This is a genomic window from Paenibacillus xylanilyticus (assembly GCF_013359935.1).
Classification (GTDB): domain Bacteria; phylum Bacillota; class Bacilli; order Paenibacillales; family Paenibacillaceae; genus Paenibacillus; species Paenibacillus xylanilyticus.
In genome coordinates, this window is the sequence record NZ_JABMCB010000206.1 from 287,752 (window position 1) to 345,422 (window position 57,671).

Here is a 57,671-nt window from a genome sequence, read left to right on the forward strand (position 1 = left end):
TGGCTATTGCCAACAAAAATGGAGCAGTGGCAACCAAATGTTCCTTGCGTTATCGTGCATGGGAGCGTGATCCGACCAGTGACGCCCGTGTCATTCAATTTTGCCTCTCCGTTCCGATTGAACAGTATGTCAGTAAGGGGACAGATCGCTCCTTAATCAGGCGTGCGACATCGCCAGAACTGCCTGACAAGGTTAGACTCAATCAACGTGTTCGTGGCATTCAGCCCGCGGATTGGCTGCACCGGATGATCCCCGATTGGGGTGCCTTTACAGCAGAAGTACAATCTCTTTGTTCTGATAGCCGTGTTGCCGGCATATTAAACACCGAACGAATACAGTCGGCGCTTAAGAACATTCCCGAACCACGACCCGAGCTGGCATCTCACCCTGATATGCGTTTGATGATGCACAGCTTGATCGTATATCGCTTTATCCGCAAGTTCTGACCATGAGAAATGAACATGCAAGGTACCAATGTAAACTCTTGAAGGGAGGTGAACAACAATGGAAAAGAAGGAATGGCAAGCACCTGCACTGGAAGTGTTGGAAGTAAACCAAACTATGGCTGGAACTGGTTACAGACAAATTGACTGGATCTCCGATCATGATGCTGATCTGTACGATCCAACTTCCTAAGTTATTGAGCTTTACGAAGTGCCATCATACTTAAAGGGCGGAAAGACAACATGATCTTTTCGCCACCGCCCTTATATTTGAGTCATATGAATATAAGGGCTTTTTTACATTCAGCTTTGCTAAGGAGGAGTCATCCATTGGTGCCTGTGCAGTATGAAGCATATGGATTGCGTTGGCTAAGCCAATTTCTAATGCCAGAACTCCAGATCGTGCAAGACAGCACGGATGCTGGTGATATCGACGTACATATCCAGTCTGCCGACTTAACCCTACTGTGGGAAGAGTGGAATGTGGGAAATGAAAATTTTGTATCTCGTGACGGCTGTCTGTTTTTTCGAATTGAAGATACAGGCCTGTTCCTGATCGAGCAAGGACGCAGAATTATGGTTAGCCCTTCGCAAGATGCAGATGAAAAAAAGGTCCGATTGTTTATTCTCGGTACATGTATGGCGGTCATTATGATGCAGCGGGGTATTCTGCCACTGCATGGAAGTGCCGTCGTGATCGATGGCTGGGCGTATGCATTCGTCGGGCATTCGGGCGCGGGCAAATCCACTTTATCAGCTGCTCTGGCTTCGCGCGGATATCCGCTTCTGACCGATGATGTGGTTGCCATAACCTGGGACGCCGGAGGGAGAGCCATTGTATCCCCGGGGTATCCACAGCAGAAATTGTGGCAGCCCAGCCTGGAGGGGTTTGGCATGAAAGAACAAAACTATGCCACCGTACATGCCGAGATTACGAAATACGCGATACCGGTGCAGCATTATTTTCATGAGAGAGCTGTTCCGCTTGCCGGCATTTTTGAGCTGAATCCCAAACCGGATGCCCTTCACGAGCCCACCAAGCTGACACAGGTTCAGGGATTGGAAAGACTTCATATGCTGTGCACACATACCTTCCGAAGTGCTCTTGTGGCCAGGCAAGGTCTTGCGCAGTGGTTGTTCGAAACAGTCTCCAGACTGTCTGCCAGCGTAGAAGTTTGCAGATTGACAAGGTCAGGCTCTGAATTTACTGCATTCGAGATGGTCGAACGAATCACAGATCATATACGCAAAGGAGTGCATACAGGACAATGAAAAGTACAAAACCATTCGATTGGAAAGATCGTGTGAAGCAGAAGGAAGGCAACCTCGTCAGTGACATGGGCGGGGAAAAAGTCATGATGAGTATCCAAAGCGGAAAATACTACAATCTTGGCAGTACCGGCGGACGAATCTGGGATCTACTGGCCGAGGAACGGACACTGGCTGACTTGGTTGAAGTGCTGGCCTCCGAGTACGAAATTGATGCGGATACGTGTCACGAACAAGTTGTTTCGTTTCTTGAGCACATGTCCCGTGAGGGAATAATCGACATCGTTCACGAGGATTAGGACGATGCTGCGTAAAATCAAAGCTTATCTTTCGTTGCCACGCGAGGTCCGGCTTATGGTTTGGGAAGCCTACATTCATTTGGGGTGGGCACGAATCCTCAAAGCAAGACCCTTTGCCCAAATCGCCCCAGGGCTCGGTACAGCGCTGTATGAAACCCCCATGAACGGAATGACTCGAAATCAGATTTTAGCGATTAGGAACGTTTCCAAAGCCATTATGCTGGCAAGCAAGTACACCTTATGGGAGAGTCGCTGTCTAGTCATGGCGATCGCTGCAATGAAAATGCTGGAACGCCGCAAAATAGAGAGTACGCTATATATGGGAACTGCGCGCAACAAGCAAGGACAAATGATGGCTCATGCCTGGCTGCGAAGTGGGAAATTAATCGTGACCGGAGCAGATACTATGGACCAATATACGGTTGTCGGCGTATTCGGCAAACGTTGTCCGGAGAAGGGAACTGGAGAAATTGTCTATGAATCTTGAATTTGATGACTACACAAGAGGGTTTCCGCAGGAGCTCAAGCTGATTTTGATCATTATGAAAGATGAGCTGCAGGAGCTTGCTCCGGAAGCAGCCAGAGCTTTGACCGAAGGAACGGACTGGCAGCTCTTTTTGCGACTTGTCTATCATCACAGGTTGTACTCGGTCCTATATATGAAACTCAAATCATTGGAATCTCCATTTATTCCTGCTGCTGTTGTAGAGGGTTTAAGACAGGAATATACGGCTAATACGTTTCGCATGCTGCACTTGACGGCCGAGATGGAACAGGTTTGCACAGCTTTTAATGAAAATGGGATTCGGAGTATTACGTTAAAAGGGCCTGCGCTCGCCCACGATCTCTACGGAGATGTGTCTTTAAGGACATCCAAGGATTTGGACATTCTCATCCCATTTGAAGATGTGGAATCTGCGGAACAGATTCTCGAAACACTCGGTTATGTATCCAAGGAAGGTAAACGCACGCCAACCGTTCAAAGCTGGAAATGGCGGGAGCATCATATCTGTTACAAGCATCCTCTCAAAAAAACACAAGTGGAAATTCACTGGCGGCTTAATCCGGATTCCGGTAAGGAAACTGATTTTGAATTACTGTGGCAGCGTAGCCGGTTTAGTACGTATACTCAAACTCCGGTTCGAATGCTTGAACGAGAAGATCTGTGGGCCTATCTGGTGACTCATGGTGCACGTCATGGCTGGTTCAGATTGCGCTGGCTCATGGACATCGATCAGATGATTCGCACCATGCCTCTGGATGTAAACCTGCTGACAAGGCGTCTAAAAGCGGAAGGGCGGCTCTCCATCGGTGCACAGGCTCTGCGGCTTGGTTCCGTGCTGCTGAACACACCATTGGATGCGAGTTATCGCGGCCTATTAACTTCTCAGGAACGTGCTGGCGAACGGCTTGCTAAACATGGCGTGTTATTCATGAATGAAATGCTGGAAACTCCGGCGAATTTACGCAGTTACCGTTCCTATCTGTTTGCGCTGAGAAGTACCAGACAGAAAATGTTTTTTTTCATTGAACGATTATATCCGAGTACCTGGGATGTGGAACAACTGCCGCTTCCTCGCTCTTTGCACTTTCTATATTTTCCGTTACGTCCTTTTCTCTGGTTCTGGCGGCGAATGAAAAGGAACACGATGACGGAAAGGGGATAATCCATGATTTCAGAACTTCGATTTTATATGCGCAAGCTGCATGATGTAACAGGACCCGTCCTCTATTGGAACTTGCTGGGTATGATCTGCATTAGTTTAATGGAGGGAATCGGCATTTATATGCTTGTTCCGATGTTAAGTTTAATTGGTGTGTTTGAAATGAGCTCAACCGGATTACAGTTACCCTGGCTATCAGAATTACTAGGTCGTCTCTCCGAAAATAGTCAGCTGCTGCTGGTACTGGGCGTTTTCGTTGTAATTCTCTCCGGACAGGCATGGCTTCAGCGTCTTCAGACGATTCGGAACACGCGGATTCAGCAGCAATTCATAAGAACATTGCGTCAGGAAACCTATCGGGCCATCATTATGGCCAAATGGTCTTTTTTTCTCCAAAAACGAAAATCCGATTTTAACCATATATTAACGACCGAACTCGCACGTGTAAGCCAAGGAACGAATTTGATCCTCCAAATGGCTGCGTCTTTAATCTTTACAGGCATTCAGATCGGTCTCGCTTTTTGGCTGTCCGCCAAGTTAACTGCCATTGTACTTGTCTTCGGACTTGTTTTGTTCTTCGTCCTCAAAAAATTCGTCCAGAGAGCCAAGCAGATTGGGGATCAGACATCCGAATTATCCCAGCACTACTATAATGGCATTACAGAGCATTTTAACGGCATCAAGGACATCAAAAGCAACATGCTTGAGAACTCGCATATCGGATGGTTTGAAAGAATATGCAAACGAATCGAACGTAATGTCATCCAATTCAGCCAGTTGAACAGTGGTACACAGCTTATTCATCGGGTATCTTCCGCTGTGATTATTGCCGCCTTCATTTATTTGTCACTGCGTGTTCTTGCCGTACCTCCGGCAAGTCTATTGCTTATTATCCTTATTTTTTCCAGGTTATGGCCCAGGTTTACATCCATTCAGTCCAATCTGGAGTATATTAGCTCGATGCTGCCGGCGTTTCAGCTTGTCCGAAAGCTGCAGGCTGAGACTGAAATGAGTCGCGAGATTAGCGATTTCACCAACGTAACCGCAGAAACAAGCGGAAATAAGGGGGGAGAGCTTCATCCCGTTCAACCACTCGAGTTAATGCGTTCCATTGAGTGTATGAATGTCAATTACCGTTATGAGGGCAGTCAGTCTTACTCACTCGAAAATGTTAATGCCTCGATCCCTGCGAAAGGCATGACAGCCATTGTCGGCAAATCAGGTGCCGGAAAGAGCACCCTGATTGATCTCATTATGGGACTGGTTCGACCAGAGAGTGGGCAGATTCTTATCGATGGTGTCCCACTGTCGGAGGAGCTATTATTGGCGTGGAGAAGTTCCATTGGTTATGTATCCCAGGATCCATTTTTGTTCCATACCAGCATCCGAGAAAACTTGAGGCTGGTAGATCCTGATGCGAGCGAGGAACAGATGTGGCAAGCCTTACAATTTTCGTCCTCGGCTGCGTTTGTCCGCAGACTTCCTCAAGGGCTGGATACGATGATTGGGGATCGGGGGATTCGCTTATCCGGAGGAGAACGCCAGCGCCTGGTTCTTGCAAGAGCCATGCTGCGCAATCCGTCTGTACTCATCTTGGATGAAGCAACCAGCGCATTGGATAGTGAGAACGAGCAGCACATTCATGCTGCACTTGAACGTCTGAAAGGCCATGTCACCATAATCGTGATTGCCCATCGTTTATCCACAATCCGTACAGCGGACCGGGTGATCGTATTGGAGGAAGGTCGGGTTATCCAGCAAGGAGGGTACCAACAACTGTCTACAGACCCTGTAGGAACCTTCAGCAAGTTATTAAATATGCAGGCGGGTGTCGTTGGGCAGTAATTGGATGGTTTTAAAAAATAACCCCGTACAATTCAAAAAGGCACAGGATGATCAATCACTGTGCCTTTTATCTGATATTTTCTATAATTATCTTCCTTCTTGTCTGTAAACGTTGATCAAATGTGGCTGGTGGTGGGAGCAAGAGGCAGCTGAAGGGCTCCTGTCAACTCCAGATAACGTACAATCTCCTGTACGGCTTCATGCAAAGACAGCTGTTCTGTATCAATAATAAGGGAAGGCTCTTCCGGTACCTCATAAGGTGCCGAGATGCCGGTAAAATGGGGGATGTCCCCGCTGCGTGCTTTTTTGTACAGACCTTTTGGATCACGTCGCTCACATTCTTCAATGGAACATTGAACATAGATTTCAATGAAATCTTCCGGTTCAAACAAATCTCTGACCATTTTCCGATCCTGTGCATGAGGAGAAATAAAGGCTGAAAGAACGAGCAACCCTGCGTCCACCATTAATTTGGCCACTTCACCAATACGGCGCAGGTTCTCTTGCCGATCCTCAGCTGTAAAGCCAAGGTCGCGGTTAAGGCCATGGCGTACATTGTCTCCATCCAGTACATAACAACGAACGCCTTGCTCATGAAGATGCTGTTCCAAGGCAAATGCAAGCGAGGATTTACCCGCACCGGATAGTCCGGTAAACCACAGTGTACGGCTGCGATGGCCGTTATGTATTTCCCGTTCCTGCCTGCTTAAGCTGGACTGCTGCCAGGTAATGTTGCGTTCTTCCTTCGACATGGATAACCGCCTCTCCTACTCATGATATGTAATATATTTTAACATATTTACAAGAATATAGCACGATTTTTAATGATTTAAGGTGCAGCGTGAACTTCATCATTTTCGGGTATAGATGTAGTACACCCATAGCAGGAGGAAGAGCAATATGAACGATAAAATACAGAACATACAGGTCAGCTTTCAATGTGCGGACTGTGAGCATGACATCCACGTGAGTTTTGCTGTACAGCAGGTAAGTACCGTGCGTTGCTCAGGGTGTAATAGGGCTTACACCTTAATGAAACCGACGATTGGTGAAGAAATATTGCTCGATTGGGAGCAGGAGGCGTTATATCATAAAATGAGGGCAGATCGTTCGGAAATGGATTATCATAATATGTCTGCACTGATCATAAAAGTCATAGAATTGCTGACTTGGCGTGACCGCGGTGACGGTCAGACTCAGGCCATCGAAACGGTTAGGGAGTGGTTATCCTCCAGCGGCAAGCCGCAGACATTAATTGAATTGCTGCATCAGCCCGAACAGAGCAACAAACGCTTCTGATTCTGTAAATCGGCGTGACATGATTCAAAAGTTACATACATTAGCTGTTCCTGTGGCATATTACCTGAAGGGGCTCGTGATAGAAAGCGACAACCAATTATTCAGGAACAGGAGCGGTTGAAATGAAGCGATGGGTTTCATACATGCTGTTGACTGCCGTATTGGCGTTCAGCATTTTTCCGATGCACACTGAAGCATCGCCAGTTAACGGAGCGTTTCACTTTGGATTCAAGAAAAGCCAGAACGGGCAGCTGCCCTCCATTGATCAGGAAGGTTTCAAATCGATCCTGGAGCATAATGATGCCATCTTTTTGGGAGATACCAAACAGAAAGAACTATATCTCACATTTGATAATGGATACGAAAATGGTTATACACCAGCAATTCTGGATGTGCTGCGCGATAAAAAGGTGCCTGCCGCTTTTTTTGTTACCGGCCATTATCTGAAAGATCAGCCAGAACTGGTTAAGCGCATGGCTGCAGAGGGACATATTGTAGGTAACCATTCCTGGAGCCATCCGGATATGACACGGGTATCCAATGAAAAGCTGAAAACGGAGCTTGAACAGGTTAAGTCGGAAGTAAATCGTTTGACTGGACAGCAAGCAACCTTTTTGCGGCCGCCGCGTGGCATTTTTAACAACCGCACTCTTGCGGAGAGCCACGCTCAGGGGTACATCAATGTGTTCTGGTCCCTTGCCTATAAGGATTGGGATGTCAATGTACAGCGTGGAGCTGACTATGCACGTCAACAGGTACTCAAACAATTGCATCCTGGCGCCGTTATTCTCCTTCATTCCGTCTCCAAAGATAACACACAGGCTCTGGGCTCAATCATTGATGAAGCACGGAAACAGGGATACGCGTTCAAAAGTTTGAATGAACTGAAAACGAAAAGTTATTAGAGGGAAGATGAGCAATAAACAGAAGGGCATCCTTGGCTGGTACAGCCAGGATGCCCTTTGTTGGTTAATGTCAGACGTATAAATATGCTTATAACGTCTAGTTTCTTTTTATAAAACCGTGTTATAGATGATTCCGATTGTTTTTGGACCGCAATGACTGCAGATCACGCAACCTGCTGTAGTTAACTCAACACGAGCACCGGTCTGTTCCTGCAGAGACTTCTGCAAATCAAGTGCATCCTCTTCAGCCATGGTATGTACAACAATGATCAGGTCAGTATCGATCTGATGCTTCTGGCTAAGCGTATTTTGCAGCATTTGATCAAGAGCCTTCTCCCGTTTGCCACGTACTTTGTAGGCGGGCGACATCTTGCCATCCGCTACCCGAATGACAGGGCGAATTTTAAGCAGGCTTCCGATCAGGTTCTGCATTCCCGAACAGCGGCCCCCTTTGTGCAGATACTCCAAGGTATCAATGACAAATTCGGTCCGTACATTCGGTTTAACCGCTTCAACCAATTGGGTAATTTCATTCAGGTTCTGTCCTTTTTCCGCAGCATGCACTGCTTTCATAACAAGCAGTCCAATCCCGGATGAAAGATTGAGTGAGTCCACAACAGAGATGCGGCCTTCCGGAAACTCTGAACTTGCCAGCAGCGCGTTTTGATAGGTGGATGAAAGTTCAGAAGACAGGCTGATATACAGAATGTCGTCCCCTTGTTCTATGTAAGGTTGAAAAGCCGTTATAAAATCGGCAGGTGATGGAGCAGCCGTCTTGGGCAGCCGTCCTTCCTTGCTTACGCGCTCGTACAGCTGTTCTGGCGTAATCTCGGCACCATCCTTCAGGGATTCGTCACCGAATACCACATACAATGGAACAATGCCGATATCGTGAGTTTTAATCCAGTCTGGGGTCAGATCACTGGTGCTATCTGCGAAAATTTTAATTCTTGACATGTCAATCTCCTTTGGATACGAGAATTTGGCAATATGAACGATTTTCAGACCGTTTTATGTCATATACATGCCAGCTAGTATGAGTCCAGCAAATGCCAGAACCATAATCCCATTAAGTATAGTTCCGATGATAGGGAAAACCTTTTTGCGATTTTTCAGCACAAGACCGATGACCCCAAGAATAAGACCTGCCAGATTAAGAACAAGACAAACCAGGATAAATAAGGATGACAGCAGTACAGCCGGATGCAGAGCAATTTCCTCAACCTGCGCAGGTGTTGTCAGAGTTCCGATGACACCACTGAGTGCAATGGCTGCAAGGAAAAAGGTCAGAATATAACCCAGAAGTGCAACGAGTCCAATGACAAAACTGGCGATACCCGGGCCGGAATGTTTCATTCTGTTCTGCATAGGATCAATAGGTTCTTCAGGGTAAGTCGTAAATAGGTCATTGTTGCCGGAATCGGATTCATACGTATTTTTATGTTCCATTAATATCATATCCCTCCTTAATCATTGTTGATTGTTATTAACCTCAATTATGCATTGTGATTCTCCTGACAGCTGCAGGAATACAGACCTTTTTACTTTTCCATAATTAACGATAAAAATCAAGGTTTCTCTTCACTTTGTAACCTAGTAGACAAGTCCTGATATAATCAGATCGTCGGGATAAGTATGGATGTCTCTCACAGACCGCTTAACTGGTAAACAGCTCAGAGATTCGCTAGAATATCATTAGTGTGACATGACATAAAGGAGAGAAGTATAATGCAACGAATATGGATGACGATTGGTGCTGTATTGACCATGCTGGCTGTAGCAATTGGGGCGTTCGGTGCCCACATGCTGAAGGAGCGAATCGGCGCAGATGCCATTGCTGTGTATGAAACCGGAGTACAGTATCATATGATACATGCCCTTGCACTGCTGATTGTTGGATTGACAGCGGGTCAACTCGGAGCATCCTCCAAGCTAAAATGGGCGGCGCGACTGCTGTTTATTGGTATTATTGTGTTCTCGGGCAGCTTGTATGTACTTAGTATTACGGGCATCAAGGTTTTAGGTGCCATCACGCCAATTGGTGGTGTCGCTTTTATTGCTGGATGGTTGTTCTTCGCCGCAGATGTGTGGCAACGAGGAAATAACCGTTCCTGATTGGGAGCGAGTGCACAACCCCATCCGGTGAGTCTTCCTTGGGAAAATGCTGCGCTTACATAAGCATTTTGAATCATTCGATTCTACTTTACTCGCCCGGGTACTACAAACCATGGACAGGGAGAAGCATCCTGATCCAACCAACTGGTCACATAAGAATGTAAAAAGCAGCTTACGTGGAATGTTGTGAAATTTCCACGTAAGCTGCTTTTTGGTTGTTTGCGCTCGTTGAATGATTTACAAAAATTCGTCAATTTCATTCGTTCGGAATGAATAGACCTGTTTTTCATCAACATGGTAGACACTTACAATGCTGTTATCTCGATCAAAATTCAAAATGCGGCATGGAATGCTCTGATGTTTGCCGTTCTTGTTGTTTACCACAATCCGTGTAAGGCGGTTTTCCTTGATAAGGGTGTCAATCCATTCATCAAAAGAATTCCCTTGAGAAGCACTGGCCGACTCTGGTGCAGACGCCATCTGGGGAGTAACCGTTTCCTTTTGGTCTTGCGGTTTTGCCGAAATCGATGAATTTGTTGATTGATTCGATGGAGCAGTTTTCATTCCGCCCAATTGAGATTTTTTCCGTTCGATGTGAAGGGAGGTAATAGAGTCTTTTTTGGACTGAATCGTCGCTTCAATAATTTTGCCAAGCCCTAAGCCGGATTGAATCCGAAAGTCCGCAATCTGTTCCTCTTTGTTCATGAGCTCCAACAGGGACTGTAGCGCCAAGGCATTCGAGCGGCTCTTGATAAGAATGTCGACATTAAATAAAAAGCCAACTTCTTCTCCGTTGGATAAGGTTTCTTTCATTCATCCCAGCCCCGTTTGTAGATATGTCAGTCAATAAACCATTTCAATTCACTATATCATTAATGTAACAATAATCATAGTACTAAAGATGTAGAAAATAACGCAGCGCACCGGGAATCTAATAACAACTTCTATATGACATTTCTAACCGTTTTGGTTTGTTTTCCGCAGGTGTCCACACCGAGAAACGGAATGGGGCATACAATTATCCTGACCTGTGGAATAGGAGGTGGATCGTGAAATTATGGTGAGCATGGAACCGATTGTAGTTGGAGAGCATGTGTTGGTCGGGGTGGAAGTGAAGCTGCCCAAAACCACGTTACTGACGATAAACACATCCAAAGGATATATCATGTGTGGAGCAACTATCATATGTTGATTTTGAGATGTGACTCAATCTGTTGATAAACGTCTTAATCTCATATAGGACAAGCTTTCATTCATTTTCATAAGTACCTAAATAATCTTAGAAAGTACTTAGAAATCTCAAATGTGATTCAATTTTGTGACGCTTTTTGTGACGCTTGAAAAATGGAGCAAGCCATTGACTGGTGTGTGTTTAAATAACCATTGTATTGCTTTTTGTTACGCAAATTTTCGGTATGTATTAATTAGATTTATAAAGAGATTTAAGGACAACGGCTGGATAATTTGGCTCTAGAGACAGTACATTTCTTATGAGTGGATCTAAGAAGATGATGAGAATTAATAAAACCCATCGGTTATATAAAAGAAAGTAAGGGATTTTCAAAAAGTGAATTAAGCACAATTATTATGGGTGTTGCTGTCTGAACATTCCTAAGAAACGGTTATTTTATCTAAATCCGGGAAATAGTATGAAAACTTAAATTTTAAGACACTATTTTGCGAATTAAAATTAGCCACTTGGCTGTACAGACCAAGCGGCTTCAAAACTAAACTTCTAGCCTAAACGATTATAGGTAGTAATCATCATATGCTGTTTGGATAGTCAACTGAGGGTCAGCGTAAGTAGTGTTATGAATCCAATGAAGTGGTCGGTAATCTGCAGCATCCCAAAGAGTAAGTTTTGTGTACCAAGTGTAAGGGATATTGTAACCAATTATTCCGACTGCTAGAGTAGTAGCGATTGAGACAGGGACACTCATAAATGCAGTTACCACACCTACAAGGACAGAAACAATTGCGAAATCACTATTGAAACTTCCTTGAACGAAGGTCTTTGTATACCATGTTCTATCAGAACTACTAACTGCAACATTAGGAACTACAGTACTCATTTTTGAATTAGGCACATTAACTTCCTGACGTTCTACTATTTCATTATTTACAAATACTTCATCACCAATATTTTGAATAATATGATTATCTCCGATAGCGCCTTCAAGATTAGTTACAGTAATGGTGGGGACACCATCAATGTCTTTTCTTTCAACAATGTCGACACGATCACCTTGAATGACTTTTATTTTTGTCCAATCCTGATCCGTTCCTTCAATTACTTCTATGTTCCCAGAGATATTCTGTGCTGATGACTGTATAACCATATTTCCGTCCTTTGACATCTTGGTAAGGCTCTCTACCTGAGGTTTAATCGAATTCTCAGATGCTGATGCAAAATTACTAAGGGGGGTAACTGATACGGTTGCAACAGTAGTCATGACAATAAGTGCTTTTGTTAATTTATTTACCATTATTTCCTCCCGAAGATATATTTGTATTCACAAACACTATTATACATTAAATTACAAAGTCTGTAAAATGTTTATCGCCTTTTGTTTTTTCTTCTAATTATTAGTTGAGTTATTCCTCCAACCACAAATACTAATTGACCGACTAAGATGATATTTTTTTCCAATTGACTTTGATTGGAAATTTGCAGGACAATTCCTAGCAACCATATGAGAACACCTAAGATCATAATTATATAACCTGCTGCTTTCATTGATTAAAATCCACCCTTCATTGTAATTGGACAGCTAGTTTCTTTTTATGATATTAATATCAATTCTAGTACATTTTAGAAATAATTGCACGTTGAAGGATATAAAAAGTAACAATGTATTTAATGTTGGAAGAATATTTTTGAACTTATAAAGTTTGTATCTTATTTGAAAAAAGAGGGATACGTTACGTTAGATTTTTATTAGAAAAGAGTGCTGGCTCTTAGGAAATTGGGGTGCTTGGACAGAAGAAAAGCTTAATACCCTCCACTTTAATGGGACAAGCTTCTCAAGTGATGTGTTTTTATTAAATCAAAGTCTTACCCTTCGTTTGGTACGAGGCAAATAGTCCGGAGTAAGTGATTTTAGAAATGATAAAAATAACATCAATAAAAATATTTTTTCCCACAAGATACATACCAAATGTTTATAAATGTCTGATTTTATCTCGATCTTTAAGACCTATTCACATATATGAAAAATGGAAAATTTTTAAAGACATTAGTCACAATTTGCTATATAATTAGCTGAAGTAAATAGTACATTAGGAGGTAGTGTTTTGAAGTTACTGAGAGTTTTGGCATGGATTTTCTTGCCTTTCATCATCATTTTTTTCTCGTGGAAGAAACTTGGTAGGGTCTCAAGAATAGGTGGTGCTATATGGGCTGGCTTAGTTTTATTGATAATTGTGATACCAACCGAGGAAAAACCAAACGTGACAGCAACAGGAGAGACAGAAAAAGTAGCCACACAAGAAAAAGTGCCTGAAGTGGAAAAGGCAGTTGCAGTAGTTGATAAAGGCACAGCTAAAACAGACGAGGAAGCAGAAAAGAAGGCTAAGGAAGAAGCCGATTTAAAAGCTAAAAACGATGCGGCTACTAAAAAAGCCTATCAAAAAGAAGTACTAGCATTTGAAAAATCAGTTTACGCATTAGAAGAGACTATGTCTCCCATAATGAGTACATACCAAGAAGCAATGACTGGTTTGGGGAATGGTACTGTTGATATTTATACAGTATATGAAGCAACAGAGAATGCAAAGAAAGCTGCTGATCACTTGCAATCTCAATTTTATAATTTAAATGTTCCAGAAAGCCTTCCTAAAGATGTAAAAGAAAAGTTGAATGCAGCCACTTCTGATTTAAGTACAGCTTACTATTCTAAAGGTAAAGCATTCGATGCTGTTCTTGAATTCTTAGACGATCAAAAGCCAAGTCACATGTCTAAGTTCAAAGATGAAATTGCGATGTCTGATTCTTTTGTCATGAATGGGATTTTAAAGCTAATGGAAGCGAAGGAAGCTGTTGGATTGAAATTGGATGCCAAATAGTTTGATCTTTGAAGGAAGTGTCTGCTTTAAGGCATTTCCTCTCCTATTCTTATCAAGAACCTTATGAAAGATTGATTTTATCAATAACTAGGCAGTCCTAATGGATTGCTTTTTGTTTTATGTGGGAATAAAAGTTGTCCAATCAGTACTATTATCGCACCATTTCTATAAGAGTGCCTCAATCTGGCTGTGAATTAATGGTTTTATCTGAAAAAAGTTATCGAAATAGAAAATCACAAAATAGACCGAAATAGACCCAACTCAGATGGAGCTTAAGAGATAGTTTCTTAGATGGAATTGAGATATTACTTACGGCATTATTTCAATTGATTGTTTTTCAATTGGACAAGATTCGGAAAGTAACTTTTTTATCGTTCATCAGCAATAAAATCAGTATGAAATACTTAATTATTAATCATCCTACGGAATGATTTTTCTTTTGTTTCAAGGATAGATTGAGTAATAGTCAAAATGATCACCATTAAACATACTTGTTTCGTAAAATATAGGTAGACTGATACTTGTTGTTGTATAATTGTGGTAGCAAAGTGAGGGATACATTATTCAAAATTGAAAAGATATCTTTGTAAAATAATACTTTTATTAAAAGAGTGAACGATTATGTTGTATGACATTAAATCTTATTCAGAGGTTCAGGTAAGCCCCTTAAATGTACTGTTAAGGCTCTACATAAGGGTGAATTAGCTCGTAAGGTTACTTTGGAGTACGGAGGAATTTATAAAGTTGTTCCTGATAATCCAAACAAACTCAAACATCGAGACAAAGTGGGAATATTAGTGGGATTTAAAGTAGATAAGTTAAATAACCCATTGAGAGCTAGAATTAAGTTTGATGAAACTGGCAGAATAGGCTATGTTGAGCTTGAAGATCTGCATCATTTCAAAAATAAGTAGATAAAACAATTCTTTCACCTGAAATACTATAAATGGAAGGAAGAAGAAACATGAAATATTATTCTCCACTAACGCCTTGGTTAGAACGGCAAAGGACACTTCCAGATTTCGCCTTTTTGGAACAAGGAGAACCGGATTTTGAACTTGGCGGGTTTCTTGGTATGGATTATTGCTACTCTCTTCATGAGGTAAACAGGCATAACGCAAAAAGCTTAAAGACAACTTGGAAATTAGTTCGGGAATACGTAAACAAAGCATTGATTATAAGTCAAAATGAATCTGGTAATTGGCTTGATCGTGAAGAGGTAGCTATGATTAAAGAGGAACTTGGAGATCCTCCTCCCCATTGCTATCCGATATACTTAATCACAGTTGGAAAATATCCCAATGAAAGGCTCGTTTATATTGGTAAAACATCTTCTGATGTCAGTCGATTTGTAGGTGGACACAAGATAGCATTAAAACTTCATGATCCTCTATACGATAATCTGCAAAAAAGGGTTTATTTTTGTAGTGTTGTCTTTATTACAGATGGTGATTATTTACCCATCGAATGGATATCACCAATTGAAAATGCAGTATCTATTTTGGATAGTGTTGAATCACACCTTATTAGTAGTCTAAAACCGGAGCTTAACTTTTCAAAAACTAAACGGAATTATTCAAAGTATTCAATTAGTCTACATATACAAAACTTTACTGACAGTAAAGTTCTCAATGATGTCATTGTGTGAGTATGTTTCAGAATAAAATGAGTCTTTCATTCAGAAGGGATAATCTTAGTTATGAACTATAATATCATACCATTGCTTGGAAGTGCGGAAGCAGCTGCAGAACATGAAAACAAAGAAGCATGGAGAGCATTTAGCAGTAGAACAACTAAAAATCCATTCTTAAAAGAATTTTTAAGGATAAGGGAAGACAATCGATGCGCATGGTGTAACAGAACATATCCTCTACACGGGTTTCAAGTACATCATATAGACTACGATCATGAATGTTACTATGGAAAGATGATAGAAATTCCGAATCCAACAGAAAAAAGACCTGGGCGAACGTCTAAAATTGCGGATTGCGAGTCCTGTCATAGAGACAGACCCGATCTATTTAACGATTGCGCTAAAAGGCTGACTACTGTACATAACAGTTGCAATAGAACTATTGAAATTGTCAGGGGGAAATTGAACGATGGTACACTATTAAGACGATGAAATTAGCCTTTTATAATAATTTGTAACGGAGGAATTGAGGTTATGGGTTACGAATGGGAAAAGGATATTAATTGGGTAGTACATACTAAAGATAATAAGATGTTCATAATGAGAGATCATAATTGGTCATTTGCAGCATGGGAAATAGCTAGACTTAATAAGCAAATAAAAAGTAAATCGCTCGTTATTCATGTTGACTCACATCTTGACGATGTGGCTGATGGTGTGAGAGTGAAGAATTTGAAAACTGCGAACACTAAAGATGAGATAATTGAAGTTGCTAGAAGTTATGACAGATCCTTAGGCGAAGTTTCACCATCAAGTATTATGCATATTGACAATTTTATTTGGGGATCGCTTGCAAGAGGTACGATTGAAGAGGTTATTTATGTCTCTAGGGATACCCAGGATGTTAACACGTTAGAAAGTATGAGAGCCTCCGAAGACGTAGAGTCTTTATATTATTTATCTGAACTACCTAGTGATTGCAATTATCTCACAACTCGGTTCACTTCTATTGATAGTTTCTTATCTCATTTTTCAGAAAGTTTTTTTAAGGAGTATGTATCCAATAGAAGTGTTATCTTAGACCTTGACTTAGATGTGTTCAATAATTCAGATTCGAAATCAGATTTGTTCCCTGACGATAAAGTTAGAGAATATATCACACGCCTGTTTCAATTGTATCCATGGGACCTTATTACGATTGCGATATCTCCAGATTTCTGTGGTGGGATAAATGAAGCGGAGCATTTATTTTCCATTGCGAGAGAAATAATGGAGATAGATTTAAACACTATGCATAAATTAGTATAAAACGAATCTTTTAAAAATCGACAAGAAAATTATAACTTTGGTGGGAGAGGGCAACTAATGAGTTATGTTGTAAGTATGGGCAGGGAATCATTCAATGATGCTTTAAAGTATGTCTCTGAAGCAAAAGAGTGTTATTCAGATGAAAGAACTTATGGTATGTGGAGTGCCTCGCGCGCAGCTATGTTCAGTATGTGTTTATCTGCTGAATCAGAATTGTCGAGGCTTATTGTAAAAAGCTTGGAGAAAATAGGGGAATCAAATTGGACAACAGATCAAAGAAGTATCTATAGATATCTCACTGAATACACTAAAGAAAATGAATCGCCGCCTGATTGTATCACAACTATCGCTAGGAAATATAAGCAGGTGCTTTCTATTAATGGAAAAGAAATTGAGAAAGTGCGGCTACCTCAAGGATACAGAAATGCATCTATGTTACGAAATAAGATTACTCATTATTCATTTTCTAAGAACCATTCCGTTTTTTCGATGAACATTCTTGATGAGTTAGAAAAGTTTATAAATGAAATAAGAATCTTTTTGAAGCATATATTTGCTATTTGCGATTTGGAATATCCACATTGGATTGATAAGGATAATTACGTGACCTTAGATAAAAAATTCAAAGAAACACAGGAAGTAAGAAATTTTGAAATAGTGTTATCCTGGAAAGACCATGAGGATAATGGTCAAGGGAACACTTAAGACGATACTTTTATACAAACAGGATTATTTAGGAAGAGCATGATTTTCTTGATGCTGCAAGATGTGAGGCTAAGTCTTTGTTGATTGAAGTACAAAGGGAACATATTTAACTATTTGGGATGAAGCGTACATTATGTTTAAAGTGAGGTGGCAAGTTGCAGTACTATTCAATTTCCTGATCATGTAAGAAAACAATGTAATCATCACTATGCATACACTGTTATAGTTAACTTGTTTACCAGCAAGGAAGGAATAAAGGACTACATAAATAGGAATGTAAGAATCAGTAACAATGAGAAGCTAAGTAAAAACGAACTTACTCAACGCGCAGTGAATGTTGTACATGGATTAATTGAGACACGTGTGGAGTTTGGAGTCTATGATTTAGTGCAGGTTGCGGGAATTACTTTTACAAATACAAATGCATATGATAGAGAATTGAAATTTAAGGAATAGGAATATGACTTTAAGCTGTGTTGAAAGGTTTATTTTATCATTATTCAGATTTCGAGGTGGGAGAATGAATCATACCGAGTTAGTTCATAACATAGCAATTGTTTTAGCATCGGAAGTGAAATCATACGATTTACCCGATATCTGTTCAAGTTACGGCTTAGATAAGGGTGAAGATAGCGAGGCATTTGAGGGCAAGGCAAGATATATAGAACGTAGACTAAGGGGTAAAAATCATTTATTTCTTATTGATTTAGCTACGAGAGTGGCTAAAGACTATAATTCTATTGATTTAAATAGAATGTTAAATACGATCTCTCCAAGAGGAATATTTAAAGTTTCACAGATAACAAGAAAAAACATTATAAAAGAAGTATTGTCCTCAGGATACATTGAAGGTGATCTGAATTTAATTGACTTTCTGAAAAGAACATGGGATTTAGATTCTATGCCCTCTACAGATTCTAGGTTTCCAAATGCAACTGGGGACATAGCTCAGCACATGATAGCAAATGACGATTGGTCATATCAAGAATTATTTGAAGATATTCTTGAAATATACAATATTACAGATGAACAATTCATTCGTTTTACAGAACAAATTGTCCATCCAAGTTTCAGAGGCGAGGTTGATCCTCAGTTTATCGAAAAACTGAATTATTATTTAGCTAAAGATGGATTCAAAATGCAAGTGACTTCACAGATATCAGGTTATCCATTATACGCTATTATAAAAACCAGTACAGGTGTCAAAGGAGAATTTAAAAATCTTATATTCGCTGCAGATGGTCCTAAACCTGAAATTGTTATTAGTGATTCGATTAATAACGAAATAGCTATAGTTAAAAATCAAGAGTTTTGTCTTGTGTATGACTTGCCAATTTTGGATGGGTTATTATGGAGTGAGTTGGTGACGTGGTGGGGAGATAAGGAATCTGAAGAGATAGGGATAGATGTTGAACGTGCGATATACAAGCGGTTGATTAGGTCATTAGATGAAGGGCCAGAGAGAAACTTTTTTAAATTTTATTTTAAGCATTTTAGAAAACAAATGGGTAATAAGTTGCCGGCTTTGATCCCCCAAGTATATCTTCATTATGACCCATATGTTACTAAATTAGTATTGAATGAAACACGTCTAGTGAGACAGCGTATGGACTTTTTATTGCTATTACCCAATAAAGTTCGAATTGTAATTGAGGTAGATGGTAAACAACACTACTCTTCTGAAGATAATAGACCGAGCCCTAAGAAGTATGCTGAGATGATGAAAGCTGATAGAGACCTTAGGCTTCAAGGTTATGAAGTCTTTAGATTTGGAGGATTTGAATTTATAAATGAAAACAATGTAGAAAAAATGGTATTTGATTTCTTTAGTAAGCTCTTTGTAAGATATGAGATTTTTTGAAATAACTATTTCATCAAAAGGAGATGAATTTAAAATGGACGTTCAAGGTGAAATCAAAACAACTAAGGGCGATATGGTTCATGCATTAACAAAGGGCGCTATAGCTTCAATTCCGGTTTTGGGAAACTATCTATCAGAAGCATTCGATCTATTGGTGACTCAACCTGCTGAGAAGCGCAAAGAGAACATAATCTTAATGATGGATGAGCGTTTACATAGATTAGAAAATACCTCAATAGACTTAAATTCACTCGCAGAAAATGAACTATTTCTAAGTAGTGTATTACAGGCAACACAAATTGCTATGAGGACACACCAAAATGATAAGTTAATAGCTTTGATAAATTCAATAACAAACGTGGCGACTGATATAAGCTTAAATGATAGTAAGGTGCAAATGTTTTTATCATTTATTGATGGCTTTAATGAGTGGCATCTGAGGTTGCTTTTGTTTTTCGATGATCCTAAAGGCAGTTTGGAATCAAAAGGTTTGTCTTCTGACTTTTATATGGGTGGAGCTAGTAGTGCACTTTACAGCTATTACCCTGAACTTAAGAGTGAAGAGGAATTTACCAGACAAGTAATTAACGATTTGCATCATAGAGGTCTTCTTAATTCAGATGCCGGAGTTTTGAATACAATGATGACTGGAAGTGGAATCGTTGCTTCTAGGACAACACGTGCTGGAAAGGAATTTTTACACTTTATAAGTGAGCCAGATTTGATCAAATGACTGTTTCACTAAAATTGAGGAGGAAAACTAATGTTCGTTGTTAAAGATATACTTGATGATGGGAAGCTGCTTGCATATTTTGAAAGTCGTAAAAATGCAGAGAAGTATCATTGTATAGAATTCAAGAATTTCGATGGAATTGATATAAGTCAAGTTAACCAAATCGTTGAAGTCACAACCCTAGATAAAGTTTATGAAGACATTCCTTATCACTTCTATATTGTAGAAGCAGAAGGTGAGATTGAATACTTCGATGATGAAGTTGAATCTAAACGAGTTTTAAATAATCACATAGCTGAGAATATGAATGACTATGAAGGCTATGTAGCGGAACATGAAGAATACTGTCCCAGTGATGGAGAGAAATACTATGAGGCCTTTCTTTGGTGGAGAAGTGAGACTAGAGATGGGAAAAAGTATACAAAGAAATACTCTGATTAATAAGTTGATTAGTTACTCTAAGTAAACCAGAAAAAATCAGGGAGGTACATGAGATGAGTTTTGTATCTATAATAGCAAACGAAAAGCTATGCTGTATAATGTCTGATGGCAGGTTAACAAATAGATCTACGGGCGAAATTGCACAGGAAGATTTAAAGAAATATGATACGTACAATAATAATACTTCCTTTATAGCTTCAACAGGAACTAAGGGAGTGTCAGATTATATACTTAAACATGTGAAAATTAAGTCGAATAATTATGACGAATGGATTGACTCATTCGAGAAATTTTATGATGATCCTGGACTGAGCCTCATTTTTAAGTTACACCCTCAGAGTAGACTTCAATTAACATTTGGTGGTTTAAATCACAAAAATCAAATTGAGCTTTATTCTTTTAATTATATTGCAAGAACAATAAAAAAACACAAAGTGTCCAAGGAAGAATATCTATTGCTATTACTGGGCGAGGCAAAATATTTTGATGGTCCATCTGACATATATAAAAGAGAATTGGAAGACAAAGAAAACATAACAGCGTCCGACCTAATTAGTGTACAAAAACTAATGAATAATCATGTGGCTGACTTAACTCCGCATGTAAATAAAAATACCTATCGCCTAGTTATCAAAAAGCAATAAAGGATGTGTTTTACAGAATTACATATAAAGGAGAAACGATAAATGAGTGATCAACCAAAGACGCTTGAAGATCTCATCAAGCAAATGGATAGAAATAGTGAGCGTTACGATTTTACAGATGAGTATTTATTAGAACATGGACATGCTATGCCATCAATTGGCGAATTCACATACGGAACTTCATATACTCCAACTGCCTGGGCTCTACCGTACTTGAAAGAGCTCCTAGAACTAAGAAAACAAACTAAGCAATAAATCCTTATTGGATTTTCTGAAAGGTGGTGCGACCATGTCAAAAAAGATCAACCTCTATGTAGATGACCTCAGAGACTGTCCAGAAGGCTTCGTGGTGGCACGTACATATTACGAAGCAATACATATCCTGGAGAGCAATAATGTGGCTGTTCTTACACTAGACCATGACCTGGGGGAAGATGTAGATGGCAAAGAGCTGCCCAATGGATATGACTTGGTTAAGTACTTCTGTGAGAATAGTTTGAGAGCAGACAAGATCTACCTACATACTGACAATCCAGTGGGGCGCACAAACATGTATGAAACACTGCTAGCAGCTCAACGTAGAGGGTTTATCCATGAGGATATTGAGATATATCACTACCCTATTACAGAAAATAAGTACTCTGGTGATTGATTGAATGATAAGGAGGATTAGTTTTGAGTTACGCTCGAATACAAGGGATAATTTTAATATTGATTGTTTCCTTTATGATACACGAGTATGTTGGTTACTTAGTCACCGCAGCATGCGTTACACATTATTTAGTTTATAGATACGATTTATTGAAGATGAATCATGCGTATGATCCACCAAAGAAGAAGAAGAGATAACCTTCCCTTTAAATGATGGTAAAACGCAAGATAAATAAAGAGAACTCAAATGGGGGGAAGATGTTTTGAAGAGGCTTGTTTATCTAATTCTGCTGATAATGGGGGTTCCAATTGTTTTGAATTATGCTCTACTTTCATGGAGAGCTCCAGGACTTAATGCTGATGAGAATGCGTGGTTGGGATTTTTTGCTAACTATGTTGGTTTGATTTCCGCTGTATGTATTGCGCTTTATCAACAATACAATCAAAGAAAAAAAGACAAAGAGGTTGAACACAGACAAAGATTAAAGGAAGAAGAACAAGAGCGAAAAACTAACCGATCCTATTTGGTTCTTCATGATTTTCGAAGCAACCCAAGATTAAATAATATTGCAACTCCTGAGAACAGTAGGCTAATAGAGACAAAGGGTTACCAGTGGTTAATTGAAAAATTAAAAACCGACGGCGGATTGGATCAGTTTACAACATCTTTCATTAAACTTTCTCATTATGGTAATCCTGAAGTGATTTTTAATTGCAAAGTGGAAATTAAGATGCAATACTCAAAAGGTAAAGGTGATTTTAAAGTAGATATTGGAGTGTTTGAAAAAGGTATTGAAGTGTTTATTCCCGTTGTTCCAATTGGAACAATAAAAAGAGAGGAAATTGAAATTTCAGAAGTCAAGGTTACGTATACAACCATAAAAGATGAGACAATGGAATACGTCCATGATCTAATAAAAAGAAAAGACTCTTGTAGGGTCTTCTATGGGAATCACGATGAGTTATTGTTCGAATTTCAACTTGACTCCTCAAGCTGGATTTATCCAAATAAGCTTATAACAAGGTAAAATGTAGATTTCACACAGATAAAACCCACCAATTAAATGGCGGTTTTTTTGTTTTGTTCGAATATTCTTCCTTAATAACGTTTCTTTCTAAGCACAGTATTTGGGGAACAATGAAGTAGATAAGTAAAGAAGTAAACAAATAATAGAGAAATTACACTTAATAAATAGCACAGAGTGCAGGATGTTAATTTCAGACTTTTATACTAGAAAGAAATTTACTATAAAGAAGAATTATTGTATTGAAATTAAAGTAAGTCTTTGCTTAAGCTAGAGGTTTTTATGAAATACATATTTCATTTAACAATTGAATGAAGTAATATTTAATTGAAGTCACTTTAATGTTGTGGAGGATATAAGAGTGAGTACTGTTACTAAAAATCAACATTACATTCCACAAAGTATGCTTACTAATTTTGCAAATAACAAGGGTCGCGTATATGAGGTGCTTCTTAAGAATCAGAATATATATGAGACCAGTTATAGGCAGTCAATGTCTGAGAAATTCACCTATGAACATCCTCTTCTTGAAGGTAACTACCTGGAGAACATGTTCGGGAAAATCGAAAGTTATTTTGCTCCCGCTATGAGACAAATAATTACGCTTTTAGATTCCAATATAGCTCCAATTGAAGAGGTTAGGGAGTTAGTTGAAAAATACATGAGCGAATTTTTGGTGTTTTATTATAGGAGTGGTGCATTACTGAATGAATTTGCATTTGGAGGATTCAGTAAAGAAGATAAAATCCCTTTAATGTTGGAGAAAATTAGAGATTCAAGTTATTTGAAAAAATTGAGTGAAACTATTTTAAAATATTATAACTTTGCAATTATAAAGAGTGAAAATGATGAGTTTTTGCTTAGTGACCAGTATGTCTCTACAGCTGCATTAAGTATAAAAGGCCAATATACAAATGCCAGCAATCGCCAATTAGGTCTAAAGGATATTCTGATGCTAATTCCATTGTCAAGTAAATACTACATTGTTTACATGAATGGGCAAATACCAAATTTTATTGAACCAAACCAAGTCAATATTTTATCTAATGAGGAAATCAGAGAAATAAATAAGACTATTATAAACAATTCATATATTAAATGTATCGGACAGAGTAGAAAACAACTTGAAGAATCTATTGGCGGTTTTAAATTTGAATCTCCTTCAAGGAGCGTAGCATTTTATAATTCAGGAATAAAAACAGCGGCATTAAATAAAAAGGAAGTTTTCTTCTATGAAAAAGACATTGAGCAATGGCAATTTTTTCGAGAACTAAGACACACGAAAAATGTCGATACAAAGCGAAATGATCCTTGTAAATGTCAGAGTGGCAAAAAGTTCAAAAATTGCTGCCAAGACAAAACAAAAAGAAATTATTCTATAGTCAATAATATGTATAAAAAAGAACATTTTAATGAAATTAAGGCACACCCTAATGCAACTATAGAGAAAGCTCTGGATGAATATAGCTTTCTGTCTGATCACTAAGTGTATGAGGCATTGGAATCCCATGAAAGGCATCTTTTATAAAGAAAAGGGTGGAGAAATCCACCCTATAGTTTTACTAACTTATTGTCAGGAATGTCATACTTATAAACGGCTCCATTAGTAAGTTCAACATAATAATATCCCCAAGTGACAATGTACTCAGGATGATTCTCGTAAACTCTTACTACAAAATATTTACCATCATCACTATAGCCTTCATCCATCATACCCAGTTTATATTTATCCACGTCTTTCTTAATTTTAGCATAAACATATTTATAAGCATTGTCTTCATTTACAGTGATTTTTGGCTGCACACCAATATAAAGATGGTCCCCTTTTAACGAAACTTTCTCTCCAATCGCATTACTTATACTTCTTACTGGAACATATGTAGTATTGTTGTACGTTATAGCATTAGCTGTAGACTTTTTGTTTCCATCGACATACAGATTAATCTTTTGAATTACTGCTTTAATTGGTGTAGTACTTGCTGCGAATGCTGTTGCACCAGTGATGGTCGAACCAATTAAAATACCTACGACTAAACCCTTCAATTTGTCTTTCACTTTCCCCCTACTCCCTCCGAGGTATGTAGTTAGTTGCTTAGAATTTATTATACTGCATAGAAACAAGACAGGTGATAAAAATTTCCTGTTGCATTGAGAACGTACGTTCGATTTATGAGCGCGATGGTTACGGGATCAGTTTGATTTCTAAAGATTATGCGCGTTTTGATGCGTATGCAGATCGCGTTTGGATTAATGAATCCAAATGAACAAATACCGGAACAGAGTACAGAAACAACATTGTATCAAGAGTAATAGATAGCTCATATGACCCTGAAAGAACTGCATCTATAGAGTATAATCTCGATGGGAAGTATAAAAAGCTAACTGCTATTGTTGATGTGGATGATGAATCAAAAAACGCTAAGGGAGAATATTCCGTTAATTTTTTGGCGATGGAGAAGTAATAAATACATTTGATGGTTTAAAGGGTGGGGATCATGCTCTTCCTGTAGAAGTAAACGTTGAAGGTGTTCTTAAACTAAAAATCGAGTTCAGAGCAAATGATGGAGATGCATATGTTCTAGTTGCCGAACCAAAACTATTCCAATAATTTCATGACATCCGGCTAATCTTGCTGGATGTTTTTTATTATATAGACAGCTTTATTTGAGAAGTCCTATGGCATAAGGCTTATATTTGTCTTAAAGAAGCTTTATAAAATCTTATTTTAATTGCAGTTAAAAATTAATATGAATGCAATCGGAAATATGTTGTATACTATAAAAATACATACTAAAAAAAGGAAAGATTCTACTTGAAGCGTATTTATCTTGGTTGTTTGCTAATGGTTGCATGGGTTTTTGTCTTTTATGGGCTCGTCGTATTATTTGCTAAAATTGATGTCCCGACGTTTATTTCAGCAGTAATATCAATATTTTCATTAATCATCTCACTCATGATACTCATTTTTTCTGCATGGAAAAAGGTAACTACAAAGTTTTATAAAGGCTTAATTATTTTTATGATTACAATAATGGTTCCTACATGTGTACGTCTGATTTATTTGATATATACAAGGACACTTGATAAAGTACTAGATTTAGTATTACTGTCAAACTACGCAACTATTGTAGCCTTTGGTTTAACATTAGCTTCCTATGTTCTAGAGAAAACAACAACAAGTAAAAGTCAAAACTATGTATCTATGACTACAGATAATAAAGTAATATTAAAAAGAGAAAAGTTTTAGGAGCCTTTAAAGGCTCTTTCTTGTGTTCTCAAATATGCACAATGAGGTTACACTCTTTATACAAAAAGCGAAGGGGGATAGAGCTTGCCAACTCTAGCACAGAAGAGGTTCATTCAAGATAAGTACATAAGTGATTACAATAAAGAACCAAAGGCTAAAAAGAGAATTAAATAATTGCAGACTTTTAAGTACATGACAATAGCAACAATTTCAGTTTTCTTTTTCATTTGTTTTGTATTTGCACCAGAACCATTTAACCGATTTGCAGCGATACCTATTACTATCTTGGTAAGTTCCGTACCCTTAATGTTATTTGGTATCATCCATCCCAGTTTAGCGTTCATGAATGGTAGATCAAGGATAACGGTGATTTGGCTATATGTACTCATATTCATTGTGTCTTTTATTGTTACGGGGTTGTCATTAGGCGTGGAAGATCCGCGGTAGAAACAGTTAATTAAGCAGCCTTCAATGGCTGTTTTTTTATTCCCATGAAACTAACCTTTACAGTAGTTTGCAGATAGTTTGTTAATCATCATTGGATTTTTCGTGTGCTACTAGATTTCATTTTTTTTGCTTTAATTTGTAAAATAAAAGTTTGATAATGAGAAATATAGGATTATTTTTGTAAAAATTGTTTATTTTGTAGAAATTCATCCAATCCTATGATATGCTTATATTGTAATATATACCATTTTAGGAGAGTGAATGTATGAAATTCAAAAAGTCAATATTAGTATTGCTAGCTTCCTTGTTATTACTTACAGTTCCTGCCCTAGCGTCTGCTGCTCCGCTCAATAGGTCTGATAGTGATGGACCAACTATTATAAAGGTAAGTAAGGAAGAAGCGCAACGCTTGCGTGCTGAAGCTGGTTTTCCAAATGATGAAAGTGTAACAGGTGGGTTTATTGTATATCCGGAGAATTCATCAGCTCCTGAAGACAACACAGTTACTCCTTCAGAAATTGGGGGTAATGAATATTTTGTAAAAAACCCTAAGACTTCTTATCGTGTTGACTATAATGATCCTTACTTGCCAGGAGCCAGTGGATGCAATATGACGCTGACAACAAGCGCATCATTCTCCAAAACTACAACTATTACGGGGAATGTATCTTTCTCAGCAAGTATGCTGAAAATCATTACCGCAACAATTGGGGCTAGCTTTGCAGTCGGCGATACGAAAACTGTTACTTCAACCGGATCTAAGACTGTTTCAGGTTGCCAAGTACTGAAAGGGTATCCGAGATACGAAGAAAAAACAGGCGAGCTTTGGGAAGATGATCAATTCTTTGACGATTATATTTCTCCTTACAAAGCGACTAGATTAGAATCAATTTATTTTGAAAGCAGATCTATGTAAGGTATCGTTTTATCTGTAGAATCCTTGGTCTGAGGAGAGATCTTCGGGAACCAGGGATTCTTTATTTTAGTAAAGTCGGTAAATCAATCTTCTTAGAAGAACAACTGTATGTTATAATATGTATATAGCATCCAGAAGGAGGTGTTTTTGTGAAAATTCGCTTAATCGGTTTCGCCTGTATAATTACGGGAGGTGTCGTGCTAGCTAGCCTGTTATTTCACGATTCTGAGACGAAGATCTACGTCTATCCGTCTGGTGCGAATGAGAATGCTGTTCATGAAGTTGTTCGATCCACTCAAAGTCAACTTTTGGTGAATGGATGCGAAATTCCTCACAAGATTGTTTCAGTTGATGTGTCAGAGGTTGAAGCAAAGAAATTACGTGAAGAAGCTGGATATTCTTCCGAAGGGGTAACAGGAGGAACAATTGTCAAGCTTGAGGAAACTGGAACGTGCCCATAAATGAAGTTGCACAGTTTACATTTTGCAATGACGACCACTCGATAAGTTGGGTGGTTTTTTCTTGTTTTTATATATATAAATGTGTCAAGGTAAATGTTGGAGTTAATTGATGGATATGAAGTAATAACATTAGATGAAATATTACTTTTATATACAAAAAGGAGACTGCAGCTTAGCAGCTCCTTTTTTATTAGAAATTCTCTTAGTGTGAGAAAATTAATGTTGCTAAATTTCTTACTATTCCTTAATTAAGACTTCTGTTAACTTCTTATTTTTTTAGTTCCTATAGCAGGGCCATAGATGGAATCTCTTAATAATAAACTCACAATGACCCTTTAAGGGATTTGATTCGGTTTCCGCAGGCGTCCACACCGAGACTCGGAATAGGGCATACAATTATCCTGACCTGCGGGAATAGGAGGTGGACTGTGAGATTATGGTGAGCATGGAACCGATTGTAGTTGGAGAGCATGTGTTGGTCGGGGTGGAAGTGAAGCTGCCCAAAACCACGTTACTGACGATAAACACATCCAAAGGATATATCATGTGTGGAGCACTTGATGTCGGATTACTTAACGAAAAGCTTGGGGAACGCAAGATCATTGCGGCTCGGGCAGTAGGGGTGCGCACGTTGGAACAATTGCTGCATGCACCTATGGAGTCTGTAACAACAGAAGCCGAAGCCATGGGCATTACTGTTGGCATGACAGGTGTAGAAGCCTTGCTGAAGATGATCTGATTGTGGACAAATTCCGATGGTAGGAAGACATTTGGATGTAGAGTCGGACGTCATTCTCATTTCTCAACAACAAACTCAAGTTACAAAAATAAGAAGGGCTCCCTCTGGAGCCCTTCTTGAGTATGCTAATCATACACGTGAAGCGATAAAACTAAGCTTCTTCCTTGGCAAACAAGGCAGCAAGATTTTCCTTGAACGGAGCTCGAACAACGCCTTTCTCCGTGATGATGGCTGTTACATATTCATTAGGCGTCACATCAAATGCCGGATTATACACTTTCACACCCTGTGGTGCTGTTCGTTTGCCAAATCCTTCGGTCACTTCCTCCGCAGAACGTTCCTCAATCGGAATGAGATCGCCGGAAGGCGTGGACAAGTCAATGGTGGACAAGGGGCTGGCTACATAGAACGGAATATTGTGCGCTTTGGCCAGTACCGCTACGCTGTACGTTCCGATTTTGTTTGCTACATCACCGTTTGCTGCAACGCGGTCTGTACCAACGATAACGGCCTGGATCCACCCTTTGGACATCACCATGCCTGCCATATTGTCGCACAGAAGCGTAACATCGATACCCGCTTGCTGCAGTTCGAATGCGGTAAGCCGTGCGCCTTGAAGTACAGGGCGAGTTTCGTCCGCGAATACCTTAAGGTTAATGCCGCGTTCCTGGGCGAGATACATTGGAGCGGTTGCCGTGCCGTATTTGGCTGTAGCAAGTCCACCAGCGTTGCAGTGCGTTAACACGCCCATACCATCTTCGAAGAGTGGAAGGGCATGCTCTCCGATCATACGGCAAACTTCTTCATCCTCTTTTTGAATCAGGAGGGCTTCGGCTTCCAGGGCTGCGTTGCTATCTTCAATGCCTGTGCCAGCTTCGGCCAGGTCACTTGCTTTTTGCATCATGCGATCCAGTGCCCAAAACAGGTTCACCGCTGTGGGGCGTGAAGTGGCCAGATGGGCACAGATGGATTTCACATGATCCAGCCAGCCTTGCACAAAGAGTCCATCATATGCTTTTGCACCCAAAACCACACCGAACGCAGCAGCGATTCCAATGGCTGGAGCACCGCGAACTTTCATGGAATGGATAGCCTCCCACACTTCTTCGGGAGTGTAAAGTTTCAGCATTAGTATGGTTTCCGGCAGCAGACGCTGGTCAAGCATTTCGAGCTTGTCCTGTTTCCAGATCAGAGAGGACAGAGGCTGATGTTCAGGGTTTATCATGGATGTTCCTCCGTTCCTAAGTTAAACTTTGATTGAGGAGATGGCTGTCGACACAAGGTCCAGCACTTCACCGATGGTATTCAAGCGGCGATTGTTTTTAATTAGTGTTTTACCGATAGCGAGCGCTTTCCGCTGAGCATGTTCACGTTCAGCAGCATCCGGTATGGTATCAATATCGGCAACATGGGCTAGGCCCACAATACGACGGACCATTTTGGTGCCCGCAAAGCCGATCGAATCTCTGAATAATTGTTGTACATAGAGGTCTTCATAACCTGGCGCTTTAGCCATCGGATCAACGAGATCAGAAACCCATAATGCGCGGAAGCGAGTTTCAAATTCATTCCATACATCACGAACCATGTCCAGCAAAAGTGTCTCACGCTTATGGAGGGCAGTTTCATTCTGAATCCATCCTGGCAAAGAAGCGTAGTTCAAAAACAGGTTGGCGAGTACGGCACCCACGTCAAATCCCATAGGGCCATAAAAGGCAAACTCGGGATCAATAACCTTTGTGGATTCTGGTGTGACAAAGATACTTCCAGTATGCAGGTCTCCATGAAGCAAGGCTTGTCCATGAGTCAGAAATTTTTCTCGCAGCAAAGCTACCTCAAGATGGAGTGCTCCATCTGTTCGAAGCGCTTCAGCTTCATCCTCAATCGATGCATCATAATTATTTTTTTCAGCGATCCGATAAGGCTCATCAAAGATCAGATCTTCCGTTATTTTACACTGATCCGGATTAACGAATCGACCTTGTTTTTCTTTTTTTAATTGTTGGTTCATGCCAAGATCGGATGTGAAAAATAGCGTTCTTGCCATGAACTCCCCGATATGCTGTGCAAAGAGAGGGTAGGTGACACCTTCAATAAGGCCTTTGCGCATGATTACATGATCACTGAGATCTTCCATCACCGTCAATGCGAGATCATCGTCATAGTGATACACTTCTGGCACCATTCCCGGGCAGAGGCGGTACTCTTCCTGAAGAATTTCACGTTCAATTCGGGCACGTACGAGAGATAGTGGCCAAGATTCCCCAACCACTTTCGCATAAGGAAGCGCCTGTTTGATAATGATACTTTTATCGGAGTTCTGATCGGTAATATGAAAAACCAAATTCAGATTGCCATCGCCGATTTCACGACATTCCAGATTCGCATCTGCCGTAAATGGACCCGGTAATGTTTTGGCCAGTTCGATTGCTTCCTGGGGTGTTAAAGGGTGATATTGGGACAAGGATGCCACCTCCATATATATGAAGAAACAGGAAAACCTACTTCTTTGCTTGGTATAAGTCAGTATATCGGAATTAACCCGTTTTTTGTACCCTTTTTTTGAGATGAAAGCAGCCTGTCTTGTTTCGAACTTCATGTGCAAGGGTAAAAACGAATAGGCCGGACGGTTCACAGATTGCTGCCGAAAGGCTCGCCGCCCTATAGCGGTGCCATATTGTTAAATCTCTATTATGCAGGGCAAGTTACACTGTCCACCATACATAATAGACTAATTTTATAATAAAGGATGGGATTCAGATGGCTACAAAAAACAAAACAGATCAAGCGAAATCCGTAGAACAAGTACTTAATCGTCAGGTGGCAAACCTGAACGTCCTGTATGTCAAAGTCCATAACTATCACTGGTATGTAAAAGGACCAAACTTTTTCACACTGCATGTAAAATTTGAAGAGTTCTATAATGAAATCACCGTACAAATGGATGAAATCGCAGAGCGCATTCTTACGCTGAAAGGCAGCCCTGCAGCAACAATGAAAGAATATCTGGAGCTATCCTCCATTCAGGAAGCGGCCGGTGGCGAAGATGCGAATACCATGGTGCAAAACCTTATTGAGGATTTTGCTACATTGTCCAATGAGTATCAGGAAGGTATTGAAGTGGCAGAAGCTGCCGAGGACCAACCGACATCAGACATGCTCACCGGGTTCAAAGCGGATCTGGAGAAACATATGTGGATGCTGCGCTCTTTTCTGGGCTAAGCCAAACTTATAGTGCTGTTTATGTAAGGTCTTTGTCTCACTATCAGGGTGTTTCCCGGATCTCGATCTAAGTTGTCAGGAACAAACAAAGCGTCTATACTGCTGACAAGACTCATTTCGGGAGGAGATACGCCATGTTAGGCACAACGACACCGGCATTAAAAGAGTGGGCTTCCGCAATTAAGGCGCTGGAAAACGGTCGCCAGATCCTGGTGATGCGTAAAGGCGGGATTGTGGAGGAAACCAGACATTTTGAGCTGAAAAGTCCAGCATTTTATCTGTATCCGACTTATGAACATCAGCGTAAAGAACTGATTAAGTCCTCGGATCATTCCTATGTTGAAGAATCATTGGCCGAATGGGTGCCTGAAGCTTCGACAATCCGTATCACTGCGTATGCCGAAGTGACGCAGGATTTGGAGATCAGAGATCAGGAGATGCTGGACCGACTTCAGGACTTTCATATGTGGACATCGGATTTTGCCGAGGATCGCTTGAAATGGAAACGGAAAGATCCATTACATGTATTGATACTCCGTGTGTACCGTTTGAATGAACCGATGGAAATACCGGTACTGCCTGAATATAATGGGTGCCGTTCATGGATTTCCATTCCGAATGGTCCGGTGCCGCGCGAAATGACGCCGGCAGTGGATGTTGCGGATTTTGACGAACAGGTACAGAAGATTAACGATATGCTCAAAATATGAATGAAATAATGAAGGGCTTGTCCAAAATATGGATAAGCCCTTTTTTGCCAAGGGTTAATATCGGATGAAATAATGAATCACAGTGATTTTTCTCACTGTGAGTTGGAAGGAATGACTGTTTCTTATTTGATTCAAACCCGCTTTTATTATAGAATCAGGTAGAATCATATTTCCAGGATGGGACAACTGTTCTCGGAAATGACTTGATAATCAATGAGAATCAGTTTAGAATTATTCTAAAGTGATTATTGCTTTGAGAATTGCGGCACTTGTAGAAATTCAGGGGAAGCCCTGTTCAGATATTTAATAGGCGCTTTTTCGTTTTCGACAGCAAACATCAATTTAATCAATGGAGGGAAACAATACACATGGCTACGAATTTCGTCATTGAAGGTCTGAAAGCGACGATCGAAGGTAAAGAAATCCTGAAAGGCATCAACCTGGAAATGAAAGGTGGAGAAATCCACGCAATCATGGGTCCAAACGGAACAGGTAAATCCACATTGGCATCCGCTCTGATGGGTCACCCTAAATATGAAGTAACTGACGGTACAGTTACGCTTGATGGTGAAGATGTACTGGATATGGCAGTTGACGAGCGGGCGCGGGCAGGTCTATTCCTGGCTATGCAATACCCAAGCGAGATCGCGGGCGTAACGAACTCCGACTTCCTGCGCAGTGCAATCAATGCACGTCGCGGCGAAGGAAATGAGATTTCTTTGATCAAGTTCATCCGTCAAATGGAAGGCAAAATGAAAGAACTCGACATGAACCCTGAGTTTGCTCATCGTTACCTGAACGAAGGTTTCTCCGGTGGTGAGAAAAAACGTAACGAAATTCTACAAATGATGCTGCTTGATCCAAAAATCGTAGTACTCGATGAGATTGACTCCGGTCTGGATATCGATGCTTTGAAAATCGTGGCTAACGGTGTGAACGCAATGAAGAGCGAAGAGCGTGGATTCCTCATCATCACTCACTACCAACGCCTGTTGAACTACATCACACCTGACTATGTACACGTGATGATGCAAGGTCGTATCGTGAAATCCGGCGGACCTGAACTGGCTCACCGTCTGGAAGCAGAAGGATATGACTGGGTTAAGGAAGAACTGGGAATTACAGACGAAACTGTAGGCCAAGAAGCGTAAAGACAAAACGGAGGAGGATAATCAATGACTACACAAACAATTCTTCCGGTTGAATCTGAAGCGCTTCGCGCCTTGTCGGAAAGTAACAATGAACCCGGCTGGTTGACCGAGCAGCGGCTTGAAGCCCTTAAGCTTGCAAGTGGTCTTGCGCTTCCGAAACTGGAAAAACAAAAAATTGAACGCTGGAATATCAGCGAATATGGCACATACAAAGCAAGCGAAGCTATTTCCTCGTTGGAAGAAGTACCAGCTTCGATCAAAGATCTCGTTCAGGACCAAGCAGAAGGCAGTCTGGTTATCCAGCGCAATTCCGGCACAGTTTACTCCAAGCTATCTGCAGATCTGGCAGCAAAAGGAGTTATCTTCACGGATCTGGCTACAGCGGTTCGCGAGCATGGTGATCTGGTAAAACCTTACCTGAACACAGCTGTGAAGGCAGATGAGCATTCACTTGCGGCTCTGCATGCAGCTCTTTGGAATGGCGGGGTATTCCTGTATGTTCCGAAAAATGTTGAAATTGAAGTTCCGCTTCAAGCTGTGCTGCTCACAGATGATGCATCTGCAACATTTGCACCTCATGTGCTTGTTGTAGCTGAGGCAAACAGCTCTGTGACCTACGTGGATAACTATGTTTCCGGTGAATTGTCCGCCCCTGTTTTCCACAACGGTGTCGTGGAAGTGTTTGTTAAAGCCGGTGCAAAAGTACGTTTTGCATCTGTTCACCAGCTGTCTACGAATGTTACTGACGTTTCCTTCCGCCGTGCAGTGGTTGAGAACGATGGAACAATCGAGTGGATCGTTGGGGAAATGAACAATGGCGATACAGCTAGCAACACCATGTCCGTGTTGAAAGGAAATGGTTCCAGCTCGGATTCGAAAGTAATCGCAGTTGGTTCAGGATCCCAAAAAATCAACTACACAACCGAAGCTCGTCACTTTGGCAAAAACACGCCAAGTCAGATGATTACTCGCGCCGTTATGCGTGAAGAAGCTTCTGCCATCATCAACGGAATTACCAAGATCGAAAAAGGTGCAACCAAAGCGGATGGACAGCAAACAGAGAAAGTACTGATGCTGAGCCCGAAAGCACGCGGAGATGCAAACCCAATCCTTCTGATTGATGAGGACGATGTTACAGCAGGTCACGCGGCTTCTGTAGGTCAAGTCAATGCAGAGCAAATCCATTACTTGATGTCGCGCGGGATTAACCGTACGGATGCGGAACGTCTGATTATCTACGGCTTCCTGGCTCCGGTGGTGGCGGATATTCCTCTGGAAGCACTGCGTAGCCAATTGCAGTCTCTCATTGAACGGAAACTGGGACAATGAACCCATCGATTCGCGAGCAGTTCCCGATCCTCCACCAGGAAATCAATGGACACCCGCTCGTATATTTAGATAACGCTGCGACTTCCCAGAAGCCGCTGGCTGTTATCGAAGCGATTAAACATTATTATGAATTTGAGAACTCCAATGTGCATCGTGGTGTGCATACACTTGGAAGCCGGGCCACAGATGCGTATGAAGGTGCACGTGAGAAGGTTGCCAAGTTTATTAATGCCCGTCGTACACAGGAGATTATTTTCACCCGCGGGACGACCACAGCGCTCAATTTGGTGGCTTCGTCCTACGGTCGGGCAGTATGCAAGGAAGGCGACGAGATCGTTATCACACCGATGGAGCATCACAGCAACCTGATTCCATGGCAGCAGGTAGCCAAGGAAACAGGTGCGACATTGAAATACATTCCGCTTCAGCCAGATGGAAATATTGATTTGGCGGATGTGGAAAAGACGATTACGAACAAGACAAAAATTGTAGCAATCGCTTATGTATCCAATGTAATGGGTGTCGTTCATCCTGTGAAACAAATTGCTGAAATTGCACACCGCAATGGTGCTGTCATTGTTGTTGACGGCGCTCAGAGCACACCGCACATGAAGGTGGACGTACAGGACTTGGACTGTGATTTCTACGCATTGTCTGGCCACAAAATGTGCGGACCAACCGGGATCGGTGCACTTTACGGCAAAAAGGCGCTGCTGGAGTCCATGGAACCGGTTGAGTTCGGCGGTGAAATGATTGATGATGTCGGTCTCTACGAGTCCAATTGGAAAGAGCTTCCGTGGAAATTCGAAGGCGGAACCCCAATCATCGCGGGTGCGGTTGGTTTGGGTGCAGCGATCGATTTTCTGGAGCAGATTGGCATGGATGAGATTGCCCATCATGAAAGTGTACTGGCAGCTTACGCAACAGAACGTATGGCAGAGATAGACGGGCTGACGATCTATGGTCCAGCGAAGCGTCATGTTGGAGTAGTTACCTTCAACCTCGGGGATGTGCATCCACATGATGTGGCAACGGTTTTGGATGCGAGTGGCGTAGCCATTCGTGCCGGACACCACTGCTGTCAGCCGCTAATGCGCTGGCTGCAAGTCAGCTCAACGGCTCGTGCCAGCTTCTATCTATATAATAATGAACAAGATGTGGACCGGCTTGTCAGCGCCTTAATCCAGACAAAGGAGTATTTTGGCGATGCAACTTGATGATCTGTACCGGCGTGTCATAATGGACCACTACAAAAACCCGCGTAATCGCGGAACGTTTGATAATGACGCTGTCACGGTGAATTTGAACAATCCAACGTGCGGCGACCGGATTTCATTGCAGCTTTTACTGAAAGACGGAATCGTTCAGGAAGCCAAGTATACGGGAGAAGGCTGCTCCATCAGCATGTCTTCGGCATCGATGATGACGGAGGCAGTCAAAGGCAAAACAATGGATCAGGCACTCGACATGGCTAACCGTTTTTCCTCACTGATGAAAGGGGAAGAAGTCGATTTCGACGATTATGAAGATCTCGAAGCCCTATCCGGTGTGAACAAGTTCCCTGCACGCATCAAATGTGCCACTCTGGCCTGGAATGCTTTACGCAAAGGAATTGACGAAGAGGACAATGTACAATAACGATAGGGAGGTAGAGCAAGATGGCTAAAAAAGCACCAGAAATGGAAGAGTATAAATATGGTTTTCGCGACGAGCACAAATCCATCTTTCAAACCGGTAAAGGTCTGACTGCAGAAGTTGTTACCGAAATTTCCCGGATTAAGAACGAACCGGAGTGGATGCTCGAATTCCGTTTGAAATCCTTGAAACAATTTGAGAAAATGCCAATGCCAAAATGGGGCGGAGATCTCGACGGTCTGGATTTCAACGACATTCAGTACTATGTTCGTCCTTCTGAGAAGCAAGGGAAAACATGGGAAGAGGTTCCTTCCGAAATCAAGGAAACCTTCGATAAACTGGGTATTCCGGAGGCAGAGCAAAAATTCCTCGCAGGTGTATCAGCTCAGTATGAATCCGAGGTTGTATACCACAACATGCAAAAGGAACTTGAAGATCAAGGCGTGATCTTCATGGATACCGATACGGCTCTTAGAGAGCACCCGGAAATCCTGCGTGAATATTTCGCTACAGTTATTCCACCAGCGGATAACAAATTTGCAGCACTCAACAGTGCTGTGTGGTCCGGAGGAAGCTTCATCTACGTGCCTAAGGGTGTTAAATGTGAAGTGCCTCTGCAAGCTTATTTCCGGATTAACTCCGAAAATATGGGACAATTCGAGCGTACACTCATCATTGCAGACGAAGACAGCTTCGTTCACTATGTTGAAGGTTGTACAGCTCCAATCTACAGTACGAACTCACTGCACAGTGCGGTAGTTGAGATCATCTGTAAGAAAAATGCCCGTGTTCGTTACACAACGATTCAAAACTGGGCACCAAACATCTACAACCTTGTAACTAAACGTGCAGTTGCTGAAGAAAATGCAACGATGGAATGGGTCGATGGTAACATCGGTTCCAAACTGACGATGAAATATCCGGCAGTTGTACTGAAAGGCCGTGGAGCAAAAGGTTCCGTACTTTCCATCGCTGTAGCTGGTAAAAATCAGCATCAGGATGCAGGTGCGAAAATGATTCACTTGGCTCCAGATACAACTTCAACCATTGTATCCAAGTCCATCAGTAAACATGGTGGTAAAGTAACCTACCGTGGTCTGGCTTCCTTTGGACGTCAAGCGGAAGGTGCCAAGTCCAATATCAAATGTGATACACTCATTCTGGATAATGAGTCCACATCCGATACGATTCCTTATAATGAAATCATGAACGATAACATTATGCTGGAGCATGAAGCAACGGTATCCAAAGTGTCCGAGGATCAACTCTTCTATCTGATGAGCCGTGGTCTGACCGAAGCTGAAGCAACACAAATGATCATCATGGGCTTCATTGAACCATTCACCAAGGAATTGCCAATGGAATATGCGGTAGAAATGAACAGATTGATCAAGTTCGAAATGGAAGGCAGTATTGGTTAATAGCTGCATGAAAAGGATCAGGGGTTTTGTCCCTGATCCTTTTTTATTTGAATCTGATCTACCTTAAAATGGATTACAGGTGCGTTTTTTAGTATAAAATAGGTTCAACAGCACAAGCGATTTCATAGATTGCTGCATCTATTGATAGAAAAGGATGGTGAATCTATGAGCTTCAATCCTTTTGCAGGATATCGTATCACAAGTTCGTTTGGCTATCGCATCCATCCGATCCATGGTGGACAGACATTTCATCGGGGGATTGACCTCGTAACAGAGCCTTGGAATGGCCCTGTGTATGCATTCATGGAAGGGACCGTACAATTTGCTGCTGAAGGAGCAACAGGCTCTGGATTCGGCGGTTATGGGCTTACGGTAGCTATACAGGACCATCGTGGGTATCTCCATTGTTATAGCCATCTTTCACGGATTGCGGTAAGCGAGGGACAACGGGTCAAACGAGGTCAGCTTCTGGGTAATCAAGGCAGTACTGGTCATAGCACAGGCCCACATGTCCATTATGAGATTCGTAAAGCGAGTACGCCTTCTTATGGGTACACGGCCAGTGTGGATGGAGTGGTTGAGCCGGAAGCCTATTTGCAATCGGAATTCGGCTCTATATCTGAAGAGCAGGAGGCCCCGCCGATGACAAGTGAGGAGAAGAAAGCTTTTGAAGCGATGGAAAAGGCACTGCAAGCCCAAGCGTCCTGGATCGCGCAGCAGAAACAACTTTCCAATATGCCTTGTCCGCCTTGGGCAGTTGAAGCGTATAACTACTATCGTTCTTTTATAACGACGGATACAGGCAGTTACGACTTTTGGCGGTTGCTGGTTATTATGTATCGCAAGGAGAAAGGAATCAAAGTCCCGTCTGATTCGGAAAAGTAAAGCATGAATCATGAGCGATTCATGAAAAATCATCGCGAGCTAGATGCAGGCTGAAGTCCATTTAATGAATATTGCCATTTCGCCCGGTTCGTACCTCCTGCAAGATCATATGTTAGGGTATACCTTATGAAGAGGAGGCAATCACATGAGCGAAGTTGGATATGGCTGTGGTGGCAACGTAGGCGGCGTAGGCGGCGTAGGTGGATACAACATGTTTACAAGCACTGGTGCGATCTTGGTGCTGTTCATTCTGTTGGTTATCATCACGAAAGCGTTCTGCGTTTAATCCGGGCAGCAAGCCTGAATGAGCAAAAAGGGAAGCCGAGTCCGGCTTCCCTTTTTTTTCGTCTAGCAGTCATAAGTTCGTATGAAGTGCTCATAATTATATTTCTGGTTTAGATGCTGCTTTCAGAAAAAAAGTAGTTATTGAACATAAATTTCAACGATGGCGATATCTCTTTCTTTTGCTAAATCGATAAAGGCTGAAGATGTCTGAACGAGTGGGCGGAAATAGTCTGCAGGGTTATTCATGACGATAATGCCGGTTTCCCCTGATGTGAGCAGCACCCTTTTGCCTATAAAATTGGGCAGCATATGTTTGATGAGTTCCTGCGTAGCTTCCGCATTGAGTTGACCGAAGCTAAGGCTGTACAACTCGCATAGGACGGAGATTAGCTCCTGCTTGGTCTGATATACCCGATTGGTCGTCATGGCGCTGTAAACGTCAGCTACGGCCGTAATACGGGCATAAGGATGGATATCGTTCCCTTTCAGTCCGTGGGGATAGCCACTGCCGTCTTCCCGCTCATGATGCTGAAGGGCCACCGTTGCAAGAATTTCATCCTGGGTAGACTGTTTGACAATTTCGTATCCGTATAACGTATGTTTCTTCATTTCTTCGAATTCTTCCGGCGTTAATTTCCCCGGTTTATGTAGCATTTCAGGAGCAATCTTGGACTTGCCGATATCATGCAAATAACCCGCTTTGGCCACTGTCAGACATTCATCGGGGTTGTAGCCCATCCAGCCAGCGATATAAAACGCAAGCATCCCCACTTGCAATGAATGGTTATAGGTATAATCATTGTCACCGTCTAGCATCAGCAGGAGGGAAACGACATCTTTTTGCTTCTCCAATTGTGTGGTTAGGTTAATCAAAATCTCATCGACCTGAGCTTCGTCAATAAACCCTTTCTCTATGGCTTGCTGAAACAGGGATTCGGTACCTTTGATCGTATCGTCAAACAGGGTAGCTAACAGACGGGTTTGATCGGAAGGTAAGGTTTGCGTATCAGAGTGTAGGTCGGATGTTGTATGTTCTACATCTGCGTAATCGATTCCATGTTGCAGCAATTTGGTAATATCGTCTTCGCTGAGTAAGGAACCTTTCATCAGCATGTGGAGACCTGAACTGTTGTATACATCGTTTTTTAACAGATCCCCAGGTTTAAGATCAGTAACATGCACTCTCACGTATAAACCACCTTTTCCTCGACTTATATCGACACATAGGATTATAATAACAAGAAAAAAATGGGTTGACAACGACTTATTTACTAATTTAATTAGCCTTGCAAGAGGTGGAATGACTAATTATTAATTTTCCATGGGGTTCCAGGGTCCCAGTTGATGTCCCTTCCACTCGGAACCATCTTCCCATATTTCTTTTTTCCAGATCGGGACGGTTTGTTTAAGTCTCTCTATGGCGTAGCGGCTGGCATCATAACAATCGCTGCGATGAGGCGAAGAAACGGCGATAACGACACTGATCTCTGCCACGTCAACCTGACCAATCCGGTGACTGATTGCACATCTTACCCCTGGCCAGCGCTCGGAGATTTCACTTCCGATGGCAGCCATTTGAGAAAGAGCCATAGGTACGTAAGCCTCATATTCCAGATGGACCGTTCGCTGCTCACCGGTCATTTCACGAGTTGTTCCCACAAAAGTCAGGGCTGCTCCGTGGTTCGCCGTGATGACCAGAGCAGTTGTAGCTTCCACCGAAAGGGGGGACTTGGTGATCATATACAAACCGTCCTGGGTACGATGCTCGGAGGGCGAAGACCTATGCTCGGTATCTGAGTCTCCGGTGCCATCTCCTCCTGAAACTGGAGGAATTAATGCCAGTTCATCCCCGGTCTCAATGATTGTATCGGCAGGAGCGTACTGCTGGTTAACTGCCAGAAAGGAAGTTCGAATTTGTGAAGCGGCTTCCGGATAGGCAAGGGCAAGGCTTTCTTTCAGATGAGCTGCTGTCAGGGTGCTCTCCGAGTATTCGTATTCAAGCAGGGAAGTGCCCAGACGTTCAGCAATACCTGCAAATAGTTGAATGGTTAGTTTCATACGTATGGTTCACCTCTTTTTGATCTCTAAACCCTTTCAATATATCATAACGACGCGGAAAATGTTATGCTTATCTATTAGAGGAAAGTGCGTTAAGCAAGGAAAGAGAGGAGGCGGTGTGATGAGCACCAAGGAAACACAAACCTTAACCATTCTACATACGAATGACATCCATAGTCATTTTGGTTCCATGAGCTCTATCGCCGCCATGGTTGCACAGGAGAGAGAACAGAACGACAACCTTCTGGTTCTGGATATCGGGGATCATATGGATCGCATGGCCGTTGAAACGGAAGGAACATTGGGTGCAGCCAACGTCGATGTAATCAATCTGACGGGGTATGATGCCATAACGATAGGCAATAACGAGGGGTTGACATTTACACCGGAGCAGCTGGAACAGTCATATTCAGGACTTTTATGTCCTGTGGTGTGCGGGAATGTTGTGGAAGAAGTCAGCGGCCTTCCTCCAGTATGGATGAAGCCTTCTCTTATTGTGGACAAAGGTCCATTTCGGATAGGTCTGCTCGGGGCGACCGCACCTTTTACGGCTTTTTATGACTTGCTGGGATGGAAGCTGCTGGATCCCGTGGAGACGCTGCGCAGGCAAGTCGAAGCATTACGGCCTGAAGTGGATGTCGTGATTATTCTCTCTCATCTGGGCCTTTCAACCGATCGGAAACTGGCCGAGCAAATTGAGGGCATAGACGTTATTCTTGGCGGACACACACACCATGTGCTCGAAGAACCTCTGGTCATTGGAGATGCGGTGCTCGGAGCCGCAGGGAAGTTCGGTCAGTGGCTTGGAAAAGTCGTACTGGAACGGGAAAGTGGGGCGAATCAGCTTGCACTGGTCAGCAGCGGCTGTATTCCCTTGAAGAATCAGATGCTGGATGAGAATGTTGCACTGGCAATCGCCGCACATCGTGCTGAGGCAGAACGTACTCTTGGTCAGACAGCTGTAATAATTGACAGAAATCTTCCGATAAAATATGAGAAGGAATCACCATTTGCATCGCTGCTCGCTCAGGCTGTAAGACATTTTACGGGAGCGCAGTTGTCTCTCGTTAATGCCGGTCAGCTCCTGGGTGAACTTCCGCAAGGGGACATCAGCAAGGGAATGCTGCATTCCCTATGTCCTTCTCCGATCAATGCCTGTACAATAAAGCTGAAAGGCAGTGAGATTCGTGAGGCACTGGAGCAGTCCTTGCTGCCAGAATATACGGAAAAACCAATTATTGGGTTTGGATTTCGCGGAAAAATTCTCGGTACGCTTTGCATGGATGGTATGGAAGTAGAGTTTGATCCACAAGGACCTCCATATAAAAAAATTCGTGCAATATACACCGAGGGCAAGCCAATGGGGGATGAACAGGAATATGTGGTCGGGACTCTGGACATGTTTACGTTCAACGTGGGATATCCTTCGTTAGCTCAGGGAACCGAAATAGCATATCGGCTTCCTGAATTCATAAGGGACTTGCTTGAGATCGAGTTAAAAAGACCAGGGGCGCTGGATGACAGCCTGCGGTCCCACTGGCACGAAAGAATATAACGAGTACTTGCCTTCTGCTGAAGCGGCGGCTAGTGGAAATGACATCTACGGAGCGGGAGAGGATAGGCTGTGCGTTTGGTACATATAAACCTATTGCAGCCTGGCATGAAGCTGGGGAAACGGATTTATAGTGAAGAGGGTTTGGTTCTGCTCAGTGAAGAAGTGGAACTGACCGATCGGTTGATAGGACGTCTGAAGGATTTGGGCGTAGGTTACGTTTATATTAAGGAAGCAGCAACGGAGGATATTATTGTTCCCGATATGCTTCAGGAAGAGACCAGACGAAGGGTATTGGTAGAAATTAAGCAGCAGTTTCAGAGCATGTCGGGGTTGAAAACCAAAAGTCGGATTCCTCACTTTGGCAAAACGTTAAGTGGTCTGATGAATACCATTCTGGAGGACATTGGCGGCCAAAAGGAAGCCATGATTATGCTGATGGATATGAACTCCAGTGATTTTGACCTGTACAACCACTCGTTGAATGTATGCGTGTATACACTGGTTCTGGGCGTAGCCTCCGGTTACTCCAGACAGCAGCTGATGGAGATTGGACTTGGGGCCTTGCTGCATGATATTGGAAAGACACAGATCGCTCCAGATATTTTGCACAAGCCTAACAAGTTAAGTGATGAGGAATTTAAAATCATACAGCAGCATACTACATATGGACATCGTATTTTAAAAGATGAACCCGGTATACCGCTACTCGCTGCACATTGTGCCCTGCAGCACCATGAACGAATTGACGGAAGCGGCTATCCGTTTGGCCTAAAAGGCCCCGAGATTCATGAGTACGCCAAGTGGATTGCTCTTGCCGATTCGTATGACGCGATGACAAGCAATCGGGTATACCGTCAGGCCCTGCTGCCTCATCAGGCGGTTGAAGTCTTATATACAGGATCTGGCTTGCTCTACGAGCAGCGTATGCTGGAGAAATTCCGTGACTGCGTGGCCATTTATCCCATAGGCATTTCCGTGACACTGAGTACGGGAGAGGTAGGGGTTGTTGCATCCATTGACTCACGCATTCCACAGCGGCCACGGATCCGAGTGTTAAAGGATGCAGATAGACAGACGCTAAAGGCACCATACGAGATTGATCTGTCCACAGCGTTATCGGTTATGATCACAGGTGTTGAAGGGGATGAAGGGGTGCCTCCGGTACCAGCCTGTGATGAATTTTCCTGATGGCTGTGGAATTCAGCCAGCAGCGGCTGCGCTCATAGCAATATCCGGGCCGGGCAGGCCTTGGAGTTGTATGGGCGTTTTTGTCATGTAATGGACAGAGCACATCATGCCGATTCGTTCAAAATTGTGCTATGATAAAAGATAACTCCAAAAAGATATTGGCGGAGTATGATGTAAATTAAACTTTTTAGGTTAATAAAAGGAATAAGGTGAAGAACAATGACCATGCTAAACTCAGGATCGGTAGAACCGATGCCTTTATCGCCGACTAATGATCCCTGGGATCCGATCGGCTCTTTGCGTACATATGGACGCCATGTGCTGACCAGTGTAGAAATGACCGTGACTCATCTGTGCAATATGCGCTGTGAGCACTGTGCGGTAGGGGATATGCTCACCATGCGTGAAGCTCCCGCGTTACCGTTGCCTTTGATGCTGAAACGACTGGACGAAGTGGAGCATCTGCAGACCATCAGTCTGACGGGTGGTGAGCCAAGTTTCAGTCAAAAGACAGTTGATGAAATGATCATTCCGCTGCTGAAATATGCCAAGGAACGCGGAATAAAATCACAGATCAATTCCAATCTGACGCTGGATCTCGCTCGTTACGAGAAGCTGCTGCCTTACCTTGATGTGATGCATATTTCATTCAACTATTTAAATGCCGATGATTTCCATCAAGTCGGATTTGCTAACAGCGGCAGACCCGTCAAGCGTGAAGTGGCGGTAAAAATGTATGAGAAAATGATAGAAAATTCCCGCAAACTCAGTGAAGCAGGCATGTTCATCTCTGCCGAGTCCATGATTAATTTTCGTACTCACGATAAATTGGAGGGCATCCATCAACTGATTCGTGAGATGGGTTGTGTACGTCATGAAGTGCACCCAATGTATAATTCGAATTTTGCTTCCACGCTGCCTGTTCTGTCTCTGGACCATATGCGTGCAGCCATTCATCGTTTGTTGGATGTGCGTGACAAGGAGATGTGGATGTTGTTCGGTACACTTCCGTTCTTTGCATGCAGTGCAGCCGATGAGGATCGGGAATTGATTAACCGTCTCTACCGTGAGCCTAACGTAACAGTGCGGAATGACCCGGACGGTCGGAACCGCGTTAACGTTAACATGTTTACGGGCAACGTATATGTTACGGATTTTGCTGACATCCCTGCTTTTGGCAACATACGTGATCGCAGACTGGATGAAGTATTTCATGAATGGTCAGCGGAGCACCCGCTGAATCAGACAGTAAATTGTCACTGTGATGCTGCCTCCTGCTGTGGACCCAACCTGCTGGTGGCTGACATGTATTATAAAGGCGTTGACTTCAAATCGAGGAAAGCCATCACACGCTGATATTCCAGGTATATTCCTGAAATAGATAGAAAAGGGGAGTGTCGACTTGGATATTCATACCGAATTTCATTTCGGGCAGTTACTGTTCAATCTGGTCTGTGTATTTCTGCTCGTATTTTTGAATGGCGTGTTCGTCGCAGCGGAATTTTCCCTGGTTAAGGTCAGACAGACCCGTTTGACTCAGTTACAGAGTGAGGGAAATCGGCTGGCAGGTTATGCGCTAAAAGTGAATGGTAAACTGGATGCATATTTGTCGGCAACCCAGTTCGGCATCACCCTGACATCACTGGGGCTCGGCTGGCTCGGTGAACCGGCGATCTCCGAATTGTTGGTTGAACCGCTGATGTTCAAACTGGGTGTAGCAGATACGGGATTGATCTCTACAGTGTCCGTCATCATCGGTTTTTGTATTATTACGTTTCTGCATATTGTGCTCGGAGAACTTGCACCGAAGTCGCTTGCGATTCAGAAAACAGATGGAGTGGCGCTGCTATTATCAGCACCATTGCTGCTGTTCTACAAAATCTTCTTTCCGTTCATCTGGGTTCTCAATGCATCGGCAAACGCGTTGCTGCGACTGGCAGGGATCGAGCCTGCCAGTGAAGGCGAGGCCCATTCTGAAGATGAACTTCGCATTTTGATGAAACAGAGTGCGAAGAGCGGTGTCATTGATAAGGATGAAATCAAATTGATGGATAACATCTTTGATTTTTCGGATATGCTTGCTCGGGAGATCATGCTTCCGCGTACGGATATGGATTGTCTGTATACCCAGTTGTCTTTGGAAGAAAACCTGAAAATTATTAATGCAACGAAGCATTCCCGTTATCCTGTCGCGGTTGAGGATAAAGACGAAATTATCGGATTTATCCATATTACGGACCTGCTCTTGGCGGCACCGGAGCAGCAGCAGAACCTGGCCTCACTCGTTCGACCCATTTTGAATGTCCCTGAGTCCATGGAAATTAGTCATGTGCTGCGCCTCATGCAGAAAAAGCACTCCCAGATGACGCTTGTTGTTGACGAATATGGCGGTACAGCCGGCTTGTTGACAGCAGAAGAGATTTTGGAGGAGATTGTAGGCGATCTATATGATGAGTTCGAGGATGAGCGTCCCCATATGGAACGCAGCGGTGATTCCTTCTCCATTGATGGACGATCCCTGATTGAGGAGGTCCATGAGTGGACAGGGGCAATTATTGATGACGAAGAAGTGGATACCATTGGCGGCTGGTTGTTCAAAGAGCTTGAAGGCAGTCCAGCCAAAGGTAAAACACGGGAGCAAAACGGTTATATTTTTGAAGTGGAGGAATCCACCCGTTTGCGGATCACCAGAGTCAAGGTATACAAGCGCCCTGTATCTGAAGAAGAGGCTGTGGCATTGGAAGAGGGACAGGACAAGTCTAAATCGGACAATTCGTTGTAAAACGGATTAGCATATTGTAATAAATGTGACCTTTGGAACATTCCTTTTGGGGAGTGTTTCAGGGGTCTTTTTTTGTGAAAAAGAAGGTTTGAGAAATTCTAAGGTCTGTTTCAGTTAAATTGGGTTTAACTTAAGGAGCGATGACATATGGATAGAGAGACGGGAACAGCAAGAGCTTGGTTGTTGATTGACGAATAACCAAATTTTCAGTGAAGGGAGGAGTTTAGTAGTGGTAGATCCACAGATTCGTGCATACGCCCCGTTTGTGGGGCCATTTGATCCGTGTAAGCCCATTAAAATCAAGACATACCTTGTTCCTCCGCAGCTATTTATCCCTTTTCAGCCGATGGGCTGGCCTCAGTACAGTCCGGCAGAAGCACTGAGACTGGGAACATTGTGGCCTGCATTATACAGCCCTTATACATCCAAAAAAACAAAGGGGAGGGAGGTAGGGACAGATGGAACCTGAAGAAGCGAAAGCCTGTGACGCCAGATACTATGAGTTGCTGGAGGAACTGCAAGCCTTGGATTTTGTACTGGTGGAGCTGAATCTGTATCTGGATACCCACCCGGGCGACTATCAGAGTATCGAGCAGTATAACAAATTTGCCCAGGAACGTATGAGGGTAGCTCAGGAGTTCCAACAGCTGTATGGTCCGCTCATGAACTTTGGTCATGCATTCTCCAAATATCCATGGCAGTGGTCTGAGGCGCCTTGGCCCTGGCAGGTGTAGTGGCCGCCGAGTTGATATTGAAAAGTATACAGCACCCGGGTTTCCAGGAATCATGGGCAGGGATACCCGGGAAGTGAAAGAACAAACGCAATCTGAAATCGGATCATACTCAGATCAAAATGGTTTAAGGGGGAAGAGTCCAACATGTGGGTATACGAGAAAAAACTGCAATATCCTGTTCGAGTAAGTAAATGTGATCCTCATATGGCCAAATTGCTGATGGAACAGTACGGTGGAGCAGATGGGGAACTCGCTGCAGCACTAAGATATCTGAACCAGCGCTATACGATTCCGGACAAAATTATCGGTCTCCTAAATGACATCGGCACGGAGGAATTTGCACATCTTGAAATGATCGCAACAATGATCTACAAGCTTACAAAAGATGCTACAGTAGAGCAGCTGGAGAAGGCAGGCCTGGATGCTCACTATGTGAATCATGACAAGGCCCTCTTTTATAATAATGCCGCAGGCGTACCGTTCACCGCGACCTATATTCAAGCCAAGGGAGATCCGATTGCGGATCTGTATGAAGACATAGCTGCGGAAGAGAAGGCCAGGGCTACATATCAATGGTTGATTGACTTGACCGATGACGTGGATCTGCAGGACAGCCTGAAGTTCCTGCGGGAACGGGAGATCGTGCATTCGCTGCGTTTCCGCGAGGCAGTCGAAATCCTGAAGGATGATCGGGAAACGAAGAAGATTTTTTGAGGCAAACGCTCATAAATAAATATAAAAAAAGAAGGATGCCCCTTTTGAAGTGAAAAAGGACATCCTTCTTTTGTTTGAGTGAAGCTTAATATTCGACGACCATGGCAACATTTTGCCACCCGGCTCCGACGGTCCAGAACAGGACTTTATCCCCGCGCTGAATCTGACCTGAGGTTATCGCTCGATGCAGGGCAATAAAGGGACTGCTGGTTGAAGTATAGCCGAATTCGTCTCCGATATAGACGGCAACATCCTCGGTAATGCCAATATTCTCAGACACTGCACGGATATTACCGATGGACAGCTGGGAGAAGCAGGCTGCTTTGATTTCATGTGCACCGATTTCGTTACGGCTCAGCAGTGTGCGAATGGACTCGGATGCTGCATCGACACAGATGGAATCATCAAATGGTGTGAATTTGACATGGAAGGCTCCTGGGTCTACACCGGTTCTGCCCAATTTCGCCAGACCTTCAGCCGGAAAGAGTGAATTGTTGTATACACACGTATCTGTCTGATAAATTGAGTCGATGAATCCAACCGCGTGTTCGTCCCGTTCCACAATGACAGCCGCCGCTGCATCGCCGAAGTTGGCATAATAGACAGGATCGTCCGGACTGGCATGTGGGGCCACGTAATCCGAGCCAATAATTAGAGCGCGCCGAATTCTGGGGTTACCCAGCATCTGACGACTAACCTGCTCAAAGGCTGCAGTCATACCCGCACAGTTGGCATTGCTGTCAATACAGATCGTATGGGAAGCTCCGTTAATCAAGCGATGAATCATTAAAGAATTCGTAGGGAAAATGTACTCCGGCGTTTGACTTGCGTAAGCAATCAGATCGATATCCCCACCGGTAAGCCCGGTCTTTTCCAGTAGGTTACTGGCTGCCTCAAAGGCCATGCTTAATGAGTTTTCATCTTCGTTGTCAATTTTGTAACGTTTATCACGTCCAAGTGCCTTTAACAGCCCCCGAATATCGATCCCCCTCGCATCAAAATGTTCAATGTAAAAATCATTGCCCACCTGGTGTTTCGGGTGATAAATATCGATATCCACAATACGAATTCCGGCCATCTTCATTCTCCTCTTGAGCGGATGGGTGAATCCACAGCTTGTCCGCCTGGTTTATTAGGTGGTAACGGTAGATATAATTTCGAGGTTATCCAGACCGACAGCACGTCCAAGTCTGGACAACTGCATTTTTAAAATGGCATTGTTTTCGAGGGTTAGTACAACTTTTTTGAAGCCATCTTTTTTAAATAGCGCCAGGCATCCCTCAAGCAGAGGTACAATTTCCGGAGCAGTGACATTCAACTTTTTGCAGTCAATACGCAGGTCATATTCTGTGGTATTAATGGGAGCAATCGTATCCTGATAAGCCGAGATGGAACGCAATCCGTCTTCTTGAGAAAAAGAGCCCTCCAGTTCAATGTTAAGCACCTTGTTTGGAACATCAGTCTTGAGTATAAAACTTCCCATGATTGTTCTCTCTCCTTTAAGTGAGTTAAGGCTATCCTGCTACCAGGACACAGCCATCATCGCCATTGTTAAACGCTTCTGAGATGTGAGCTGAGTTGGAGGATAATTCACCCATATTATAAAGGCGCGGATGTCAGAAGATCAATAAAAAAAGTCGAATCGTGTATAAATATGTAGAATAGTGAATTACTGGATTTCATCCAGTGTCGCGAGCAGTACATTAAAAGCACTAATAATACGCGGAGCCCCCACACAGGGTGCCAGATGCAGCAGGATCCCCTTGAGTTGATCGATGGTTACACCGACACGCAGTGCCATCACGTAATGCACTCCTAATTGCTCGAATTGTCCCTGCGTAATCAGTGAGGAAATCACAGCAACTTCTTTCCATTGATCCGAAATGGTATTGCGCTGAAAGATATCTCCGTAAGCCGTTCCCATAATGAACTCAGCCAATTCAGGAAATTGTTCCTTAATGGGTGCCAAGGCTGTAGCCCCGTACTTTCCTGAAAGATTTGCGAAACGCTCCATCCCCTGAGCAACTTGTTCACTCATTTGTATTCCCCCTAGTTCAAATTCACAGTACGGTGGGCCGTAGGCGGAATCTCGTCACGGTCCGTCATGAGTTCAATCACTGTAACCTGCTTCAGTTCCTGAGCTGTTTTCAGGGCAGTGTTGAACTCAGCATGTGTTTCTGCCCGAAACGCGAGAGCACCGAGGGATTCGGCAAACTTCGCCGCATCCATGGGCACTTCGAACAAGGTGCCATCGATTCGGCCCGTTGTTTTCTGCATTCCTTTGAGAGCCATATCCAGCTGTTTATTATTCACTACGATGAAGATGACCGGCAGATTGTGGCATACAGCAGTATTAATTTCGGCTCCAAGCATCATGAAGCATCCGTCGCCTGTTATACAAACGATAGTTTCGTCCGGTGCAGCTGCCTTGGCTCCGATTGCCATGCCGATGGCATTACCCATGCAGGCGAAGTAGGCATCAAACACAAAGCTGCCTGGTTTCTTCACTTTATATCGCTGAACAGCATGGAAGCCGTGACTCCCATCATCAACAAACAGGGTGTGATCATATGGCAGCATGTCGCTCAGCTTATCCAACACAGATGCAAGGGAGAGGTTCGGCAGATCGGGCAGAGCAACACTGTAATCAACTGCTGACATTTCCCTATCGGGGACTGCTTGTTCGGTCAGACTGCCAAGCAGAAACTGCATATTGTCTTTTAAATCGCCCGTAATATGTAAGGTTTGGGAGTTGAGGATTTTACCGACAAAGGCAGGATCGGCATCGAACTGAATGAGATGTACGGGATGATTCTCCGGTTTGAGATTACAAATCGTCATGTCACTCAGACGTGAACCGAGCACGATATAGAGGTCACTTCGATTGAGCAATTCATCTGCGTGGGGGAACCCTCCAACACCACAGGGCCCGTGATATAGCGGATGATCCCAGGCGATGGCACCTTTCCCTCCAGGAGTGGTGATAACAGGAATATGAAATTGTTCTGCAAATTGCCGCAGCTCATCATGAGCCTTCGCTCGATTGACACCTTTACCTGCGATAATTAATGGATGACTGGACTTTTGAAGCAGTGGGAGGATACGATTCAGATTGGACACGCTAATCAGAGGCTCGGGTTCAGGTATAATAACTCGGCATTCAGCGAGCCTTTCGGTCTGAACATCAAAGGGAAGACAGAGATGAACCGGGCCTTTGTTCGGACCAAGTGCAATGGAAAGGGCATGATTGAGCAGTGTGCCAAAGTGATCCCCACGCTCAACCAGTTTGCTAAATAATGTAGCCGGTCTGAACATCTCTGCGAGATCTGCCAGGTAGGAAGAGGAATCCTGGCACTGGGGAATGCCCAGCTCCTGAATGGATTGATGTCCGGTAATAAACAAAACGGGAAGGTTGTTCGCTTTGGCATGGGCCGCAGCGGTTAAGAGGTTGGTTCCACCAGGGCCCGAAGTGGCAAATGCAACACCAAGTTTTCCGGTTTGAAGAGCATAGCCTGCAGCTGCAAATCCCGAACTGGATTCATGGCGGCCAGGAATAAATTCGAGGCCATGATCCACCATTTTCAGGACAGCAGGGCAAATGGACTTTCCGATAATACCAAAGACGTGAGTAACACCAAGCTTGTGCAGAGTTTCTGCCAAATAGTCCGCAACGGTTCTCATGCGGGACACCTCGCTTCATAAAATAGGTTTTAAGACCCATAGGGCATAATCCGATTTTTTCGAATGCAAGTGATTGTCTAAGGTTGTAAAAGGAAATAAATCCTTGTTAATAGGAAGGTTATCTTTTTTTGCGGTTTTTTGTCAACTCATTTTTATGAGTAAAAATACCTGATTCTTAGGTTGGTAACGCTTAAGTGCTTGTGACATATAAGAAATAAAATTAGTTATATATTCCCGTAACCAATGACTTGAGTGAATTTAATAACATTTTATGTGAATTGGTGACTGGAAACGTAGACTTATCTGTTAATGAAACATGGAGTAACCGATAAGGTTTCGGTTTGCATGTTAATGCAAAAGACTGGTAATTTTAACTTTCTGTTATAATGGGGTTTGGATTGGAGTGAGAAATAATGACCAAGTTGAAGATGGCAGTTATAGGGTTAGGAAAAATGGGTTTACATATGATTCAACAAGCTAAGCAAGCAGAATTGGACGGAAGTATTGAGCTTATAGCTGTATGTGAGGCGAACGAGGAAACACTGAAGGCATTTGCCGAAGCTCGTCCGGAAACGAGCATATATAGCGATTATAAGCAGTTACTGGACGAACACAAAGTGGATCTGTTGTACATTGCCGTTCCGCCCAAATATCATTATCCTGTCGTCATGGAAGCCTTAAAACGGAAAATCCATGTGTTTTGTGAGAAGCCGCTGGCGAACAGTACAGAAGAAGCCCATGAGATGCTGGAGGCAGCGAAGCAGGCAGGTGTAGTTCATGCCATTCATTTCTCCATGCCTCATGAACCTTCCGTGTTGAAACTGCAAGAATTGGTGGGGCAGGAACGTATAGGTTCGATTCGCAAAATAGAGCTGATTTTGCAATTTCCCCAGTGGCCAAGGGCATGGCAGCAGAATTCATGGATTTCAAGCCGGGAACAGGGGGGCTTTATCCTTGAAGTGGGCATCCACTGGATTCACATGATCCAGCACGTGTTTGGTCCAATCACGGAGGTAAGCAGCCGGGTCCAGTATCCCGACGATGCGGAAGAATGTGAGCATGAGGTGCAGGCTGCCATGAAGCTGGAAGACGGAACCCGAATTCAGCTGAACGGGATATCGCATTTTGCAGGTGAGGAACGGGTATCCATGGTGGTTTACGGAACCAAAGGAACCATAGCCCTGGAGAATTGGGAAGAACTGATGATGGGGCCAGTTGGGCAGCCGCTTGTACCAGTAGAAGTGGATGAATCCATGGGGGAACTTCCTGTCCTCAAACATGTAATCGCTCGTATTCAGGATAAGCCGGCCAAAATATATGATTTTAACGATGGATATCGTGCACAATTGGTGCTTGAGGCTCTTCGTAATCCGCAGCCAACCGGAATGACGATGAAATTGTGAACTTGGCTCCTAAATACAACAGAAAATGAAGCAGTTACCTTAGGGGTAGCTGCTTCTCTTTGTTATCAAGACTTGAGATGATTACCTTAAGCCAGCTTAAATCGTTTCACCAATTCGTCCAGTGCATCCGACATTTGATTCAACTGTTTGGAAGTGTCACTCATTTCCTGCAGGGAGGCAAGCTGTTCTTCTGTCATGGCGGATACTTCCTCGGTGGCCGATGCGGTATCTTCTACAACGATGGATACTTCGTTAATCGAATTCATGACAGCCTCACTACCTGAAGTGAGCTCTTCAACCACGGCAGATACATCCATCATTTGACTGCTAAGGTCATGAATATGCTGCGTGATATTCGCAAAGGCATGACCGGCATCCTCAATGGTCCGCAATCCCTCGTTAACATGCGCCGTACTTTCATCCATAACATCAACCGTGCTATGTACACCTGCCACCACGGTTTCCAGAATGCTCGTAATTTCTTTGGCTGATGTGGCGCTCTGGTCGGCAAGGTTACGAATCTCGGCAGCGACAACTGCGAAACCGCGTCCATTTTCCCCAGCGCGTGCAGCCTCAATTCCTGCATTAAGTGCAAGCAGATTGGTTTGTCTCGCGATCCCTGACATGGCATCTGCAATGTTGATGACCTGATCGGACATTTTGGAAATGTCATTAATGGCTTCCTGCACAGACAGGAAGGATTGCTCAATAACTCCCATTTTGCCAACCGCATTGTCAATTCGCTGTTGTCCATCAAGCGCAATGGATTCGGTGCGTACCGCCCGTTCAGCCACATCTGCTGCGGATGCAGCCAACCGGCTAAGCCCAGTCTGGGATTGTTCCATGGCAGCCACCATCGTCTGGGTCAGTGCTACCTGATCATCTGCCCCTTCGGCTACACGCTCCATCGCTGCGGCTACTTCTTTTCCGGCCAGGTGATTGTCTGCCACACCTTTATCCATCCGGTCCGATGCTGTACTGAGAACTGTAGCATTACGTTGGATATCAAACATCATCTGTTGCAAACCCAATAACATCGTATTCGCAGCTTCGGCGAGTTCTCTCGTTTCGTCCTTCATAGGAGTGGCAATACGCAGGGTCAGATCTCCATTGGACGAACCGATATCATTCAGCGCATGGGTAACTGTACGAATGTTTTTGACAATGGCACGGGACAAAATTAGTGCAGCAAAGACTGAAATCAGGGCGACAAGGATGAGGGCACCATATAATTCCCAGTTCAAAATCATGTTTTTCTGTTTTAATGCTTCTGTACGTGTATCCGTTAAAGCCAGTTCGTTATTTCGAAAAGTGGCGAGAGAACTACGGATCTCGTCCATGTCTCTTTTGCCTGGATCCGTTGCAAAAAACTGCCGGATTGCATCGAGATCATTAGCCTGACGCAGAGCCACAACGGGCTCTCCAGCAACTTGAATCCAATGTTCCATGGAGCTTTGTATATCTTGCAGTAGTGTCAATTGCGCTGGATTATCGGAAATAAGCCCAGCTAACTGGTCCTTGAGCTTTACAAGCTGCTCTTTCCCATTCGTATAAGGCTCAAGATAACTTTCCTGTCCTGTGATAACGTATCCTCGTTGCCCCGTTTCCATATCCACCATGTTTTTTTCCAATTCATACGTCAGGGCGTGCACTTTCATGTCGTGATCCACCAGATAGTCAAGCTCCTGCTGAAGCTGACCAATACTATTCTGAATCAACAGGATGCTTCCTGCCAGTACGGCCAGTACGAACAAATAGCCCAGTCCGATTTTATAAAAAATTTTGAATGTTCTCCGTTTCTTCATGATTCCTTTTCCTCTCTTTTGGGTATATGTATTTGTCGAAAAAACTAGAAAAATGATGATTACAGGACTTATGGATTAGGAGTCTTAAGAACTATTTTTCGGTATTATACTTTAAGAAAGCATCTTTGTACATAGATTGTTTAATTTTTGTATAATCTCCGTATTGTGTTGTGAGACATTATCATTCAAACCTTTTACAGTGTTTGGTTTACACTGCCGAACGTTTTTGTTTATCATGGGAAGAGAATGATGCCGATTACATATTTCAATCCGAAAGGAACGAACCTTGGAAATGAGTAAAGAGACTGTATTGAAGAAACCGGAAGCGATGATTTTTGATATGGATGGAACGTTGTTTCAGACTGAGACCTTGCTGCTGCCGGCTTATCAAAAGCTGTTTGATACACTTCGTGCTGAAGGACACTTTGAAGGGGAGACACCTCCAGAGGAACGGATGCTGGGAAGTCTGGGCATGCTGCTTGAAGATATATGGAAAGTGGTCATGCCGGAAGCCTCTGAAGCGGCACATCGTCGTGCGGATGAATTGCTGCTTCAATTGGAGATCGAGGGACTCGATCAAGGGAGCTCACAGCTGTATCCGCATGTAAAAGAGACGCTGGAAGCATTGAAGGAGCAAGGTGTGAGGTTATTTGTAGCCAGTAACGGGCTGGAGGACTATGTCAAAGGGGTGGCGTTTGCCCATGAGATTATGCCTCTATTCGAAGGGGTATACAGTGCGGGACAATACAAGACACCTTCCAAGGTCAACCTGGTGCAGCTATTGCTCGAAAAACATCGGATTCAGGATGCCTGGATGGTTGGGGACCGTTCGTCCGATGTGGAAGCCGGAAAAATGAACGGTCAGACCGTTATTGGCTGTGCATATGCCGGCTTTGGTCGGGATGAAGAACTCGCCGGATCCGACGTATTAATCTCTGACTTTACGGAACTTACTCGGCTCTATCGGGAAGCAGACTAGTTCATTGCCAGATGGATTACTCTAAATCGCGAGTGAAAACGGAAAAGCCTTCATCTCCAGTGTCTGTCATGGGCCTGGAGATGAAGGCTTTTTATTTAGAATGAATATTCATTTGAGGCTTCAACAGAAGGCCCATGTTTTAAGTGGATCAGCTACTTTAATCTTGATTTTCGTGACCTTCGGGTTGCGGTTGATTTACCTCTTATAGGTTTAGGTTTGATAATCTTCTCTTTAATTGGAGTCCTTACGGTACGGTTGCGATACACCCATAGCGCATATTCCAACGGCTGAGTGATCGCTTTGTAATAAATATCCCGTTCGCCAATCCGTGCAAATACTTCACGTGCAGGTTTGGGATTCACTTCAAGCAGGAAGATGCGTCCATCCTTGTCGATCGCCAAATCCAGAGCAAGCTCACACAGATCGCCGTACGTATCTTCCAGAAATGAGGCCACTGAAATGCCGAATTTCTCTGCGGTAGCATTAATTTCTGTTCTCAGCTCTTCATCAGGAATCCATTGTTTCATCAGACGCTGCATGGCAACGGCCTGACCGCCGCCATGCAGATTCGAAGTCACACTTTTCTCTGCTCCCATACGTCCAGCACAACCGGTAAGCTCCCATTCTCCCTCGCCATTCTTCTGGACGAGCATGCGGTAATCATGTACACGCCCATTCGGAAGCTGGAGCTGGATGCCTTCCTGAACCAGGTATTTATCCTTCATGTTCCAATGCTGGAGCAGGGAACCAAGTCGTGATAAATGCACTTTGCGCGGAGTAATGATACGCCGTTTTTGGTCACGTCCCTGAACCAGGACCATGTTGGCTTCGCCACTGATTCGTTCGATCCGCAAGATACCACGTCCGCCTGTTCCGTTTATGGGCTTCAGATAGATCAACGAGGAGGCTTTAAGCATTCGATTGACATCAGACATGTCATGAAACAGAACGGTCTCTGGCAGATGTTCGTGAAAAGCGGATTGGGCTGAAAGGGTCTGATGTATGGTCCATTTATTGCGAAGCGGCCTGTTTAGGAAGAGCAGGTGACCATATTTTTCACGAAAGGCGAGCAGCTGCTGAAATCTGCGGTTTCGCTGTATGCGGCAGCGGTCAAAGATCAGATCCGGAAAGGAACGCCATTCCCTGGACCATCCCTTTTCCGAATGGAAGACCATGGCCTCGATCTGTTTGCCTCCGGGATGTACATCCGCAGGTGTGAACACATAGATGTCGAGTCCCCGCTTGCGTCCCTCGAGGATCATTCTGCGGTAGATGTTCCGTTCTTCCAAGGCGCGATGTTCGTTTAAGTACAACGTCATAATGCCTAGAACAGGTGAGGACACAAACAATCACCTTCTTTAGCTGTTATTCCTTTCCATTATCGTTTGGACTGGCGGGCAAGATAGGCACTGTATTGAA

The 57,671-nt window shown here is 43.0% G+C and carries 62 protein-coding genes and 1 pseudogene (2 of these 63 only partly in view); 44 read left to right on the forward strand and 19 right to left on the reverse strand.

Annotated features, from left to right (window positions below):
- The 7 genes from HP552_RS33145 to HP552_RS33175 form a co-directional block, all read left to right on the forward strand.
- A protein-coding gene (locus tag HP552_RS33145; protein WP_175399574.1) for an asparagine synthase-related protein crosses the window boundary here: on the forward strand, positions 1-446 show its 3' portion. Its footprint begins 1,492 nt before the window's first position; the window shows 446 of its 1,938 coding nt (coding positions 1,493-1,938); its start codon lies beyond the left edge, outside the window; it ends in the stop codon at positions 444-446.
- Between the two features lie 58 nt (positions 447-504).
- The gene (locus HP552_RS33150; protein WP_175399575.1) at positions 505-636 is read left to right on the forward strand and encodes a paeninodin family lasso peptide; all 132 of its coding nucleotides are present in this window, start codon (positions 505-507) and stop codon (positions 634-636) included.
- A 137-nt stretch (positions 637-773) separates the two neighbouring features.
- Positions 774-1,715, forward strand: coding sequence for an HPr kinase/phosphorylase (locus HP552_RS33155; protein WP_175399576.1), 942 nt, complete (start codon positions 774-776; stop codon positions 1,713-1,715).
- A complete protein-coding gene (locus tag HP552_RS33160; protein WP_175399577.1) occupies positions 1,712-2,011 on the forward strand; it encodes a lasso peptide biosynthesis PqqD family chaperone in 300 nt (99 codons plus the stop codon). Before HP552_RS33155 ends, HP552_RS33160 begins: the two co-directional genes overlap by 4 nt.
- Positions 2,012-2,015: 4 nt before the next feature.
- Positions 2,016-2,498, forward strand: a complete 483-nt coding sequence (locus HP552_RS33165; RefSeq protein WP_175399578.1) for a lasso peptide biosynthesis B2 protein — start codon at positions 2,016-2,018, stop codon at positions 2,496-2,498.
- Positions 2,488-3,678, forward strand: a complete 1,191-nt coding sequence (locus HP552_RS33170; RefSeq protein WP_175399579.1) for a nucleotidyltransferase domain-containing protein — start codon at positions 2,488-2,490, stop codon at positions 3,676-3,678. The genes HP552_RS33165 and HP552_RS33170 overlap by 11 nt, the downstream gene beginning before the upstream one ends.
- 3 nt (positions 3,679-3,681) lie before the next feature.
- Positions 3,682-5,520, forward strand: coding sequence for an ABC transporter ATP-binding protein (locus HP552_RS33175; RefSeq protein WP_217506640.1), 1,839 nt, complete (start codon positions 3,682-3,684; stop codon positions 5,518-5,520).
- 116 nt (positions 5,521-5,636) lie between these two features.
- Here HP552_RS33175 and cysC read toward each other — a convergent pair whose 3' ends face one another.
- The gene (gene cysC / locus HP552_RS33180) at positions 5,637-6,272 is read right to left on the reverse strand and encodes an adenylyl-sulfate kinase (protein WP_175399580.1); all 636 of its coding nucleotides are present in this window, start codon (positions 6,270-6,272) and stop codon (positions 5,637-5,639) included.
- 148 nt (positions 6,273-6,420) lie between these two features.
- On the opposite strand from cysC, the gene HP552_RS33185 reads away from it, so the two are divergent.
- Together HP552_RS33185 and pdaA are read left to right on the forward strand one after the other, a co-directional pair.
- Positions 6,421-6,819, forward strand: coding sequence for a hypothetical protein (locus HP552_RS33185; protein ID WP_175399581.1), 399 nt, complete (start codon positions 6,421-6,423; stop codon positions 6,817-6,819).
- Between the two features lie 122 nt (positions 6,820-6,941).
- On the forward strand, positions 6,942-7,724 hold the full coding sequence (gene pdaA, locus HP552_RS33190) for a delta-lactam-biosynthetic de-N-acetylase (RefSeq protein WP_175399582.1): 783 nt from the start codon (positions 6,942-6,944) through the stop codon (positions 7,722-7,724).
- A gap of 108 nt (positions 7,725-7,832) precedes the next feature.
- On the opposite strand, the gene HP552_RS33195 is transcribed toward pdaA, so the two are convergent.
- Both HP552_RS33195 and HP552_RS33200 read right to left on the reverse strand, forming a co-directional pair.
- Complete coding sequence (locus HP552_RS33195) at positions 7,833-8,681, reverse strand: DegV family protein (protein ID WP_175399583.1); 849 nt, start codon at positions 8,679-8,681, stop codon at positions 7,833-7,835.
- 54 nt (positions 8,682-8,735) lie between these two features.
- Entirely contained in the window at positions 8,736-9,173 is a 438-nt protein-coding gene (locus tag HP552_RS33200; RefSeq protein WP_175399584.1) for a hypothetical protein, read from the reverse strand.
- A 279-nt stretch (positions 9,174-9,452) separates the two neighbouring features.
- Here HP552_RS33200 and HP552_RS33205 point away from each other — a divergent pair, with 279 nt between their 5' ends.
- The gene (locus HP552_RS33205) at positions 9,453-9,839 is read left to right on the forward strand and encodes a DUF423 domain-containing protein (RefSeq protein WP_175399585.1); all 387 of its coding nucleotides are present in this window, start codon (positions 9,453-9,455) and stop codon (positions 9,837-9,839) included.
- A gap of 237 nt (positions 9,840-10,076) precedes the next feature.
- Here the strand turns inward: HP552_RS33205 and HP552_RS33210 are convergent, their stop codons facing one another.
- On the reverse strand, positions 10,077-10,652 hold the full coding sequence (locus tag HP552_RS33210) for a hypothetical protein (protein ID WP_175399586.1): 576 nt from the start codon (positions 10,650-10,652) through the stop codon (positions 10,077-10,079).
- A 244-nt stretch (positions 10,653-10,896) separates the two neighbouring features.
- Here HP552_RS33210 and HP552_RS33215 point away from each other — a divergent pair.
- Positions 10,897-11,016 (forward strand): annotated as a pseudogene (locus HP552_RS33215) (YunC family protein); the annotation flags it as partial.
- Between the two features lie 571 nt (positions 11,017-11,587).
- On the opposite strand, the gene HP552_RS33220 reads toward HP552_RS33215, so the two are convergent.
- Positions 11,588-12,325, reverse strand: a complete 738-nt coding sequence (locus tag HP552_RS33220; RefSeq protein WP_175399587.1) for a hypothetical protein — start codon at positions 12,323-12,325, stop codon at positions 11,588-11,590.
- Positions 12,326-12,396: 71 nt separating this feature from the next.
- Positions 12,397-12,576 (reverse strand): hypothetical protein, encoded by a 180-nt coding sequence (locus HP552_RS33225; RefSeq protein ID WP_175399588.1) that lies wholly within the window; start codon positions 12,574-12,576, stop codon positions 12,397-12,399.
- 557 nt (positions 12,577-13,133) lie between these two features.
- On the opposite strand from HP552_RS33225, the gene HP552_RS33230 reads away from it, so the two are divergent.
- The 12 genes from HP552_RS33230 (at position 13,134) to HP552_RS33285 (ending at position 24,391) form a co-directional block, all read left to right on the forward strand.
- Complete coding sequence (locus tag HP552_RS33230) at positions 13,134-13,904, forward strand: hypothetical protein (RefSeq protein ID WP_175399589.1); 771 nt, start codon at positions 13,134-13,136, stop codon at positions 13,902-13,904.
- Positions 13,905-14,868: 964 nt separating this feature from the next.
- Positions 14,869-15,552 carry a hypothetical protein gene (locus HP552_RS33235; protein ID WP_175399590.1) on the forward strand — a complete coding sequence of 228 codons (684 nt, stop codon included), beginning with the start codon at positions 14,869-14,871 and terminating at the stop codon, positions 15,550-15,552.
- Between the two features lie 519 nt (positions 15,553-16,071).
- On the forward strand, positions 16,072-16,845 hold the full coding sequence (locus tag HP552_RS33240; RefSeq protein ID WP_246311163.1) for a peptide arginase family protein: 774 nt from the start codon (positions 16,072-16,074) through the stop codon (positions 16,843-16,845).
- 57 nt (positions 16,846-16,902) lie between these two features.
- Entirely contained in the window at positions 16,903-17,550 is a 648-nt protein-coding gene (locus HP552_RS33245; protein WP_175399591.1) for a hypothetical protein, read from the forward strand.
- A gap of 520 nt (positions 17,551-18,070) precedes the next feature.
- Positions 18,071-19,411, forward strand: a complete 1,341-nt coding sequence (locus HP552_RS33250) for an AbiJ-related protein (protein ID WP_175399592.1) — start codon at positions 18,071-18,073, stop codon at positions 19,409-19,411.
- Between the two features lie 34 nt (positions 19,412-19,445).
- On the forward strand, positions 19,446-20,144 hold the full coding sequence (locus HP552_RS33255; protein WP_175399593.1) for a hypothetical protein: 699 nt from the start codon (positions 19,446-19,448) through the stop codon (positions 20,142-20,144).
- Between the two features lie 30 nt (positions 20,145-20,174).
- Positions 20,175-20,585 carry a hypothetical protein gene (locus HP552_RS33260; protein ID WP_175399594.1) on the forward strand — a complete coding sequence of 137 codons (411 nt, stop codon included), beginning with the start codon at positions 20,175-20,177 and terminating at the stop codon, positions 20,583-20,585.
- Between the two features lie 53 nt (positions 20,586-20,638).
- On the forward strand, positions 20,639-21,229 hold the full coding sequence (locus HP552_RS33265) for a hypothetical protein (RefSeq protein WP_175399595.1): 591 nt from the start codon (positions 20,639-20,641) through the stop codon (positions 21,227-21,229).
- Between the two features lie 42 nt (positions 21,230-21,271).
- Positions 21,272-21,484, forward strand: coding sequence for a hypothetical protein (locus HP552_RS33270; protein WP_175399596.1), 213 nt, complete (start codon positions 21,272-21,274; stop codon positions 21,482-21,484).
- A gap of 34 nt (positions 21,485-21,518) precedes the next feature.
- Positions 21,519-21,881, forward strand: coding sequence for a cyclic-phosphate processing receiver domain-containing protein (locus HP552_RS33275; protein WP_175399597.1), 363 nt, complete (start codon positions 21,519-21,521; stop codon positions 21,879-21,881).
- A gap of 262 nt (positions 21,882-22,143) precedes the next feature.
- Positions 22,144-22,908, forward strand: coding sequence for a hypothetical protein (locus HP552_RS33280; protein ID WP_175399598.1), 765 nt, complete (start codon positions 22,144-22,146; stop codon positions 22,906-22,908).
- Between the two features lie 358 nt (positions 22,909-23,266).
- A complete protein-coding gene (locus tag HP552_RS33285; protein ID WP_175399599.1) occupies positions 23,267-24,391 on the forward strand; it encodes a DUF4238 domain-containing protein in 1,125 nt (374 codons plus the stop codon).
- 65 nt (positions 24,392-24,456) lie between these two features.
- On the opposite strand, the gene HP552_RS33290 is transcribed toward HP552_RS33285, so the two are convergent.
- Both HP552_RS33290 and HP552_RS33295 read right to left on the reverse strand, forming a co-directional pair.
- A complete protein-coding gene (locus tag HP552_RS33290) occupies positions 24,457-24,960 on the reverse strand; it encodes a stalk domain-containing protein (RefSeq protein WP_175399600.1) in 504 nt (167 codons plus the stop codon).
- A gap of 1,326 nt (positions 24,961-26,286) precedes the next feature.
- Positions 26,287-26,541: a hypothetical protein gene (locus HP552_RS33295; protein ID WP_175399601.1), complete on the reverse strand. Its 255-nt coding sequence runs from the start codon at positions 26,539-26,541 to the stop codon at positions 26,287-26,289.
- A gap of 323 nt (positions 26,542-26,864) precedes the next feature.
- Here HP552_RS33295 and HP552_RS33300 point away from each other — a divergent pair, with 323 nt between their 5' ends.
- The 3 genes from HP552_RS33300 (at position 26,865) to HP552_RS33310 (ending at position 28,715) form a co-directional block, all read left to right on the forward strand.
- A complete protein-coding gene (locus HP552_RS33300) occupies positions 26,865-27,515 on the forward strand; it encodes a hypothetical protein (protein ID WP_175399602.1) in 651 nt (216 codons plus the stop codon).
- A 149-nt stretch (positions 27,516-27,664) separates the two neighbouring features.
- Positions 27,665-27,976 (forward strand): hypothetical protein, encoded by a 312-nt coding sequence (locus HP552_RS33305; RefSeq protein WP_175399603.1) that lies wholly within the window; start codon positions 27,665-27,667, stop codon positions 27,974-27,976.
- Positions 27,977-28,412: 436 nt separating this feature from the next.
- On the forward strand, positions 28,413-28,715 hold the full coding sequence (locus HP552_RS33310) for a YunC family protein (protein ID WP_175399604.1): 303 nt from the start codon (positions 28,413-28,415) through the stop codon (positions 28,713-28,715).
- Positions 28,716-28,866: 151 nt separating this feature from the next.
- Here HP552_RS33310 and mtnA read toward each other — a convergent pair whose 3' ends face one another.
- Positions 28,867-29,940 (reverse strand): S-methyl-5-thioribose-1-phosphate isomerase, encoded by a 1,074-nt coding sequence (mtnA, locus tag HP552_RS33315; protein ID WP_175399605.1) that lies wholly within the window; start codon positions 29,938-29,940, stop codon positions 28,867-28,869.
- A 21-nt stretch (positions 29,941-29,961) separates the two neighbouring features.
- Positions 29,962-31,179, reverse strand: a complete 1,218-nt coding sequence (gene mtnK / locus HP552_RS33320) for an S-methyl-5-thioribose kinase (protein WP_175399606.1) — start codon at positions 31,177-31,179, stop codon at positions 29,962-29,964.
- Positions 31,180-31,475: 296 nt separating this feature from the next.
- On the opposite strand from mtnK, the gene HP552_RS33325 reads away from it, so the two are divergent.
- The 9 genes from HP552_RS33325 (at position 31,476) to HP552_RS33365 (ending at position 39,354) form a co-directional block, all read left to right on the forward strand.
- A complete protein-coding gene (locus HP552_RS33325) occupies positions 31,476-31,937 on the forward strand; it encodes a Dps family protein (RefSeq protein ID WP_175399607.1) in 462 nt (153 codons plus the stop codon).
- A 134-nt stretch (positions 31,938-32,071) separates the two neighbouring features.
- Entirely contained in the window at positions 32,072-32,647 is a 576-nt protein-coding gene (locus HP552_RS33330) for a DUF1802 family protein (RefSeq protein WP_175399608.1), read from the forward strand.
- A 368-nt stretch (positions 32,648-33,015) separates the two neighbouring features.
- Entirely contained in the window at positions 33,016-33,798 is a 783-nt protein-coding gene (gene sufC, locus HP552_RS33335; RefSeq protein WP_095359039.1) for a Fe-S cluster assembly ATPase SufC, read from the forward strand.
- Between the two features lie 24 nt (positions 33,799-33,822).
- Positions 33,823-35,127, forward strand: a complete 1,305-nt coding sequence (sufD, locus tag HP552_RS33340; protein ID WP_175399609.1) for a Fe-S cluster assembly protein SufD — start codon at positions 33,823-33,825, stop codon at positions 35,125-35,127.
- Positions 35,124-36,344: a cysteine desulfurase gene (locus tag HP552_RS33345; RefSeq protein ID WP_175399610.1), complete on the forward strand. Its 1,221-nt coding sequence runs from the start codon at positions 35,124-35,126 to the stop codon at positions 36,342-36,344. Before sufD ends, HP552_RS33345 begins: the two co-directional genes overlap by 4 nt.
- A complete protein-coding gene (sufU, locus tag HP552_RS33350; RefSeq protein ID WP_024629096.1) occupies positions 36,334-36,765 on the forward strand; it encodes a Fe-S cluster assembly sulfur transfer protein SufU in 432 nt (143 codons plus the stop codon). Before HP552_RS33345 ends, sufU begins: the two co-directional genes overlap by 11 nt.
- A 20-nt stretch (positions 36,766-36,785) precedes the next feature.
- The gene (gene sufB, locus HP552_RS33355) at positions 36,786-38,183 is read left to right on the forward strand and encodes a Fe-S cluster assembly protein SufB (RefSeq protein ID WP_175399611.1); all 1,398 of its coding nucleotides are present in this window, start codon (positions 36,786-36,788) and stop codon (positions 38,181-38,183) included.
- A gap of 165 nt (positions 38,184-38,348) precedes the next feature.
- The gene (locus tag HP552_RS33360) at positions 38,349-39,068 is read left to right on the forward strand and encodes a M23 family metallopeptidase (protein WP_175399612.1); all 720 of its coding nucleotides are present in this window, start codon (positions 38,349-38,351) and stop codon (positions 39,066-39,068) included.
- A 145-nt stretch (positions 39,069-39,213) separates the two neighbouring features.
- Positions 39,214-39,354, forward strand: a complete 141-nt coding sequence (locus HP552_RS33365) for a hypothetical protein (protein WP_175399613.1) — start codon at positions 39,214-39,216, stop codon at positions 39,352-39,354.
- Positions 39,355-39,491: 137 nt separating this feature from the next.
- Here the strand turns inward: HP552_RS33365 and HP552_RS33370 are convergent, their stop codons facing one another.
- Both HP552_RS33370 and HP552_RS35510 read right to left on the reverse strand, forming a co-directional pair.
- Positions 39,492-40,541, reverse strand: a complete 1,050-nt coding sequence (locus HP552_RS33370; protein WP_175399614.1) for an HD-GYP domain-containing protein — start codon at positions 40,539-40,541, stop codon at positions 39,492-39,494.
- Between the two features lie 123 nt (positions 40,542-40,664).
- Positions 40,665-41,411 carry a molybdenum cofactor biosynthesis protein gene (locus HP552_RS35510; protein WP_175399615.1) on the reverse strand — a complete coding sequence of 249 codons (747 nt, stop codon included), beginning with the start codon at positions 41,409-41,411 and terminating at the stop codon, positions 40,665-40,667.
- A 121-nt stretch (positions 41,412-41,532) separates the two neighbouring features.
- Here HP552_RS35510 and HP552_RS33380 point away from each other — a divergent pair, with 121 nt between their 5' ends.
- The 7 genes from HP552_RS33380 to HP552_RS33410 all read left to right on the forward strand — a co-directional run bounded on the left by HP552_RS33380 (position 41,533) and on the right by HP552_RS33410 (position 48,384).
- Positions 41,533-42,966, forward strand: coding sequence for a bifunctional metallophosphatase/5'-nucleotidase (locus tag HP552_RS33380; RefSeq protein WP_175399616.1), 1,434 nt, complete (start codon positions 41,533-41,535; stop codon positions 42,964-42,966).
- Between the two features lie 69 nt (positions 42,967-43,035).
- Complete coding sequence (locus HP552_RS33385; RefSeq protein ID WP_175399617.1) at positions 43,036-44,154, forward strand: HD-GYP domain-containing protein; 1,119 nt, start codon at positions 43,036-43,038, stop codon at positions 44,152-44,154.
- Positions 44,155-44,373: 219 nt separating this feature from the next.
- A complete protein-coding gene (gene yfkAB / locus HP552_RS33390; RefSeq protein ID WP_175399618.1) occupies positions 44,374-45,510 on the forward strand; it encodes a radical SAM/CxCxxxxC motif protein YfkAB in 1,137 nt (378 codons plus the stop codon).
- Positions 45,511-45,556: 46 nt separating this feature from the next.
- Positions 45,557-46,936, forward strand: coding sequence for a hemolysin family protein (locus tag HP552_RS33395; protein ID WP_175399619.1), 1,380 nt, complete (start codon positions 45,557-45,559; stop codon positions 46,934-46,936).
- A 229-nt stretch (positions 46,937-47,165) separates the two neighbouring features.
- Positions 47,166-47,405, forward strand: coding sequence for a spore coat associated protein CotJA (locus HP552_RS33400; RefSeq protein ID WP_175399620.1), 240 nt, complete (start codon positions 47,166-47,168; stop codon positions 47,403-47,405).
- Positions 47,395-47,670 carry a spore coat protein CotJB gene (locus HP552_RS33405; protein WP_175399621.1) on the forward strand — a complete coding sequence of 92 codons (276 nt, stop codon included), beginning with the start codon at positions 47,395-47,397 and terminating at the stop codon, positions 47,668-47,670. The genes HP552_RS33400 and HP552_RS33405 overlap by 11 nt, the downstream gene beginning before the upstream one ends.
- Before the next feature lie 144 nt (positions 47,671-47,814).
- On the forward strand, positions 47,815-48,384 hold the full coding sequence (locus HP552_RS33410) for a manganese catalase family protein (RefSeq protein WP_175399622.1): 570 nt from the start codon (positions 47,815-47,817) through the stop codon (positions 48,382-48,384).
- 85 nt (positions 48,385-48,469) lie between these two features.
- Here the strand turns inward: HP552_RS33410 and HP552_RS33415 are convergent, their stop codons facing one another.
- The 4 genes from HP552_RS33415 to HP552_RS33430 all read right to left on the reverse strand — a co-directional run bounded on the left by HP552_RS33415 (position 48,470) and on the right by HP552_RS33430 (position 52,065).
- Positions 48,470-49,462: a 3-oxoacyl-[acyl-carrier-protein] synthase III C-terminal domain-containing protein gene (locus tag HP552_RS33415; protein WP_175399623.1), complete on the reverse strand. Its 993-nt coding sequence runs from the start codon at positions 49,460-49,462 to the stop codon at positions 48,470-48,472.
- Between the two features lie 54 nt (positions 49,463-49,516).
- Entirely contained in the window at positions 49,517-49,867 is a 351-nt protein-coding gene (locus HP552_RS33420; protein ID WP_175399624.1) for a hypothetical protein, read from the reverse strand.
- Between the two features lie 186 nt (positions 49,868-50,053).
- Positions 50,054-50,422 carry a carboxymuconolactone decarboxylase family protein gene (locus tag HP552_RS33425; RefSeq protein WP_175399625.1) on the reverse strand — a complete coding sequence of 123 codons (369 nt, stop codon included), beginning with the start codon at positions 50,420-50,422 and terminating at the stop codon, positions 50,054-50,056.
- An 11-nt stretch (positions 50,423-50,433) separates the two neighbouring features.
- The gene (locus tag HP552_RS33430) at positions 50,434-52,065 is read right to left on the reverse strand and encodes a thiamine pyrophosphate-binding protein (RefSeq protein WP_175399626.1); all 1,632 of its coding nucleotides are present in this window, start codon (positions 52,063-52,065) and stop codon (positions 50,434-50,436) included.
- Positions 52,066-52,478: 413 nt separating this feature from the next.
- On the opposite strand from HP552_RS33430, the gene HP552_RS33435 reads away from it, so the two are divergent.
- The gene (locus HP552_RS33435; protein ID WP_175399627.1) at positions 52,479-53,468 is read left to right on the forward strand and encodes a Gfo/Idh/MocA family protein; all 990 of its coding nucleotides are present in this window, start codon (positions 52,479-52,481) and stop codon (positions 53,466-53,468) included.
- Between the two features lie 86 nt (positions 53,469-53,554).
- Here the strand turns inward: HP552_RS33435 and HP552_RS33440 are convergent, their stop codons facing one another.
- Positions 53,555-55,273 carry a methyl-accepting chemotaxis protein gene (locus HP552_RS33440; protein WP_175399628.1) on the reverse strand — a complete coding sequence of 573 codons (1,719 nt, stop codon included), beginning with the start codon at positions 55,271-55,273 and terminating at the stop codon, positions 53,555-53,557.
- Positions 55,274-55,565: 292 nt separating this feature from the next.
- On the opposite strand from HP552_RS33440, the gene HP552_RS33445 reads away from it, so the two are divergent.
- Complete coding sequence (locus HP552_RS33445) at positions 55,566-56,252, forward strand: HAD family hydrolase (RefSeq protein ID WP_175399629.1); 687 nt, start codon at positions 55,566-55,568, stop codon at positions 56,250-56,252.
- 152 nt (positions 56,253-56,404) lie between these two features.
- Here HP552_RS33445 and HP552_RS33450 read toward each other — a convergent pair whose 3' ends face one another.
- Positions 56,405-57,595 carry a YheC/YheD family endospore coat-associated protein gene (locus tag HP552_RS33450; RefSeq protein ID WP_175399630.1) on the reverse strand — a complete coding sequence of 397 codons (1,191 nt, stop codon included), beginning with the start codon at positions 57,593-57,595 and terminating at the stop codon, positions 56,405-56,407.
- 35 nt (positions 57,596-57,630) lie between these two features.
- On the reverse strand, positions 57,631-57,671 hold the 3' portion of the coding sequence (locus HP552_RS33455; RefSeq protein ID WP_175399631.1) for a YheC/YheD family endospore coat-associated protein. 1,066 nt of this gene lie beyond the right edge of the window; 41 of the gene's 1,107 nt are visible here — the last part of the coding sequence; the start codon falls outside the window, past its right edge; the stop codon is at positions 57,631-57,633.

What these genes read in the sequence shown, in the direction of transcription:
- HP552_RS33150 (WP_175399575.1), top strand. Translation starts at nt 505, where the DNA reads ATGGAAAAGAAGGAATGGCAAGCACCTGCACTGGAAGTGTTGGAAGTA.
- HP552_RS33160 (WP_175399577.1), top strand. Translation starts at nt 1,712, where the DNA reads ATGAAAAGTACAAAACCATTCGATTGGAAAGATCGTGTGAAGCAGAAG.
- HP552_RS33165 (WP_175399578.1), top strand. Translation starts at nt 2,016, where the DNA reads ATGCTGCGTAAAATCAAAGCTTATCTTTCGTTGCCACGCGAGGTCCGG.
- HP552_RS33170 (WP_175399579.1), top strand. Translation starts at nt 2,488, where the DNA reads ATGAATCTTGAATTTGATGACTACACAAGAGGGTTTCCGCAGGAGCTC.
- HP552_RS33175 (WP_217506640.1), top strand. Translation starts at nt 3,682, where the DNA reads ATGATTTCAGAACTTCGATTTTATATGCGCAAGCTGCATGATGTAACA.
- cysC (WP_175399580.1), bottom strand. Translation starts at nt 6,272, where the DNA reads ATGTCGAAGGAAGAACGCAACATTACCTGGCAGCAGTCCAGCTTAAGC.
- HP552_RS33185 (WP_175399581.1), top strand. Translation starts at nt 6,421, where the DNA reads ATGAACGATAAAATACAGAACATACAGGTCAGCTTTCAATGTGCGGAC.
- pdaA (WP_175399582.1), top strand. Translation starts at nt 6,942, where the DNA reads ATGAAGCGATGGGTTTCATACATGCTGTTGACTGCCGTATTGGCGTTC.
- HP552_RS33195 (WP_175399583.1), bottom strand. Translation starts at nt 8,681, where the DNA reads ATGTCAAGAATTAAAATTTTCGCAGATAGCACCAGTGATCTGACCCCA.
- HP552_RS33200 (WP_175399584.1), bottom strand. Translation starts at nt 9,173, where the DNA reads ATGGAACATAAAAATACGTATGAATCCGATTCCGGCAACAATGACCTA.
- HP552_RS33205 (WP_175399585.1), top strand. Translation starts at nt 9,453, where the DNA reads ATGCAACGAATATGGATGACGATTGGTGCTGTATTGACCATGCTGGCT.
- HP552_RS33210 (WP_175399586.1), bottom strand. Translation starts at nt 10,652, where the DNA reads ATGAAAGAAACCTTATCCAACGGAGAAGAAGTTGGCTTTTTATTTAAT.
- HP552_RS33220 (WP_175399587.1), bottom strand. Translation starts at nt 12,325, where the DNA reads ATGGTAAATAAATTAACAAAAGCACTTATTGTCATGACTACTGTTGCA.
- HP552_RS33225 (WP_175399588.1), bottom strand. Translation starts at nt 12,576, where the DNA reads ATGAAAGCAGCAGGTTATATAATTATGATCTTAGGTGTTCTCATATGG.
- HP552_RS33235 (WP_175399590.1), top strand. Translation starts at nt 14,869, where the DNA reads ATGAAATATTATTCTCCACTAACGCCTTGGTTAGAACGGCAAAGGACA.
- HP552_RS33240 (WP_246311163.1), top strand. Translation starts at nt 16,072, where the DNA reads ATGGGTTACGAATGGGAAAAGGATATTAATTGGGTAGTACATACTAAA.
- HP552_RS33245 (WP_175399591.1), top strand. Translation starts at nt 16,903, where the DNA reads ATGAGTTATGTTGTAAGTATGGGCAGGGAATCATTCAATGATGCTTTA.
- HP552_RS33250 (WP_175399592.1), top strand. Translation starts at nt 18,071, where the DNA reads ATGAATCATACCGAGTTAGTTCATAACATAGCAATTGTTTTAGCATCG.
- HP552_RS33255 (WP_175399593.1), top strand. Translation starts at nt 19,446, where the DNA reads ATGGACGTTCAAGGTGAAATCAAAACAACTAAGGGCGATATGGTTCAT.
- HP552_RS33260 (WP_175399594.1), top strand. Translation starts at nt 20,175, where the DNA reads ATGTTCGTTGTTAAAGATATACTTGATGATGGGAAGCTGCTTGCATAT.
- HP552_RS33265 (WP_175399595.1), top strand. Translation starts at nt 20,639, where the DNA reads ATGAGTTTTGTATCTATAATAGCAAACGAAAAGCTATGCTGTATAATG.
- HP552_RS33270 (WP_175399596.1), top strand. Translation starts at nt 21,272, where the DNA reads ATGAGTGATCAACCAAAGACGCTTGAAGATCTCATCAAGCAAATGGAT.
- HP552_RS33275 (WP_175399597.1), top strand. Translation starts at nt 21,519, where the DNA reads ATGTCAAAAAAGATCAACCTCTATGTAGATGACCTCAGAGACTGTCCA.
- HP552_RS33295 (WP_175399601.1), bottom strand. Translation starts at nt 26,541, where the DNA reads ATGAGTACATATAGCCAAATCACCGTTATCCTTGATCTACCATTCATG.
- HP552_RS33300 (WP_175399602.1), top strand. Translation starts at nt 26,865, where the DNA reads ATGAAATTCAAAAAGTCAATATTAGTATTGCTAGCTTCCTTGTTATTA.
- HP552_RS33310 (WP_175399604.1), top strand. Translation starts at nt 28,413, where the DNA reads ATGGTGAGCATGGAACCGATTGTAGTTGGAGAGCATGTGTTGGTCGGG.
- mtnA (WP_175399605.1), bottom strand. Translation starts at nt 29,940, where the DNA reads ATGATAAACCCTGAACATCAGCCTCTGTCCTCTCTGATCTGGAAACAG.
- HP552_RS33325 (WP_175399607.1), top strand. Translation starts at nt 31,476, where the DNA reads ATGGCTACAAAAAACAAAACAGATCAAGCGAAATCCGTAGAACAAGTA.
- HP552_RS33330 (WP_175399608.1), top strand. Translation starts at nt 32,072, where the DNA reads ATGTTAGGCACAACGACACCGGCATTAAAAGAGTGGGCTTCCGCAATT.
- sufC (WP_095359039.1), top strand. Translation starts at nt 33,016, where the DNA reads ATGGCTACGAATTTCGTCATTGAAGGTCTGAAAGCGACGATCGAAGGT.
- sufD (WP_175399609.1), top strand. Translation starts at nt 33,823, where the DNA reads ATGACTACACAAACAATTCTTCCGGTTGAATCTGAAGCGCTTCGCGCC.
- HP552_RS33345 (WP_175399610.1), top strand. Translation starts at nt 35,124, where the DNA reads ATGAACCCATCGATTCGCGAGCAGTTCCCGATCCTCCACCAGGAAATC.
- sufU (WP_024629096.1), top strand. Translation starts at nt 36,334, where the DNA reads ATGCAACTTGATGATCTGTACCGGCGTGTCATAATGGACCACTACAAA.
- sufB (WP_175399611.1), top strand. Translation starts at nt 36,786, where the DNA reads ATGGCTAAAAAAGCACCAGAAATGGAAGAGTATAAATATGGTTTTCGC.
- HP552_RS33360 (WP_175399612.1), top strand. Translation starts at nt 38,349, where the DNA reads ATGAGCTTCAATCCTTTTGCAGGATATCGTATCACAAGTTCGTTTGGC.
- HP552_RS33365 (WP_175399613.1), top strand. Translation starts at nt 39,214, where the DNA reads ATGAGCGAAGTTGGATATGGCTGTGGTGGCAACGTAGGCGGCGTAGGC.
- HP552_RS35510 (WP_175399615.1), bottom strand. Translation starts at nt 41,411, where the DNA reads ATGAAACTAACCATTCAACTATTTGCAGGTATTGCTGAACGTCTGGGC.
- HP552_RS33380 (WP_175399616.1), top strand. Translation starts at nt 41,533, where the DNA reads ATGAGCACCAAGGAAACACAAACCTTAACCATTCTACATACGAATGAC.
- yfkAB (WP_175399618.1), top strand. Translation starts at nt 44,374, where the DNA reads ATGACCATGCTAAACTCAGGATCGGTAGAACCGATGCCTTTATCGCCG.
- HP552_RS33405 (WP_175399621.1), top strand. Translation starts at nt 47,395, where the DNA reads ATGGAACCTGAAGAAGCGAAAGCCTGTGACGCCAGATACTATGAGTTG.
- HP552_RS33410 (WP_175399622.1), top strand. Translation starts at nt 47,815, where the DNA reads ATGTGGGTATACGAGAAAAAACTGCAATATCCTGTTCGAGTAAGTAAA.
- HP552_RS33415 (WP_175399623.1), bottom strand. Translation starts at nt 49,462, where the DNA reads ATGGCCGGAATTCGTATTGTGGATATCGATATTTATCACCCGAAACAC.
- HP552_RS33420 (WP_175399624.1), bottom strand. Translation starts at nt 49,867, where the DNA reads ATGGGAAGTTTTATACTCAAGACTGATGTTCCAAACAAGGTGCTTAAC.
- HP552_RS33425 (WP_175399625.1), bottom strand. Translation starts at nt 50,422, where the DNA reads ATGAGTGAACAAGTTGCTCAGGGGATGGAGCGTTTCGCAAATCTTTCA.
- HP552_RS33430 (WP_175399626.1), bottom strand. Translation starts at nt 52,065, where the DNA reads ATGAGAACCGTTGCGGACTATTTGGCAGAAACTCTGCACAAGCTTGGT.
- HP552_RS33435 (WP_175399627.1), top strand. Translation starts at nt 52,479, where the DNA reads ATGACCAAGTTGAAGATGGCAGTTATAGGGTTAGGAAAAATGGGTTTA.
- HP552_RS33440 (WP_175399628.1), bottom strand. Translation starts at nt 55,273, where the DNA reads ATGAAGAAACGGAGAACATTCAAAATTTTTTATAAAATCGGACTGGGC.
- HP552_RS33445 (WP_175399629.1), top strand. Translation starts at nt 55,566, where the DNA reads ATGAGTAAAGAGACTGTATTGAAGAAACCGGAAGCGATGATTTTTGAT.